The 54,460-nt window shown below is 67.9% G+C and carries 60 protein-coding genes and 3 tRNA genes (2 of these 63 cut by a window edge); 37 read left to right on the top strand and 26 right to left on the bottom strand.

Annotated elements, in window-relative coordinates; all coding sequences use genetic code 11:
- On the top strand, positions 1-42 hold the 3' end of the coding sequence (locus DU484_RS16725) for a helix-turn-helix transcriptional regulator (protein ID WP_114606494.1). The gene continues 717 nt to the left of window position 1, outside the view; 42 of the gene's 759 nt are visible here — the last part of the coding sequence; its start codon lies off the left edge, out of view; its stop codon occupies positions 40-42.
- Here the strand turns inward: DU484_RS16725 and DU484_RS16720 are convergent.
- Positions 39-3,056 (bottom strand): FAD-binding and (Fe-S)-binding domain-containing protein, encoded by a 3,018-nt coding sequence (locus DU484_RS16720; RefSeq protein WP_114606493.1) that lies wholly within the window; start codon positions 3,054-3,056, stop codon positions 39-41. The two genes, DU484_RS16725 and DU484_RS16720, sit on opposite strands and share 4 nt — an antisense overlap.
- A 54-nt stretch (positions 3,057-3,110) precedes the next feature.
- Positions 3,111-4,820, bottom strand: coding sequence for an L-lactate permease (locus DU484_RS16715; protein ID WP_394338748.1), 1,710 nt, complete (start codon positions 4,818-4,820; stop codon positions 3,111-3,113).
- A gap of 326 nt (positions 4,821-5,146) precedes the next feature.
- Between DU484_RS16715 and DU484_RS16710 the strand changes: the two genes are divergently transcribed.
- The 5 genes from DU484_RS16710 (at position 5,147) to DU484_RS16690 (ending at position 10,628) form a co-directional block, all read left to right on the top strand.
- Positions 5,147-5,707, top strand: coding sequence for a helix-turn-helix transcriptional regulator (locus tag DU484_RS16710; protein WP_114587069.1), 561 nt, complete (start codon positions 5,147-5,149; stop codon positions 5,705-5,707).
- Positions 5,708-5,806: 99 nt separating this feature from the next.
- A complete protein-coding gene (locus tag DU484_RS16705) occupies positions 5,807-7,540 on the top strand; it encodes an Nramp family divalent metal transporter (RefSeq protein WP_114606491.1) in 1,734 nt (577 codons plus the stop codon).
- Between the two features lie 45 nt (positions 7,541-7,585).
- Positions 7,586-8,098: an LUD domain-containing protein gene (locus DU484_RS16700; protein WP_114587067.1), complete on the top strand. Its 513-nt coding sequence runs from the start codon at positions 7,586-7,588 to the stop codon at positions 8,096-8,098.
- Entirely contained in the window at positions 8,091-10,289 is a 2,199-nt protein-coding gene (locus DU484_RS16695) for an LUD domain-containing protein (RefSeq protein ID WP_114606490.1), read from the top strand. The genes DU484_RS16700 and DU484_RS16695 overlap by 8 nt, the downstream gene beginning before the upstream one ends.
- A gap of 48 nt (positions 10,290-10,337) precedes the next feature.
- Positions 10,338-10,628: a PRC-barrel domain-containing protein gene (locus DU484_RS16690; RefSeq protein WP_114606489.1), complete on the top strand. Its 291-nt coding sequence runs from the start codon at positions 10,338-10,340 to the stop codon at positions 10,626-10,628.
- Here the strand turns inward: DU484_RS16690 and DU484_RS16685 are convergent.
- The gene (locus DU484_RS16685) at positions 10,625-12,085 is read right to left on the bottom strand and encodes a DHH family phosphoesterase (protein WP_114587064.1); all 1,461 of its coding nucleotides are present in this window, start codon (positions 12,083-12,085) and stop codon (positions 10,625-10,627) included. The two genes, DU484_RS16690 and DU484_RS16685, sit on opposite strands and share 4 nt — an antisense overlap.
- Before the next feature lie 100 nt (positions 12,086-12,185).
- Between DU484_RS16685 and DU484_RS16680 the strand changes: the two genes are divergently transcribed.
- Positions 12,186-12,259 (top strand) — tRNA-Lys (locus DU484_RS16680).
- Positions 12,260-12,410: 151 nt separating this feature from the next.
- Here DU484_RS16680 and DU484_RS16675 read toward each other — a convergent pair.
- The gene (locus tag DU484_RS16675; RefSeq protein ID WP_114587061.1) at positions 12,411-12,818 is read right to left on the bottom strand and encodes a hypothetical protein; all 408 of its coding nucleotides are present in this window, start codon (positions 12,816-12,818) and stop codon (positions 12,411-12,413) included.
- A gap of 178 nt (positions 12,819-12,996) precedes the next feature.
- Between DU484_RS16675 and DU484_RS16670 the strand changes: the two genes are divergently transcribed.
- From DU484_RS16670 to DU484_RS16650, 5 genes are all read left to right on the top strand, one after another.
- A complete protein-coding gene (locus DU484_RS16670) occupies positions 12,997-13,263 on the top strand; it encodes a glutaredoxin family protein (protein WP_114587060.1) in 267 nt (88 codons plus the stop codon).
- A gap of 111 nt (positions 13,264-13,374) precedes the next feature.
- Complete coding sequence (locus DU484_RS16665; RefSeq protein ID WP_114606487.1) at positions 13,375-13,986, top strand: DUF1326 domain-containing protein; 612 nt, start codon at positions 13,375-13,377, stop codon at positions 13,984-13,986.
- A gap of 4 nt (positions 13,987-13,990) precedes the next feature.
- Positions 13,991-14,788 carry a DUF2182 domain-containing protein gene (locus DU484_RS16660; RefSeq protein WP_114587058.1) on the top strand — a complete coding sequence of 266 codons (798 nt, stop codon included), beginning with the start codon at positions 13,991-13,993 and terminating at the stop codon, positions 14,786-14,788.
- A gap of 63 nt (positions 14,789-14,851) precedes the next feature.
- The gene (locus DU484_RS16655; protein WP_114587057.1) at positions 14,852-15,592 is read left to right on the top strand and encodes a response regulator; all 741 of its coding nucleotides are present in this window, start codon (positions 14,852-14,854) and stop codon (positions 15,590-15,592) included.
- A 166-nt stretch (positions 15,593-15,758) separates the two neighbouring features.
- Positions 15,759-15,944, top strand: coding sequence for a hypothetical protein (locus DU484_RS16650; RefSeq protein ID WP_114587056.1), 186 nt, complete (start codon positions 15,759-15,761; stop codon positions 15,942-15,944).
- Here the strand turns inward: DU484_RS16650 and thrS are convergent.
- Positions 15,941-17,863, bottom strand: a complete 1,923-nt coding sequence (gene thrS, locus DU484_RS16645; protein ID WP_114606486.1) for a threonine--tRNA ligase — start codon at positions 17,861-17,863, stop codon at positions 15,941-15,943. The genes DU484_RS16650 and thrS overlap by 4 nt on opposite strands.
- Positions 17,864-17,951: 88 nt before the next feature.
- Here thrS and DU484_RS16640 point away from each other — a divergent pair, with 88 nt between their 5' ends.
- A complete protein-coding gene (locus DU484_RS16640) occupies positions 17,952-19,376 on the top strand; it encodes an APC family permease (RefSeq protein WP_157969584.1) in 1,425 nt (474 codons plus the stop codon).
- Between the two features lie 39 nt (positions 19,377-19,415).
- Positions 19,416-20,330 (top strand): DNA-3-methyladenine glycosylase family protein, encoded by a 915-nt coding sequence (locus tag DU484_RS16635; RefSeq protein WP_114606484.1) that lies wholly within the window; start codon positions 19,416-19,418, stop codon positions 20,328-20,330.
- Between the two features lie 5 nt (positions 20,331-20,335).
- Here DU484_RS16635 and DU484_RS16630 read toward each other — a convergent pair whose 3' ends face one another.
- Genes DU484_RS16630 through DU484_RS16620 form a run of 3 tightly spaced genes read right to left on the bottom strand, consistent with a single transcriptional unit; the run spans position 20,336 to position 22,324 of the window.
- A complete protein-coding gene (locus DU484_RS16630; RefSeq protein ID WP_222844864.1) occupies positions 20,336-20,779 on the bottom strand; it encodes an arsenate-mycothiol transferase ArsC in 444 nt (147 codons plus the stop codon).
- A gap of 2 nt (positions 20,780-20,781) precedes the next feature.
- The gene (gene arsB, locus DU484_RS16625; RefSeq protein WP_114606482.1) at positions 20,782-21,936 is read right to left on the bottom strand and encodes an ACR3 family arsenite efflux transporter; all 1,155 of its coding nucleotides are present in this window, start codon (positions 21,934-21,936) and stop codon (positions 20,782-20,784) included.
- Positions 21,929-22,324, bottom strand: a complete 396-nt coding sequence (locus DU484_RS16620; protein WP_114587050.1) for an ArsR/SmtB family transcription factor — start codon at positions 22,322-22,324, stop codon at positions 21,929-21,931. The genes arsB and DU484_RS16620 overlap by 8 nt, the downstream gene beginning before the upstream one ends.
- Before the next feature lie 224 nt (positions 22,325-22,548).
- Here DU484_RS16620 and DU484_RS16615 point away from each other — a divergent pair, with 224 nt between their 5' ends.
- A complete protein-coding gene (locus tag DU484_RS16615) occupies positions 22,549-22,989 on the top strand; it encodes a DUF555 domain-containing protein (protein ID WP_114587049.1) in 441 nt (146 codons plus the stop codon).
- An 86-nt stretch (positions 22,990-23,075) separates the two neighbouring features.
- Here DU484_RS16615 and DU484_RS16610 read toward each other — a convergent pair whose 3' ends face one another.
- A complete protein-coding gene (locus DU484_RS16610) occupies positions 23,076-23,309 on the bottom strand; it encodes a UPF0058 family protein (RefSeq protein WP_114587048.1) in 234 nt (77 codons plus the stop codon).
- Between the two features lie 318 nt (positions 23,310-23,627).
- On the opposite strand from DU484_RS16610, the gene DU484_RS16605 reads away from it, so the two are divergent.
- Complete coding sequence (locus tag DU484_RS16605) at positions 23,628-24,182, top strand: DUF7344 domain-containing protein (RefSeq protein ID WP_114606481.1); 555 nt, start codon at positions 23,628-23,630, stop codon at positions 24,180-24,182.
- A gap of 75 nt (positions 24,183-24,257) precedes the next feature.
- Here the strand turns inward: DU484_RS16605 and DU484_RS16600 are convergent, their stop codons facing one another.
- A complete protein-coding gene (locus DU484_RS16600) occupies positions 24,258-24,809 on the bottom strand; it encodes a DUF7344 domain-containing protein (RefSeq protein ID WP_114606480.1) in 552 nt (183 codons plus the stop codon).
- A 284-nt stretch (positions 24,810-25,093) separates the two neighbouring features.
- Between DU484_RS16600 and DU484_RS16595 the strand changes: the two genes are divergently transcribed.
- Both DU484_RS16595 and DU484_RS16590 read left to right on the top strand, forming a co-directional pair.
- Complete coding sequence (locus tag DU484_RS16595) at positions 25,094-26,737, top strand: vWA domain-containing protein (protein ID WP_114587045.1); 1,644 nt, start codon at positions 25,094-25,096, stop codon at positions 26,735-26,737.
- Positions 26,738-26,867: 130 nt separating this feature from the next.
- Positions 26,868-27,275, top strand: coding sequence for a translation initiation factor IF-2 subunit beta (locus DU484_RS16590; RefSeq protein WP_114587044.1), 408 nt, complete (start codon positions 26,868-26,870; stop codon positions 27,273-27,275).
- Here DU484_RS16590 and DU484_RS16585 read toward each other — a convergent pair whose 3' ends face one another.
- Positions 27,276-27,455, bottom strand: coding sequence for a DUF7836 family putative zinc-binding protein (locus tag DU484_RS16585; RefSeq protein ID WP_114587043.1), 180 nt, complete (start codon positions 27,453-27,455; stop codon positions 27,276-27,278).
- Between the two features lie 80 nt (positions 27,456-27,535).
- The gene (locus DU484_RS16580) at positions 27,536-28,309 is read right to left on the bottom strand and encodes a class I SAM-dependent methyltransferase (protein WP_114606479.1); all 774 of its coding nucleotides are present in this window, start codon (positions 28,307-28,309) and stop codon (positions 27,536-27,538) included.
- 127 nt (positions 28,310-28,436) lie between these two features.
- Between DU484_RS16580 and DU484_RS16575 the strand changes: the two genes are divergently transcribed.
- Positions 28,437-28,511, top strand: a tRNA-Met gene (locus tag DU484_RS16575).
- Between the two features lie 299 nt (positions 28,512-28,810).
- On the opposite strand, the gene DU484_RS19655 is transcribed toward DU484_RS16575, so the two are convergent.
- Both DU484_RS19655 and DU484_RS16570 read right to left on the bottom strand, forming a co-directional pair.
- The gene (locus DU484_RS19655; RefSeq protein WP_157969385.1) at positions 28,811-28,969 is read right to left on the bottom strand and encodes a hypothetical protein; all 159 of its coding nucleotides are present in this window, start codon (positions 28,967-28,969) and stop codon (positions 28,811-28,813) included.
- Between the two features lie 34 nt (positions 28,970-29,003).
- Positions 29,004-29,750, bottom strand: a complete 747-nt coding sequence (locus tag DU484_RS16570) for a hypothetical protein (protein ID WP_114587041.1) — start codon at positions 29,748-29,750, stop codon at positions 29,004-29,006.
- Between the two features lie 291 nt (positions 29,751-30,041).
- Here DU484_RS16570 and DU484_RS16565 point away from each other — a divergent pair, with 291 nt between their 5' ends.
- From DU484_RS16565 to DU484_RS16555, 3 genes are all read left to right on the top strand, one after another.
- Positions 30,042-31,256, top strand: a complete 1,215-nt coding sequence (locus DU484_RS16565; RefSeq protein WP_114606478.1) for a CBS domain-containing protein — start codon at positions 30,042-30,044, stop codon at positions 31,254-31,256.
- Between the two features lie 120 nt (positions 31,257-31,376).
- Complete coding sequence (locus DU484_RS16560; protein ID WP_114606477.1) at positions 31,377-32,036, top strand: metal-dependent hydrolase; 660 nt, start codon at positions 31,377-31,379, stop codon at positions 32,034-32,036.
- A gap of 70 nt (positions 32,037-32,106) precedes the next feature.
- Positions 32,107-32,556, top strand: coding sequence for a universal stress protein (locus DU484_RS16555; protein ID WP_114587038.1), 450 nt, complete (start codon positions 32,107-32,109; stop codon positions 32,554-32,556).
- A gap of 33 nt (positions 32,557-32,589) precedes the next feature.
- Here DU484_RS16555 and DU484_RS16550 read toward each other — a convergent pair whose 3' ends face one another.
- Entirely contained in the window at positions 32,590-33,408 is an 819-nt protein-coding gene (locus tag DU484_RS16550; RefSeq protein WP_114606476.1) for a universal stress protein, read from the bottom strand.
- 129 nt (positions 33,409-33,537) lie between these two features.
- On the opposite strand from DU484_RS16550, the gene DU484_RS16545 reads away from it, so the two are divergent.
- Positions 33,538-33,798, top strand: a complete 261-nt coding sequence (locus DU484_RS16545; protein WP_114606475.1) for a type II toxin-antitoxin system HicB family antitoxin — start codon at positions 33,538-33,540, stop codon at positions 33,796-33,798.
- The gene (locus DU484_RS16540; protein WP_262342806.1) at positions 33,777-34,046 is read left to right on the top strand and encodes a type II toxin-antitoxin system HicA family toxin; all 270 of its coding nucleotides are present in this window, start codon (positions 33,777-33,779) and stop codon (positions 34,044-34,046) included. Before DU484_RS16545 ends, DU484_RS16540 begins: the two co-directional genes overlap by 22 nt.
- Before the next feature lie 182 nt (positions 34,047-34,228).
- Here the strand turns inward: DU484_RS16540 and DU484_RS16535 are convergent.
- Together DU484_RS16535 and DU484_RS16530 are read right to left on the bottom strand one after the other, a co-directional pair.
- Positions 34,229-34,302, bottom strand: a tRNA-Ile gene (locus DU484_RS16535).
- 79 nt (positions 34,303-34,381) lie between these two features.
- On the bottom strand, positions 34,382-34,873 hold the full coding sequence (locus tag DU484_RS16530) for an FxsA family protein (protein WP_187347718.1): 492 nt from the start codon (positions 34,871-34,873) through the stop codon (positions 34,382-34,384).
- 88 nt (positions 34,874-34,961) lie between these two features.
- On the opposite strand from DU484_RS16530, the gene DU484_RS16525 reads away from it, so the two are divergent.
- Both DU484_RS16525 and DU484_RS16520 read left to right on the top strand, forming a co-directional pair.
- A complete protein-coding gene (locus tag DU484_RS16525) occupies positions 34,962-36,551 on the top strand; it encodes a DUF255 domain-containing protein (RefSeq protein ID WP_114606473.1) in 1,590 nt (529 codons plus the stop codon).
- Between the two features lie 49 nt (positions 36,552-36,600).
- Complete coding sequence (locus DU484_RS16520) at positions 36,601-37,419, top strand: TrmB family transcriptional regulator (RefSeq protein WP_114587032.1); 819 nt, start codon at positions 36,601-36,603, stop codon at positions 37,417-37,419.
- Here the strand turns inward: DU484_RS16520 and mptA are convergent, their stop codons facing one another.
- On the bottom strand, positions 37,420-38,346 hold the full coding sequence (gene mptA, locus DU484_RS16515; RefSeq protein WP_114587031.1) for a GTP cyclohydrolase MptA: 927 nt from the start codon (positions 38,344-38,346) through the stop codon (positions 37,420-37,422). It lies immediately after the preceding gene.
- Positions 38,347-38,472: 126 nt separating this feature from the next.
- On the opposite strand from mptA, the gene DU484_RS16510 reads away from it, so the two are divergent.
- The 6 genes from DU484_RS16510 to DU484_RS16485 all read left to right on the top strand — a co-directional run bounded on the left by DU484_RS16510 (position 38,473) and on the right by DU484_RS16485 (position 42,976).
- Complete coding sequence (locus DU484_RS16510) at positions 38,473-38,958, top strand: pyridoxamine 5'-phosphate oxidase family protein (protein WP_114587030.1); 486 nt, start codon at positions 38,473-38,475, stop codon at positions 38,956-38,958.
- Between the two features lie 292 nt (positions 38,959-39,250).
- Positions 39,251-40,459: an NAD(P) transhydrogenase subunit alpha gene (locus DU484_RS16505; RefSeq protein WP_114606472.1), complete on the top strand. Its 1,209-nt coding sequence runs from the start codon at positions 39,251-39,253 to the stop codon at positions 40,457-40,459.
- A 9-nt stretch (positions 40,460-40,468) separates the two neighbouring features.
- A complete protein-coding gene (locus DU484_RS16500; RefSeq protein WP_114587028.1) occupies positions 40,469-40,765 on the top strand; it encodes an NAD(P) transhydrogenase subunit alpha in 297 nt (98 codons plus the stop codon).
- A 3-nt stretch (positions 40,766-40,768) separates the two neighbouring features.
- Complete coding sequence (locus tag DU484_RS16495) at positions 40,769-42,208, top strand: NAD(P)(+) transhydrogenase (Re/Si-specific) subunit beta (protein WP_114606471.1); 1,440 nt, start codon at positions 40,769-40,771, stop codon at positions 42,206-42,208.
- Between the two features lie 90 nt (positions 42,209-42,298).
- Positions 42,299-42,511, top strand: a complete 213-nt coding sequence (locus tag DU484_RS16490; RefSeq protein WP_245957263.1) for a hypothetical protein — start codon at positions 42,299-42,301, stop codon at positions 42,509-42,511.
- 57 nt (positions 42,512-42,568) lie between these two features.
- Positions 42,569-42,976 (top strand): DUF7124 domain-containing protein, encoded by a 408-nt coding sequence (locus tag DU484_RS16485; protein ID WP_114587026.1) that lies wholly within the window; start codon positions 42,569-42,571, stop codon positions 42,974-42,976.
- A gap of 84 nt (positions 42,977-43,060) precedes the next feature.
- Here DU484_RS16485 and DU484_RS16480 read toward each other — a convergent pair whose 3' ends face one another.
- The gene (locus tag DU484_RS16480) at positions 43,061-44,299 is read right to left on the bottom strand and encodes an NAD(P)/FAD-dependent oxidoreductase (protein WP_114587025.1); all 1,239 of its coding nucleotides are present in this window, start codon (positions 44,297-44,299) and stop codon (positions 43,061-43,063) included.
- A 117-nt stretch (positions 44,300-44,416) separates the two neighbouring features.
- On the opposite strand from DU484_RS16480, the gene DU484_RS16475 reads away from it, so the two are divergent.
- Positions 44,417-45,007, top strand: coding sequence for a DUF6149 family protein (locus DU484_RS16475; RefSeq protein WP_114606470.1), 591 nt, complete (start codon positions 44,417-44,419; stop codon positions 45,005-45,007).
- On the opposite strand, the gene DU484_RS16470 is transcribed toward DU484_RS16475, so the two are convergent.
- Genes DU484_RS16470 through gatD form a run of 3 tightly spaced genes read right to left on the bottom strand, consistent with a single transcriptional unit; the run spans position 45,004 to position 48,504 of the window.
- Positions 45,004-46,314 (bottom strand): NAD(P)/FAD-dependent oxidoreductase, encoded by a 1,311-nt coding sequence (locus tag DU484_RS16470; protein ID WP_114606469.1) that lies wholly within the window; start codon positions 46,312-46,314, stop codon positions 45,004-45,006. The genes DU484_RS16475 and DU484_RS16470 overlap by 4 nt on opposite strands.
- A 43-nt stretch (positions 46,315-46,357) precedes the next feature.
- Positions 46,358-47,266, bottom strand: coding sequence for a GNAT family N-acetyltransferase (locus DU484_RS16465; protein ID WP_316043097.1), 909 nt, complete (start codon positions 47,264-47,266; stop codon positions 46,358-46,360).
- On the bottom strand, positions 47,257-48,504 hold the full coding sequence (gatD, locus tag DU484_RS16460) for a Glu-tRNA(Gln) amidotransferase subunit GatD (protein WP_114587022.1): 1,248 nt from the start codon (positions 48,502-48,504) through the stop codon (positions 47,257-47,259). Before gatD ends, DU484_RS16465 begins: the two co-directional genes overlap by 10 nt.
- Before the next feature lie 85 nt (positions 48,505-48,589).
- Here gatD and DU484_RS16455 point away from each other — a divergent pair, with 85 nt between their 5' ends.
- Positions 48,590-49,036: a hypothetical protein gene (locus DU484_RS16455; protein ID WP_114587021.1), complete on the top strand. Its 447-nt coding sequence runs from the start codon at positions 48,590-48,592 to the stop codon at positions 49,034-49,036.
- 1 nt (position 49,037) lies between these two features.
- Here DU484_RS16455 and DU484_RS16450 read toward each other — a convergent pair whose 3' ends face one another.
- Together DU484_RS16450 and DU484_RS16445 are read right to left on the bottom strand one after the other, a co-directional pair.
- Positions 49,038-49,691, bottom strand: a complete 654-nt coding sequence (locus DU484_RS16450) for an ArsR family transcriptional regulator (RefSeq protein WP_114587020.1) — start codon at positions 49,689-49,691, stop codon at positions 49,038-49,040.
- 97 nt (positions 49,692-49,788) lie between these two features.
- Entirely contained in the window at positions 49,789-50,088 is a 300-nt protein-coding gene (locus DU484_RS16445; RefSeq protein WP_114587019.1) for a cupin domain-containing protein, read from the bottom strand.
- Positions 50,089-50,185: 97 nt separating this feature from the next.
- On the opposite strand from DU484_RS16445, the gene DU484_RS16440 reads away from it, so the two are divergent.
- The gene (locus DU484_RS16440) at positions 50,186-50,602 is read left to right on the top strand and encodes a universal stress protein (RefSeq protein WP_114587018.1); all 417 of its coding nucleotides are present in this window, start codon (positions 50,186-50,188) and stop codon (positions 50,600-50,602) included.
- 91 nt (positions 50,603-50,693) lie between these two features.
- Complete coding sequence (locus tag DU484_RS16435) at positions 50,694-51,359, top strand: nitroreductase family protein (RefSeq protein ID WP_114587017.1); 666 nt, start codon at positions 50,694-50,696, stop codon at positions 51,357-51,359.
- A gap of 8 nt (positions 51,360-51,367) precedes the next feature.
- Here the strand turns inward: DU484_RS16435 and DU484_RS16430 are convergent, their stop codons facing one another.
- Positions 51,368-52,450, bottom strand: coding sequence for a KaiC domain-containing protein (locus DU484_RS16430; protein ID WP_114587016.1), 1,083 nt, complete (start codon positions 52,448-52,450; stop codon positions 51,368-51,370).
- A 142-nt stretch (positions 52,451-52,592) separates the two neighbouring features.
- Here DU484_RS16430 and DU484_RS16425 point away from each other — a divergent pair, with 142 nt between their 5' ends.
- Positions 52,593-53,414 (top strand): NAD(+)/NADH kinase, encoded by an 822-nt coding sequence (locus tag DU484_RS16425; protein WP_114606468.1) that lies wholly within the window; start codon positions 52,593-52,595, stop codon positions 53,412-53,414.
- Positions 53,415-53,418: 4 nt separating this feature from the next.
- Here the strand turns inward: DU484_RS16425 and carB are convergent, their stop codons facing one another.
- Positions 53,419-54,460: the 3' portion of a carbamoyl-phosphate synthase large subunit gene (gene carB, locus DU484_RS16420; protein ID WP_114606467.1), read on the bottom strand. It continues 2,192 nt past the right edge of the window; the window shows 1,042 of its 3,234 coding nt (coding positions 2,193-3,234); its start codon lies off the right edge, out of view; it ends in the stop codon at positions 53,419-53,421.

Raw genomic sequence — 54,460 nt, 5'->3', positions numbered from 1 at the left:
GACCTCCACGAGCGTCTGTGGGCGGCGGCGACGCCGCTCTAGTTCAGCGCCTCGGCGAGCGCTTCGACCGGCGTCGGCGGTTTCTCGTCGTAGTGGTCGCCGAGTTGGGTGCGACAGGAGGCGCCGGGGGCGACGATCCGGTCGCCCGGACTGTCGTCGACCTGATCGAAGAGGATGCGGCCGATGGCCTTGCTCATCGAGAGGTGTTCGGCCTCGTAGCCGAAGGAGCCGGCCATCCCGCAACAGCCCGAATCGAGGGGGTCGACCGCGTAGCCGGCGCGGCGCAACACGCCGACCGCGTGGTGGTCCTTCCGGGTGGACTTCTGGTGACAGTGGCCGTGGTAGGTCAGCGTCTCCGCCGGCGCGTCGACGTCCAGCGACTCGTCGAGGCGGAAGGCGTCGACGTACTCCATGATCCCGTAGCTGTTGGCAGCCACCGTCTCGGCGTCCTCACCCGAGAGGAGGTCGAGGTAGTCCGACTGGAACATCACCGCGTCGGACGGTTCGACGACGACCACGTCCCACCCCTCTCGCACCCGGGGTGCGAGGGCGTCGACGTTCGTCGCCGCCTGCTCCCGCGCCAGGTCGAGAAAGCCCTTCGAGAACGGCGGGCGACCGCTCCCGGTCACGTCGTCGGGTATCTCGACGTGGACGTTCGCCGCCTCCAGCACTCTGACGGCGGCCTTGCCCGCCTCCGGCGCGTTGTACGTGGTGTACGAGTCGGGAAAGAGCAGGACCCGGCGGTCGGCTTCGCTCGCGTCCACCTGTGCCCCGCCGCGAGCCTCGAACCAGTCGACCAGCGACTCGCGGTGGAAGGTGGGCAGCGAGCGGTCCTTCGCGATGCCCACCGTCTTCTCCATGACCGTCCGGGCGCCCGGCACCTTCGCCGCCCAGTTCGAGAGGGGAGCGAGTGTCGACCCCAGCGCGTTCAGCGCGTCGATGTTCGCGAACAGTCTGTCGCGGAGCGTCGAGCCGTGGCGCTGGTGGTGTTCGTGGGTCACCTCCGCTTTCAGCTTGGCGAGGTCGACCTCGCTGGGGCAGTCCTTCGAACAGCCCTTGCAGCCGATACAGAGGTCGAGCACCTCGTGCATGAACTCCACGTCGAACTGCTCCTCGTCGTCCAGGTCGCCGCTCATGGCTTGCCGGAGCAGGTTCGCCCGGCCGCGGGTGGCCGTAATCTCTTCCTGACTGGCGCGGTAGGTCGGGCACATGACGCCGCCGGTGGTCTCCTGTGGGCCGCGACAGCCGCCGCAGCCGTGACAGAGTTCGACCATGCCCTGGAAGCCGTTTTCGTTGTCCCAGTTCAGCGCGGAATCGAACCCGGCGTCGAAGTCGTAGTCGGGACCGAACCGGAGGTGCTCCGTCATGTCGGCATCGCCGCAGACGTTCCCCGGGTTGAGCAGCCAGTCGGGATCGACCGCCGTCTTCAGGTCGCGGAAGACGTTCCAGAGGTGGTCGCCGTACAGCTTCCGGTTCCACTGCGTGCGTGCCCGGCCGTCGCCGTGTTCGCCCGAGACGGAGCCGTCGTATTTGACCACGAGGTCGGTCGCGGCGTCGGCGATGGACTCCATCTCCGCGACGCCCTCGACGGTCTTCGTGTTCACCAGCGGGCGGATGTGGAGGACGCCCGGCCCGGCGTGGGCGTAGTAGCTGGCGAAGGTATCGTGGTCGTCGAGGATGTCCTGGAAGTCCGCGACGTAGGCGGGCAGGTTCTCGGCCGGGATGGCCGTATCTTCGATGAAGGCGATGTGTTTGGCGTCGCTGGTGCGACCCAGCAGGATGGGGAGACCGGACTTGCGCATCTTCCAGAACTTCTCGCGGGTCTCCGGGTCGTGGGCCTCCATCGCCGCGCGGGCGCGGCGCGGTTCGGGCGTCAGGTCGGCGGCGCCGTCCGAGGGGTCGGCGTCCGACTCGCCGTCGGGCACGCGGTCGGCGATCAGGTCCGCCACCTTCTCCCGGCCGTCCGCGTCGCTCTCGGCGTAGAACTCGACGAGGAGTACCGAGTCGGTCCCCTCGGGGAGCATCCCGACAACGTCCCGGAACTCTGCCGTCTCGCGGGCGAGGTCGAGCAACACGTCGTCCATCACCTCCACCGCCGCCGGGTCGTGCTCCAGAATCGGCGCCACGTCCTCCATCGCGTCGAGCAGGTCGTCGTAGGTCAGCAGGCCGATGGCCTTCGTCTCGGGGACGGGTTCGAGCGAGACGGTCGCCTCCGTGATGATGGCGAGGGTTCCCTCGCTCCCCGCAAGCAGTCGGGCGAGGTTCACGGAGTCGGATTCGGCCTCGTCGATCAGCACGTCGAGGTTGTAGCCGGAGACGTTGCGCTTGAGGTTCGGGTACTTCTCGCGCACCTCGTCGGCCTCCTCGTCGACGATGCGGAGGGCTTCGGCGTAGAACCGCTCTTCGAGCGACCCGTCGGGATCGGCCCCTGCCCGGAGTTCGTCCATCGTCACCTCGCCGAGCGTCGTCACCGTGCCGTCCGCGAGGACGACCTCCACCTCCTCGACGTAGGCGTCGGTCTTGCCGTATTTCAGCGAGTGCGAGCCGGTGGAGTTGTTGCCGATGGCGCCGCCGAGGACGCTCTTGTCACCCCACGCGGGGTCGGGCGCGAACTTCAGTCCGTGCGGGGCGAGTTCGGCGTTGAGGTCGCCGAGTTTCACGCCGGGTTGCGCGCGGGCGCGGCGGTTCTCCGGGTCCATCTCCAGCACGTCGTCCATCTCCTTGGAGAAGTCGAGGACGACGGCCTCGTTGACGGTCTGGCCGGCGAGGCTGGTGCCGCCGCCCCGCGGCAGGACGGGAATCTCGCGCTCGGCGCAGTAGTCGACCACCGCGGCCACGTCCGCCGTCGAGGTGGGAAAGACGACGCCGATGGGCGTCATCTCGTAGGCGCTGGCGTCGGTGGCGTACAGCTGTCGGGAGTAGTCGTCGAAGCGAACGGCGCCCGCGATCAGGTCGTCCAGGTCGTCGACCATCCCCGGCCGGTCGACGTCGTCGCTCCGGTAGTCGTAATCGCCCGCCGACGCGGGATCGTCGGCGGCGTCGCCTGTCGTTGCCATTGGCGGCCTCTTGGCGTAGGGGCGCTTAAAATGCAGGTACTGCTGGGCGTCGGGTTAGAAGACGCCCGGGAACAGCACGTAGCCGAACAGGAGCGTCAGGGCACCCGTCGCGGCCGCGTAGTACGCGAGAGGGATGAGTTCGTAGCGGATGACCCGTCCCTCCTCGCCGACGAGGCCGACGACGGCGAGCGCCGCGACCACGTTGTGGACGGCGATGAGGTTCCCGATGGCGCCACCCACGGCCTGCGCGCCGAGGATGATGGTGTGCGGGAAGCCGATCTGATCGGCCACGCCGTACTGGAAGGTGCCAAAGAGGATGTCCGAGACGGTGTTCGACCCGGCGAGGAAGGCGCCGAGGGCGCCGACGAGCGCCGCGAAGAACGGGTAGACGCCGCCGGCGACGGTCGCCATCGTATCCGAGAGGACGATCAGCATGCCGTCGGTTCCAGTCGCGGTCCCCGACTGGAGCATGATCTGCACCGTCGCCACCGCGAACAGCAGGGCGATGACGGCGGGCATCACCTTCTCCGCCGTCTCTGCCCACGCGCCCGTGATCTCGTCGGTCGACATCCCGTGGATGGGGATGGTCAGGAGGTGGACGGCGACGAACACCGCGCCGGGTAGGTAGAGGACGGCGAGCGACCCCGACAGCGACGTACCGAGGATGCGCGTCCACTCGAGGACGAGGTTCGACTGCAGGAACCCGGTCACCGGGTCGACGACGCGCGTGACGACCAGCAGGACCGCCACGAGGGCGTAGGGCGCCCACGCCCGCGGGAGCGACATCGTCTGCACGGTGCCGCCGTCGGCGGCGACGTGGGTCCCGCGGGACGAGGACTCGCCGGGCTGGATGTCACCGACCCAGTGGTCGGGCCACCCGGACTGGTCGCCGAAGTCCCACTCCTCGTCGGGGTGGAAGAAGCCGGCCTTGAGCGCGCCGACCGTGACGAACAGGCCGACCATCGCACCGATCAGGCCGGGGAACTCGGGACCGAGGAGGTACGCCGTCGCCCAGTAGGGGACGGCGAAGGAGGCCCACGCGAACAGACAGAGCGGCAGGACCTCCAGTGCGGGCTTGATCGAGCGCTCCTCGCCGAAGAAGCGAGTCATCATCGCCACGCCGATAAAGGGGAGGACGGCGCCGACGACGACGTGGAAGGAGGCGGCCCACACCGCGATTTCGGCCACCCAGCCCTCGATGGTCATGCCCTGGGCCGTGACGGCCGAGTTGATGACCTCCACGTCGCCGAAGATGTCGATCATGCCGATGATCAGCGGCGTCCCGACGGCGCCGAAGGTGATGGCCATCAGGTTGCCGGTGAGCGCGACGACGACGGCGGCCAGCGGCGGGAAGCCGAGTCCCACGAGGAGCGGGCCGACGATGGCCGCGGGCGTGCCGAACCCGGCCGCGCCCTCGATGAACGAGCCCATCAGGAAGACCAGCAGGACGACCTGCACGCGCCGGTCGTCGCTGATCGAGGCGAAACCCTGGTTGATCGCGTCGAACGCGCCGGTGCGCTTGAGCGTATAGAGCAGCAGGATCGCTCCGAAGACGATCCAGAGGATGCTCGCGGCGGTGATGAAGCCGTTGACGGTGGCGGCGCCGATCCATCGGAGCGACATGTTCCAGCCGAAGTAGCCGGCGCCGATGGCGACGACCCACGCGACGGGCATCGCCCGCGTCGCAGGCCAGAACCGCCCGACCATCAGGTACGCGATGGCCGCGAGCGGCAACACCGCGATGGCGACGTCGATCGCCGCCATCACACCCTCCGGCGCGGCACGACGGCCGCGCGGTTCGTTCCACAGTCGTTCTCTAATCGTTCTGGCATCGTTCCATGGCACCGTTTGCCCCGATATATATCCGTCGTTCCTCGCTTTTCGTGACGTTTCGGCGGTCGGCGCCGACGCGCTACGCGCCTGATATCTTCGAGTGAACTGGAATAATTTCGGGTTTTGGGGCTTTTGTGGCGGTTTTAGTGGATTTGGCGATGTCCTATGCACACGAGAATAATGGGTGGTACATACGTGTGCACTCGATGTTCTTTCGTGTGTAAAGGCTTATGCGCACGTCTGCACTGGTGTTCGGCATGAGCGACGGCGGCGACCGACCCCGGAACGACGACGGCCAGTACGCCGACCACATCCCCCCGGAGGCGGCGCTGGACGTCTTCGACGCCCGGGACGATCTCGCCCGCCCCCTCACCGCGAGCGACGTGATGGAGGCGCTCGACTGCTCGCGGCGGACGGCACACAACAAACTCTCGACGCTCGTCGACCGGGGGACGCTCCGGACGCGGAAGGTCGGCGCCCGGAGTCGGGTGTGGTGGGTGCCGATGGAACGCGGTCCCGATCCGGACGACGACCGGCCGCTCGCCGTCGACAACGCCATCCGGGACGCCACCCTCCCCGGGAGCGGCCCGACGCTCGACGCCCGCCGGGAGGCGCTCTCGGCCGCCTACGACTACCTCGCGGCACATCCCGAGGCGAAGAAGGCCGACTTCCTGCGGGACGTGTACCACGACAACCCCGCGGGCTACGAGTCCGCGGAGGCGTGGTGGAACGCCATTCAGCCGGCGCTGAAGGACCTCCCGGGCGTCGATCCGCCGGCCGAGCGCGGCCACCTCTGGCACTTCCTCGGCGGCGACTGATCGGTCCCTTTTTTTCCGCGCGACGCCGACCCCCCGCTGTTCACCCCATGCACGGACCGCCGCCCAGCGACTGCCGGACGCCACGCGACGCCCCCGACCGTGGCTGACGGCGGTTCGCGCTCCGAGGCCGACGCCGACGCGCCCGACGCCGACGACGGCCCCGTCTACGCGTCCGCCATCGAGGGGCGTCAGTACCGGGGCACGTGGTACTGTCCGCTGCCCTACGAGGACCTGGAGCGTGCCCCGGAGACCGACGACTACCCCGCCCGCGGCACCGGCGGCGCCTTCCGCCTCGCCGAACTCCCGCGGGTGCCGCGGGTCCGCCACGTCGTCGGGCCGAGCGCCATCATGCTCGGTGCCTCCCTCGGGAGCGGCGAGACGCTGTTCTGGCCCGGCCTCATCGCCCGCCACGGCTGGGCCATCTACTGGGCCTTCGTCGTCGGCGTCCTCACCCAGTTCGTCGTCAACACCGAACTCCAGCGGTGGACGCTCGCCACCGGCGAGAGCGTCTTCCGCTCCTACGTCCGGGTCACCCCCGCGTGGCCGTGGGTGTTCCTCCTCGCCGGCCTCCTCAGCCTCGGATGGCCGGGGTGGGCCGCCGGCGCCGCACAGGTCGCCGCCACCGCCACCGGTCTCGCCGGGACGACGCTGTTCGGCTTCCCCGCGTGGAAACCACTCGCGGTCGGTCTCCTGCTCGTCGTCTGGCTCTCCTATCAGGTGTCGTCGGTCGCCTACAACGCCGTCGAGGCGTTTCAGATCGGCCTCCTCTTTGTCGCCATCGCGGCCGCCCTCGCCCTCGCCGTCGTCAGTGGCGCCGTCGCCGACGTCGGCTCCCTGTCGACGGCCGTGACGGGCGTCGGGACGCTCCCGCCGGAGATGGACGTGGCCGTCTTCCTCGGCGGCCTCGCCTTCGCGGGCGCGGGCGGCTACCTCAACCTCTCCCAGAGCCTCTGGGCGCGCGAGAAGGGGTACGGCATGGGCAACTACCAGGGCCGCGTCCGCAACCCCCTCACCGGCGACGACCCCGAACCGATCCGGCGCGACGGCTTCACGTTCCGTCCCACGCCCCTGCACCTGCAGCGGTGGCGTGGCTGGTGGCGGGTGATCCAGGCCGAACACCTGCTCACCTTCGTCGTCGGCCTCCTCCTCGTCGCGACGGTGTTGATGGCCGTCGCTCGCCGGCACGCGCCGGGCGCGGACGCGAACGCACTCGACATGTGGCTCGGCGCCATCGCGCCCGCCCTCGGCGGTCTCGGCGCACTGCTCGTCTTCCTTCTCCTCTTCGTCGCCCTCTTTACCACCGAGTACGCTATCGTCGAGTCGTTCGTCCGCAACTCCGCGGACGCCGTCTACGAGGCGTTCGCGCGCGACGCCGGCTGGGACCTCTCGCGGCTATTCTGGTGGCTCCTCACCGCCTTCACCGTCTGGGGGATCGTCGTCATCCTCCTCTTTTCGGCGCCGCTCGGCACGCGTGGCCCCTTCTTCCTGCTCGTCGTCGGCGCCGCCCTCTCCGGCGTGATGATGTGGCCCTACACCGTCCTCACCCTCCTCGTCAACACGCGACGCCTGCCCGAACACCTCCAGCCGAGTTGGGGTCGGGTCGTCGCCATGTGGTGGGCGTCGGGCTTCTACGGCTACTTCAGCGTCCTCCTGATCGGCCAGACGGCGACGACCGCGGGCGTCGACGCCCTCGGGACGACCGTCGGCGTCGTCGGGAGCGCCCCCGGCGGCTACGCCCTCTGGGTCGGCTACGCGCTCGTGCAGGGGTACGCAGTCGCTCGGTCCGTCGGCGCCAAACGCGCCGCGGCGGGCACCGTCGTCGCCGAGCGCTGATCGCGGACCGAAGCTACAAAGCCGCCGCGTCCCAATCCACCGGACATGGCAACGACGACCACGAATCCGACGCTCTCGACGTTCGAGGAGTCCCTCGCCGACCTCGGCGTCGACTGCACCCGGACGACGGCCGCGGACTTCGCGACGACGCTCGCGGACATCGTCCGCGACCCGGCCGTCGGCGTCCCTCTCCCCTTCGACGTCGAGTACCCCGACAGCGTGACCGTCGACCCCACGCCCGCCGAACTGGAACGGGCCGAGACGGGGATCACGCCCGCCTCCTACGGCGTCGCCAACTACGGCAGCGTCTTCCTCCCCGCCACCGACGACGGCGCCGAACTCGTCTCCCTCTACCCCAAGCTCCACGTCCCCGTCGTTCGCGCGGACGACGTGCTTCCGGCCCTGCCCGAGGCACTCGATCGCTTCGGCGACGCCGCCCGCGAGGAGGACCTGAGCGCCATCGTCGCCACCGGTCCCAGCGCCACCGCCGACATGGGGAAACTCGTCCTCGGCGCCCACGGTCCCGAGGCCGTCCACGTGGTGATGCTCGATGAGTAAGGGTCGAGGCGACAAGGCGGCCGAAATTCGCCGGCTGATGGCGACCGAAGGCCCCGCCATCGAGGAGAACACCAAGGGCTTCAACCGGAAGCGTCGGGAAGCCATCGAGGGCCTGGAGAACTACGAGGAACTCCGGGACCGCGCCCGCGAGATCAAGGAGGACGCCATCGACCGCCTGCCCGAACTCCTCGATGAGTTGCGGACGGCGGTGGAGGACAACGGCGGCCAGATGTACATCGCGGACGACGCCGCCGACGCCAACCGCTACATCCGCGACGTGGCGGCGGAGAAGGAGGCCGAGCGCGTCGTCAAGAGCAAGTCGATGACCACCGAGGAACTGGAGGTCAACGACGCCCTCGCCGAGGACGGCGTCGACGTGGTCGAGACGGACCTCGGCGAGTGGGTCGTCCAACTCGCCGACGAGACGCCCTCGCATCTCATCGCGCCCGCCATCCACCGCTCTCAGGAGAGCATCGCGGAACTGTTCAAGGAGGTGTTCGACCCCGCGGACCCGCCGGAGACGGCGAGCGAGCTGACCAGCTTCGCGCGCGAGAAACTGGGCGAACGCATCCGCGACGCCGACGTCGGCATGACCGGCGCCAACTTCGTCACCGCCGACAGCGGGACGATGGCCATCGTCACCAGCGAGGGCAACGCCCGAAAATGTGCCGTCACGCCCGACACCCACGTCGCCGTCACGGGCGTCGAGAAGGTGATTCCCTCCACCGACGAGCTCTCTCCCTTCCTCGAACTCCTCGCGCGTTCGGGCACGGGACAGGACCTGACGGCGTACGTCTCCCTGCTCACGCCGCCCGTCGACACTCCGACCGTCGACTTCGACGACGACGAGACGCCGCTCTCCGAGCGCGACTCGGACCGCGAGTTCCACCTCGTCCTCATCGACAACGGACGGATGGCGATGCGCGAGGACGACCAGCTCCGCGAGACGCTCTACTGCATCCGGTGTGGTCAGTGTTCGAACTCCTGTGCCAACTTCCAGCACGTCGGCGGCCACGCCTTCGGCGGCGAGACGTACTCCGGTGGCATCGGCACCGGCTGGGAGGCGGGCATCGAGGGGCTGGACACCGCCGCCGAGTTCAACGACTTCTGTACCGGTTGTTCCCGGTGTGTCAACGGCTGTCCCACCAAGATCGACATCCCGTGGATCAACACCGTCGTCCGCGACCGGGTGAACCGCGGCAAGGAGCCGGACGGCTACGACTTCCTCGTCGAGGGCCTGACGCCGGACGAGGAGCCCGGTGGCCTCGACCTGGACAAACGCCTGTTCGGCAACTTCGAGACGCTGGCGAAACTCGGGAGCGCGACGGCGCCCGTCTCGAACTGGGTCGCAAAGACCGGCCCGGCCCGCTGGGCGCTCGAACGCGTCGCCGGCGTCGACGCCCGCCGTGACCTGCCCGAGTTCCAGCGCGAGACGCTCGTCGACTGGTTCGAGAACCGCGTCACGGCGGTGTCCGACCCCACGCGCGAAGTCGTCCTCTACCCCGACGTCTACACCAACCACGTCCAGGTCGAACGCGGGAAGGCCGCGGTCCGGACCCTGGAGGCGCTCGGCGTCTCGGTCCGCGTCCCCGACGTGCGCTCCAGCGGGCGCGCGCCCCTCTCGCAGGGTATGATCGCCACCGCGGAGGAGCACGCTCACGACGTGTACGGGAGGCTCGCGGAACACCTCGATGCCGGCCGCGACGTGGTCGTCATCGAACCCTCCGACCTCGCGATGTTCGACCGCGAGTACGAGAAGTTCCTCCCCGAGGCGTCCGTCGAGCGCCTGCAGGAGCACAGCTACGAGATCATGGAGTACGTCTACGGCCTGCTGGAGAACGGCGCGGACGCCGATACGCTCCGCGGCGGCGACGGGGACGGCGTCGCCTACCACGCCCACTGCCAGCAGCGGACGCTCGGGCTGGAGGCCCACACCGTCGCGGTGTTGGAGGACCTCGGCTACGACGTGCTCACCTCCGACGTGGAGTGTTGCGGCATGGCCGGCTCCTTCGGCTACAAGGACACGTACTACGAACTGAGCATGGACGTGGGCGACGACCTGGCCGAACAGTTCTCGACGACGGAGGCGCGGGACCGTACGGTGGTGGCGAGCGGGACCTCCTGTCTCGAACAGCTCGACGCCCTCCTCTCGCGGCCCTCGACGCACCCGGTCGAGTTGATCGCGCCGTAGTCAACCCCTTCCGCGAACTATTAAGACCCGCGACGAACAGGGAGGCATATGGACGGCACGCCACAGGAGATAACGACGCTCGTCGGGCGCGAGGTGTACTCGAACAACGGGGTCTTCGTCGGTGAAGTCGAGGACGTACGGCTGGATCTGAGCCAGCAGGCCGTCACCGGACTCGCGCTCGGCGAACTGAGTCAGGAACTGTTCGCCGGCCGCATCGAGGCCGGGAAGGGCGTGATGATCCCCTATCGCTGGGTCCGTGCCGTCGGCGACGTCATCCTGATCAACGACGTGGTCGAACGGCTGGAAGACGAGGACGAAGACGAGGAAGTCGTCGCCTAGCTCCCGTTTCCTGCCTCGCTCGCGCTACTCTCGACGCCCATCGCGTCGAACAGCTTCTTGCGGACCGCCTCCTCGGCCAGCGACAGGAGCGTATCGCGGTTGTCCTCGCTGGCCTCGATGCCGGTGAAGAGTCCGAGCGGAATCTCGACGCTCCCCTGCGTCGAGTGCCCGCCCGTCTCGCCGATGGCGCCGTAGGCGTCGTCCAAGATGTTCCCGATGTTGATCCGGATGTCCTTCGAGCGCGCGGCGAGGTAGATGGTGTCGTCGGCGATGCCGAAGACGGCGGTGGTGGTGATCCCCTCCAGATTCAGGAGGTGTTGGGCGGCCTGTGCCAGCGCGTCCCGGTCGCGGATGAACCCCGCGTTCGAGACGAGGTGGCTCCCCTGCACCTGTCGGTTCTGGATGGCCTCCGCGAGGACGTCGAGCGTCTCGGGCGACATCGACGGCGACTCCACCTGTTCGAGCGTGTCGTGGTTGGCGAAGGGGTAGAGATACGCCGCCGCGGTCAGGTCTGCGGGCGTCGTGTCGCGCTTGAAATCCAGCGTCTCGGCGCGAATGCCGTACAGGAGCGCCGTCGCCACCGCCTCCTCCGGCGAGAGGTCGAACTCCTGAATGTACTTGGTGAGGATGGTGGAGGTGGAGGAGACGTTCGGCCGCACGTCCATGAACTCGGCGTCGTAGTCCGTCTCGGGTTCGTAGTGGTCGATGAAGATGTCGACGCCGGTGTCGAGACCCACGTCGCCCGACTTCATGTGATCGACCAGCGCGACCAGCGCGTAGTCGTCGAGCGCGTCCGCCTCCGAGAGCGGTAGAAGTTCGATGCCGAGGAGGTTGACGAACGCCCGGTTCTCCTGATGGCCGATGTCGCCGTGATAGAGGATGTCCGCCTCGACGTCGTGGGCCTCGGCGATGGCCTGTAGCGCCACCGCGCTGGCGATGGAGTCGGGGTCGGGGTTGTCGTGGGTGAGGATCGCGAGGCGCCCGCCGCCCGAACGGAGGATGTCGGCGAGTTGCTGGGCCTTGTACTCCAGCTCGCCCGTCTCCAGCGCCCGGAGGGCGGACTCCGCGATCACCTGCGAGGGGGTGATCACCACGTCCGCGCCCGCCTCGGTGAGTTCGTCCTCCGAGACGGGGTCGGATGCGCGGACGATGATGAACTGATCGCCGCCGCGTTCGCGGATCGTCGAGACGGCCGCCTTGTTCGCCTCCACGTCGGAGGCGAGGATGAGGAGTACGTCCCGTCCGGCGACGAGGTCCGCCACCTCGTCGTCGCGGATATCGGTCTGGCGGGCGTCGAGATCCTGATCGCGGAGCGCTTCGACGCGGCTCTCGTCCCGGTCGAGGATCAGCACGTTCTTGCCCTCGTCCGCCAGGTCCTCGGCGACCGCGTGACCGACGCTCCCACAGCCGAGGATCGCGTACGACGACATCGTCGAGACCGTAGCCGCGTTGCTCATGCACGCCGACGTATCGCGGCATCTCACTTAACGTCGTCCCTTCCACCCACCGGACGGGAAGGGAAACGCCTTTTACCGGGCCACCGATAGCGAAGGGTGAGGGCCGGTAGCTCAGTCAGGTAGAGCGACGGACTCTTAATCCGTCGGTCGGGGGTTCAACTCCCTCCCGGCCCGTGCACTGAACCGCCGAGCGACAGCGAGGCGGTGAGGGAACCGGCAGGAAGGAGTTGAACCAGAGAGTGACGCGAGCGAAGCGAGCGGAACGACCGTGGTTCAACTCCCTCCCGGCCCGCTTCCGCGCCATCGAGCGACGAGCGGAGTCGTCCTACTCGACGGTGTAGTTGCCGTTCGATCTCCGTTCGACTGCGGCGTCGTCGAGGTACGCATCGACCGTCGACCCGCTCGTCACACAGTCGGCGGTGGCGGTTTCGTCACTCTCGCCGGCGACGGATCGACAGACTCGATCCCGCTCCGGAATCACGACGATTCCGAGCATGTCGCCGTCGGCCGTCGTTTCATCGACTGCCGCCGGTGGGAGAACGATTGTGTGCAACTCGTCTCCGGACTCCGTCCGGTGTTCGTATATTTCGACCCCGCTCGCCGTGGCCGACGAGTGGGCCGCCGAGACCGGGCGGTTCTCGGCCAGTCCGACACCCGACAATCCGGCCATCACGACCAGTAATCCCGCGGCGGCGACGACGACGCCCGTTCGAACTGAACTGTTTCTTTTCACAATTGTCTAAAATTGGGAATAAACTGAAAAAGCTAATGTAGTTATGCATATTAGTATTAATATCGATTGAAAAGTTCACTATAATTAAACATTACTGTATCTCAAATCGCGCTCCGTGCGAGCCGCGTCACGTCGCTCCGGCGAAGGAGTTAGGGCCGGCGGATGGGTAGGGCCGCCCGTGACAGCCGATTCGGACCCCGACCCGGCGCAGGTCACCGTCTACACCCGCGAGAACTGCCACCTCTGTGCGGAGGCCATCGACACCGTCGAGCGCGTCGCGGCGTCGTCGTCCCGACCGGTCGAGATCGACACCGTCGACGTGGACGCCGACCCGGACCTGCGCGAGCGATACGGCGAGCGCGTCCCCTACGTCACCGTCGACGGGCGCCCGCGATTCAAATACCGCGTCGACGCCGACGAACTCCGAGCGATCCTGCGCGAGTAGCGCGACCAGTTCGGCGCGTCAGCTGTCAGTTCGACGAATTTCGAGTGTGTCAGGGATTGGTGAATATATGTTTATGGCCCAACAGGACGTACCGTGTGAAGGAGACACACGATGACAACAACGTGGGAGATTTCGGGGGAGTACGCGGAGGCGTGTAACTGTGACGTGGCCTGCCAGTGCGTCTGGATGGAAGCGCCGGACGACGACCACTGTACGGCGGCGCTCGCGTGGAACATCACCGACGGCGGGTACGGCGACGTCGACCTCTCCGGGCGACGGGTGGGGATGCTCATCGAGTCGGACGAGGGGGTCATGTTCGATCCGTCGACGCAGTGGGACGTGGTGTTACTCGTCGACGACGAGGCGACCGACGAGGAACGCGCCGCCATCGAAGACATCTACTTGGGTCGCGCGGGCGGCATCTGGGCGCCCGTCGCGGACGGTCACTTCCGGTCGACCGAGGTGGCGACGGCACCCGTCGAGTTCGCCGTCGATGGTGACCGGACGACCGTCTCCTTTGGCGACGACATGGAGATGGACGTGGTCGAACGGGTCGGCTTCAACGAGGAGGCCGGCACCGTCTCCCCGCACCCGCTCACGGCGGATTTGACGATGAAGACCGGCGAGTCACGGAGCGCGACCGTCTCGTACGACGACCGGTTCCAGTGGGATGTGGGCGGCAACAACGCCTACATCTGTGACTTCGAACTGACCAACGCCTGAGTCGATGGCGCCCGGATTCGCCGCACGGGTGTTGCCGGAGGGGCGCCACGAGCGGCGGGTCGTCGCCCTCGGCGTGTACGCCGCCGCGCTCGTCGCGTGGCTCTCGATGCTCGGGCGGTGGCTGCCGATGCCCTCGTCGAACATGGCGATGGATATGACCGACCCCGGCGTCCCGGAGGCGATGGCGACGGGGTCCGGACCGACCGGTTGGGCGCTCTACCTCCTGATGTGGGGTGTGATGATGGTCGCGATGATGTACCCGTCGTCCGTGCCGCTCGTCAGCATGTACCACCGGACGCTGGACGGCCGCGGACGGGGCGAGCGACTGCTTCGCGTCGGCGCCTTCCTCGGCAGCTACACGCTCCTCTGGACGGCCGTCGGCGTCGTTCCGCTGGCGGCGAACTACGCCGTCCCCGTCTCGCGGGTCGCGTCGTCGGGTATCTTCATCGGCGTGACGCTCCTCCTCCTCGCGGCGTATCAGCTCTCACCGTACAAGGAGCGGTGTCTCGATCACTGCCGGACCCCGCTCGGCTTCCTGCTGACGCACAGTCGCCCCGGCGTTCGGGGTGCGGCGCGGATGGGTCTCGACCACGGGGCGTACTGTCTCGGCTGTTGCTGGGCGCTGTTTGCCTTCATGGTGGTCGTCGGGACCATGAACCTGGTGTGGATGGCCGGCATCACCCTCGTGCTCTCCGCCGAGCGGACGGTGTCGTGGGGTGACCGACTCGCGCGAACGGTGGGCGTCGCCGCCGGCGTCGCGGGCGTCGCCGTCCTCGCCGCGACGGCTGTCGGCGTCGCGTGACCGACGGGAACTGATAGCCCCCGTGGCGGTCAGTTTATGCGCTCGGCGCCCTGAATGCCGACGATGCGGCCCGACGCGACGCTCTCGATACTCCACGTCGACGACGACGACGCGCTCGGCGACTTGGTGCAAGCCTACCTCGAACGCGACGACGCCCTCGACTGTACCGTGACGACGACGACGACGCCGGCGGACGCGCTCGACCGACTCCGCGACGCCGACACCGACTTCGACTGCATCGTCAGCGACTACCGGATGCCCGAGACCAACGGCATCGAGTTCTTGCGAGCAGTCAGGGAGACCCACCCCGAACTCCCCTTTCTCCTCTTTTCGGGCGAGGAGACGGGCGACGTGGCCGCGGAGATGATCCGGGCTGGCGTGACGGACTACCTCCACAAGAGCAGCCCCAGCCAGTATACGACCCTCGTCCGCCGCGTCGAACACGCCGTGGACTCCGACGGGCAGTTCGATTCGGAGGCGGCGACCGAACTCGACGCCGTCGGCGTGGTGGGGCCGGACGAACGGTTCGACCGCGTCGACACCGGCTACGCCGACCTGTACGACTACGACGCCGACGAGGTGACGGGGAAACACTGGACGGAACTCCACCCGGACGACGAGGTGGAACACATCCGCACGCACGTCCTCCCGGTGGTGCAGGAGGGCGGCAAGTGGACGGGTCGAAGCACCGGCCTCCGCGCCGACGGGAGCACGTTCACCGAGTCGAAGATGGTCACCACCCTCGACGACGACCACCTTCTCATCGCCGTCTCCGAAGTCTCGCCCCCCGACGCCGACGAGTGAGCCACCACCCCGGCGCCGGATACGCCGCCACCGCCGAATAAACAGGAACGTTTATGATAGATGCGCATCTCGTGTGAGTCGATGCGTGCTCACGTCGTACCTGTACGCGACTGACCTTTCTCGACCCCCAGGTATCGACGTTCGACCGACCCCCGACCCCAAACCAATGAGCACATCCACCCCGACGACCGACCGCACTGCACCGACCCTGACCGACGGCACGTGGCGTTCCGAGACGACGCCCGAACCGGAGCCCGATCCGACGCCGCGGGGCGCGCCCCGGCAGTTCGCCACCGACTGCGACCTGCGGCTCTACAACCTGATCGACGACGAAAACCGCGCGATGCTCTAGTCGAGGAAGTCCGGTTCGATCCGTTTCTCGTCGCGTTCGGCCCGCAGGTGCGCCGCGAACGCCTCGCGGTCGACGTCCTTGCGCTCCCGTTCCTTCCGGTCCCGCACCGAGACGGCGCCGCTCGCCTCCTCGTCGTCGCCGACGATGAGCATGTAGGGCACGCGGTCGCTGTGGGCCTGTTGGATCTTGCGGCCCACGGTCCACGAGCGGTCCTCGATTTCGACCCGGAAGTCGTCGAGTTCGTTCTTGAGGCGGTGGGCGTAGCCGAGGTTGTCGTCGCTGACGGGGAGGATGCGCACCTGTTCGGGCGCCAGCCAGAGCGGGAACTTCCCGTCGAAATGTTCGATCAGCACCATCAGGAACCGCTCGTAACTGCCGTAGAGCGCGCGATGGAGCATGACCGGGCGGTGGTCCTCGTTGTCCTCCCCGGTGTAGGTCAGGTCGAACCGGTCGGGCATGTTGAAGTCGAGTTGGACCGTCGGACCGTCCCACTTGCGGCCGAGGGCGTCCTCGAACGCGAAGTCGATTTTCGGCCCGTAGAAGGCACCGTCGCCCGCCTCGACGTCGTACGCGATGTCCTGTGAATCGAGGACGTCCCGCAGTTGCGACTCGGCGCGCTCCCAGATTTCGTCGCTCCCGACCGACTTCTCGGGGCGGGTCGCGAGCGCCACCTCCGCGTCGAGACCGAACGTCTCGAAGACGCGGAAGATGTTGTCCATCACGAGGTTCACTTCGTCTTCGATCTGGTCGGGCCGGACGAAGACGTGGCCGTCGTCGATGGTGAAGGCCCACACCCGCGAAAGTCCGGAGAGCTCGCCACGCTGTTCCTTCCGGTACACCTTCCCGTCCTCGAAGTAGCGGACGGGAAGGTCGCGGTATGACCAGGAGTTCTGCTCGAAGATGGTGGCGTGGCCCGGGCAGTTCATCGGCTTCAGGCCGTACTCCTCGTCGTTCACGTCGAGGAGGAACATGTCGTCGACGTAGTTCTCGTAGTGCCCCGACTTCTTCCACAGCTCCGTCCGGAAGAGGTGGGGCGTCTCGACGGGGTCGTAGCCGGCGTCGAGGTTGAGGTCGCGCGCGAAGTCCGAGAGTTCGTCGAGCACCCGCTTGCCGTTCGGATGGTAGAGCGGGAGGCCGGGGCCGGTCGTCTCGTCGATGGAGAACAGGTCGAGTTCCTGCCCGAGTTTCCGGTGGTCGCGCTCCTGGGCCTCGCGGCGCCGTTCGAGGTACGCCTCCATCTCCTCCTCGCTCTCGAAGGCCGTCCCGTAGACGCGCGTGAGCGTGTCGTTGTCCTCGTCGCCCCGCCAGTACGCGGAGGAGATGTTGAGGAGTTTGAACGCCCCGATCTCGCCCGTGGATTCGACGTGGGGGCCCTGACAGAGGTCCTCGAATTCGCCCTGTCGGTAGATCGTGACGGGGTCCTCGCCCGCCGCCTCCGTTTCGAGGATGTCCCGCTTGTACGGGTTGTCGGCGTACCCCGCTACGACCTCCTCGCGCGGCCGTTCCTCGCGCTCGATGTCGAGGTCTTCCGCGATGATCTCCTCGGCTTCGGCCTCGATGGCCGCTAAGTCCTCGCTGTCGAGGTCGACGTTCGTCACGTCGTAGTAGAAGCCGTCGTCGGTCGGAGGGCCGATGGCGAGTTTGGCGTCGGGATACAGGCGCTGGAGCGCCTGCGCGAAGACGTGGGCCGCGGAGTGGCGGAGCACGCGGAGATACTCGTCGCTGTCCTCGGTGACGATGACGAGGTCGGCGCCGTCCGACAGGGGCGTGGCCTTGTCGACGAGGTCGCCGTCGACGACGCCCGCCACCGTGTCGCGCCCGAGACCCGGACCGATCTCGAAGGCGACGTCCTCGACCGTCGACCCCTCCGCGACGGAGAGCTCCGACCCGTCGGGAAGCGTCACTACGATTTCGCTCATACCGGTGGAAGTCGGACGAACGGAATAATACTGTCGAACACGCTCACGCCCGCGCAAGCTATTTTTCCCTGCCACGCCCCGTGTGACCGTGTCCCGCGACCGTCCGCTGGGCGTCCGCCACGCCGTCGCCGTCTCGCTCGGCCTCCCGCTCGGTGCGGGGGTGTTCGTCCTTCCACACGGCGTCGAGAACCTCGGCGGTCCCGCCACGCCCGTCGCCTACGTCGCCGGCACGCTCGCGATCTGTTCGATCGCCGTCGCCTACGCCGTCTACCTGTCCAGCCCGCTGGCCGAGCGCGACGGCCTCGTCTTCGCCGCCGTCTCCCGGACGGCGGGCGCGCGCTCGCTCGGCTTCCTCGCCGCGTGGCCGATGGTCGGCGCGTACGCCGCCGTCCTCGCCACCCTCATCGCCGCGCTCGGCCAGTCGCTCTCCGGGCTCGTCTCCCTCTCTCCGAATGTCGCCGCCCTCGTCGTCCTCGCCTGTGTCGTCGCCGTCCACGCCCTCGGTCCTACCGCCGCCGGTCGCCTCCAGCTCTACGCGACCGGACCCCTGCTCCTCTTCCTCGGCGGGATGGCCGTCGCCGCCCTCCTCGCCATCGCCCCCGACAACTTCTCGCCGCTCTTCCCGACGCCGACGCTCCGCGACCGACCGCTGGCCGCCATCGGCGCCGCGGCGGTCGCCACGCTGTTCGGCTTCGTCGGCTTCGACGCCGCTGCCGCCGCCTCGGCGGTCACGCGCGACCCGCGGCGGACCGCGCCGCGGGCGGTCCTCGTCGGCGTCCTGATCGCCGGATTCGTCGCCGCCGTCGCGGCGTTCGTCACGCTGGGTGTCATCCCGTGGCCCCGGCTGGTGTTCGCGACGGCCCCCTTCGCCGACGCCGCCGCCAGCGGCCTCGGCGTCGACGCCGCTCGCCTCGTCGTCCCCGGCACCGTCCTCGCGACGATCAGCGCCGCCCTCGCGACGACGTGGCTCCCGACCCGGACGCTCCGTGGGTTCGACGAACTCGTGCCGGGGGTCGCCGCCGAGACGCGGCCGGGACTGCCGGACCCCGCGCTGGCGCTGACTGGCCTGCTCGCGGGCACCGTCGTCGCCCTCGATCTGGTCGGACAGGCACTCTACCTCTCTATCGCGGGCGTCTTCGTCGGCTACGGCGCGCTCGCGGCGGCCGTCGGACTCCTCCCCGTCCTCCGGCCGGCGCTCTATCGCCGGTGCCGGTTCCGTCCTCCGGCGCCGGCGCTGGCGCTCGTCTCCCTCGTCGGCGTCGCCACGGCCCTCGTCGTCCTCTCGCGCGTGCTGGTTCTCGACCCCGCTACGTCCCTCGTGTTCACGCGCTGGGCACCGGCACTCGTGGCCGTCGACGAGGCCGTCCTCGTGAGCGACCCGCTCTCGACCGTCGTCCCCGCGCTCGTTCTGTGGGAACTCGTCGGCGTCGCCGTCCTCGCCGTCGCCGCGGACTACCGGGCGGACCGCGGCGTCGAGCAGCGCCCCCTCGCGGCGGCCTACGACGAGGAGTAGAAACGAAACCGGGAAACCGGCGGGGGCCAACCCCGGTCCATGGAACGCGGCGCCATCCCGCTGGCCGACCTCGACGGCGACTTCGACCTGCAGGCGACCGTCGAGAGCGGGCAGAGCTACCTCTGGGACCGGTCGGACGGTGGGATGTACGAGCGGATGGATGCACACGGCGGCGACGCGTGGTACGAGACGGTCGTCCCGCCGCTCGACGCGGTAGGGAACGACCGCGCCGTGGTTCGGGTGCGCCAGACCGAGGGGCGACTGGAGTGGGAGTCGACGACCGACGCCGTCCCCATCCTCACCCACCTCCTTCGGCTGGACGACGACTTGGAGGCCATCCTCGCGGCGACGCCGGACGACCCGCTCCTCGATCGCGCCTACGAGACGTATCGAGGGATGCGGCTGGTTCGGGACCCACCCTTTCCCTGTCTGATCTCCTTCATCTGCTCGGCGCAGATGCGGGTGTCGCGCATCCACGGGATGCAGACCGCGCTCGCCCGCGAGTACGGCGACCGGCTCGCCGTCGACGGCCGGACCTACCACGCCTTCCCGACGCCGGCCCAGCTCGCGGCGCGCTCCGAGGCCGAACTCCGCGACCTGAAGCTCGGCTATCGGGCGCCGTACGTGCAACGGACTGCGGAGATGGTCGCCGAGGGGGAGGCCGACCCCGCGGCAGCCCGGGGACGCGACTACGAGGCGGCCCGCGACTACCTCACGGGGTTCGTCGGCGTCGGCGACAAGGTGGCCGACTGCGTGTTGCTGTTCTCGCTGGGGTATCTCGAAGCCGTGCCGCTCGATACGTGGATTCGGTCGGCCATCGCGGACCACTATCCCGACTGCGACAAGGGGTCGTACGCAGACACCTCGCGGGCGATCCGCGAGCGACTCGGCGGCGAGTTCGCGGGCTACGCCCAGACGTATCTCTTCTATTATCTCCGCGCAGGCGGGGAGTGAGCGCCCTACGCGCTCGCTCCGCGTTCGGCTTCGATCTCGTCGAACAGCGCGCGCACGCGGGAATCGATTTCGTCGCGGATGTCGTGGACGCGGTCGACGTCCTCCCCATCGGGGTCGTCGAGTGCCCAGTCGCGCACGTCGACGGTGGGCGTATCGTCCAGTTCGAGCGTCGAACAGCCCATCGTCGCCACGTAGTCACACGACCGGAGTTCGTCCGTGGTGATCTCTCGGGGCGTCCGGTCGGAGAGGTCGATCCCGAGGTCCGCCATGGCGTCGATCACTTCGTCGTGGACCGCGTCGGCGGGGTGGGTGCCGCCGGTCAGGATCGTCACGTCGAGGCCGCGACGCTCGCGTTCGCGCTCGGCGAAGGCGGTCGCCATCTGCGAGCGGCCGGCGTTCTGGACGCAGACGAAGGCGATACGGGTCGGTTGGGTGGTGGTGTCGGACATGATCAGTCGTCGGTGGGGTCGGTCGTCGCGGCGTCGATACCGCCGGGTGTGGCGTCGCTCCAGTCGAACCGACGCTGGAAGTAGAGCGCGACGTTGACCAGCGCGAGCAGGACGGGCACCTCGATCAGCGGACCGACGACGGTGGTGAAGGCGATACCGGAGCCGACGCCGAAGACGGCGACGGCGACGGCGATGGCGAGTTCGAAGTTGTTCGAGGCGGCGGTGAAGCCGATGGCGGTCGTCGTGGAGTAGTCGGCGCCGATGCCCTTGCCCATCCCGAAGCTCACGAGGAACATCACGACGAAGTAGATGGTCAGGGGCACGGCGATCAGGAGTACGTCACCGGGCGCGGCCACGATGTTGCCCCCCTGCGTGGCGAACATGACGATCACCGTGAAGAGCAGGGCGACCAAGGTGAGCGGATCGATCTTCGGGACGAACGACTCCTCGTACCACTCCTGCCCCTTCGTCCGCGTGCCCACGTACCGGGTGAGGAAGCCACCGGCGAAGGGAATGCCGAGGAAGACGACGATGGCCTGGAACACCTGCGTCGGCGAGACGTTGAACGCCTCGATTCCGGCGACGAGGCTCTCCATGCCCAGCAGCGGTGGGAGGACGAGCCCGAAAAACCAGACGTAGACGCCGTAGGTGACGATCTGAAAGAGGCTGTTGAACGCGACCAGTCCGGTGACGTACTCGGTCGATCCGTCGGCCAACTCGTTCCAGACGAGCACCATGGCGATACAGCGGGCCATGCCGATGAACACGAGGCCCAGGAAGTATTCGGGGCGGGCCGGGAGACCGGGCACGAGTCCGCTGAAGAAGACGACGGCGAGGCCGAACATGAGCGTCGGCCCGATGAGCCAGTTCTGGATCAGGCTGAGGCCGAGGACGCGCCAGTTGCTGAAGACAGTGCGCAGCTGCGAGTAGTCCGCCTTGGCGAGGGGTGGGTACATCATCACCACGAGGCCGATTTCGACGAGGTGGAGGTCTCGGATCGGCTCCGTCACCGACGGCGCGACGTAGCCGAGACCGACGCCGACGGCCATCGCGCCGAAGATCCAGACGGTGAGATACTTATCGAGAAAATCCATCGACCGCGGGTCGCCACAGCTCTCGCAGCCGCAGTTCGGGCCGTGCTCGTGGGCGCTACTCACCGACGGTCCCCTCCAGCACCGTCACCAGCGCCACCGCGCGGTTGGTCGCGCGGTACTTCTTCCACCGGCCGTCCTTGTGCCCCTCGACGAGGCCCGCGTCGACGAGCGTCGAGAGGGCGTGGCTGAGGCCGCTCTCGCTCACGTCGACGACGGCGTGCAGTTCACAGACGCAGAGTTCCTCGCCCGCAGCCACGAGGACCCGGGTGAGGGTGTACCGGGTTTCGTTGGCGAGCGCCGAGAGCACGTCGAGTTCGGCGTCCACCCGCGCCCGTCCGAGCGCCGCTTCGAGCGCATCGAGCTCGTCGAGTCGCCTGTCGACGTCCTCGCTGCGACACTCGTCGAGTTCGTCGTCGAGATACCGTCTGAGCCGTTCGGTCCCGTTTGCCATCGAAATATAGTTCATATTTTGCTCAAGTAACTGTTTCGGTTCCTTTCGTCACGATATCGAAATACGGCGTACAGTGGTAACTTTAGCCGTAATTTGTGTCCTCACCGTTGTCTAAGACTTGAACGAGTAGTGAACCAAAAAACCCGCCGGGCACGCACCCATCGAGACGGCGCTAACGCAGCAGGCGAAACTTCATGACGGTGGACGTACAATTTAGGTGTGGTATGGACTGTCGAGTCGTCGTCGAGGCAGCGGTTCCGGTGTACGACGTAGAGACTCCCGACGAGGCGATACGGATCGCTATCGCCAAGACCGGCGAGATGTTGAATCCGGACCTCAACTACGTCGAAATCGAGATGGGGTCTCGGACCACCCCGTCGGGTGAGGAACTGCCCCCCGCCTTCATCGCTGCCGACGAGGCGCTCGTCGCCCTCGAACTGGAGATGAAGGTGTTCAACGTCGAGCAGGAGGAACACGCGTCCCGGATCGCGCGCAAGGAGATCGGCCAGCGACTCGAGAACGTCCCGCTTTCCGTGTTACGGGTCGACCCCATGGAGTCCGACGACGAGGACGCGGACGAGGCGGACGCCCCGGCGGACGAGGAGACGGACGACCAGGGGGACGACGACCTCATTCCGGAGTTCGAGGAACTGGTCGACGAGTGATACCGCGACGTTTCGGCGCTACACGACGGACAGCCGAGGCTCGTCGGGAGTAGCGTTCCGGGGGAGACTGCGCCGGGTCGTCGAATTCAGTCCGCGTGAGGAGCGACGCGCTCCTCGGTCGTTTCCAGCGAAGAGGTGATTCCGTTCGCCAATTTAAAAACAGCCGCCTTGTGGTCGGTCTTCGATTTGTGGATCGATGTGGGTCGTACCCCCATGTCCTCGTAGGCGGTCAGGTCAATTTCGTCGTCGTGCCATGCTGCGCACTGTTTCTCTACCTCCGCGAGGAGGCCGTGCAGGTGAATGAGCTCCTGCTTCTTCATAACAACCATCCATAGCGAGTGGAAGGTTATATTATTATCTTGAGTGGAGTTAACATGCGACTATCGGTATTGACACACATCCCCAAAGACGCCCGGAGGAGCCCAGAACCCCGCGAATCCAGCGGTAGGCACTGCTTACTCTTCGGGTCGAACGCCGGCCATCGAAGTGCCGGGCCGTGTTCACCCGTGTGAATGAATATCTCCACCATTGTTATCCTCTTGGAGCACATGAATGTTTATGTCATTGATGCTTTCTCCGGCGATAGCCACCGCTAGCGGACTGCGAGCGGGGATGTGTGCCCGGCGATACCCGCTCTCATGAGTTCCACGGGAGCCGTCGAAGCGCAGACGCGTACGAGGGAGTCGCCGGAGCCATCGGCGGAGCAACTGGATCGGATCTTCGCCATCCTCCAGAACCACCGGCGGCGACTCGTTCTGGAGTTCCTTCGGGACCACGACTCGACGACACAGGGTGACCTCGCCCGCCACGTCGCGGCCGTCGAGAACGGGATTCCGGAGTCCGCCGTCAGCTCCACGCAGCGCAAACGGGTGTACGTCTCCCTGTATCAGGCACATCTCCCAAAACTCGACGATTTCGGCGCTATCTCGTTCGACCGTGATCGTGGCACCGTCGAGCGGACGGCCCGAACCGACGAACTGCTCCAGTATCTCGACCGGTTCGAAGACGAGCCTCAAACGATGACGCTCTCGGAGAACCAGTTCGGTCTGAGCACCGTCGTCCTCCTCGGGAGTGCACTCTTCGTCGTCTTCGTCGGCGAATTCGGGATGGTGCCCGCCGACCTCTCGCTCGGCGCGGCCGTGCTTCTCTCACTGGTCGGAATGAGCGCCATCGCCTACGATATCCGGAAGTGAGAGGGAGTATCGGGCGACGTGGGAGAGTTTCGCCGGGACGGTCCGGCGAGAATCTACGGACAGTTCCGATACCCACTACGAGTCGTCGCTCGTCGCCAGATCGCCGCAGTCGCAGATGGGTGTGGGGAGATCCCTGCCGGCGTACTGCCGAACCCGGTACGCGAGGAGGCCGGCCACCAGCGCCGCCCACGGGACGGTCCAGACCGCGCCGAAGAGCGCGAACAGTCCACAGAGCGTCGCCACGACGACGGCTCCCGTCAGGACGAGCGCCGTCCGTCGGTCGACGGTGTCCGCGCCGTTCGGGTCGATACCGACGATCCGCAGGAGCGTCTCGGTCCGTCGGTTGTGGGCGAGCCGAACCGTCCGCTCCGTCTCGTCGTAGTCGACGATTCCTTCGGCGGCCAGCTGTGGCGCGTGCGTCTGATAGAGCGAGACGTAGACGCTCCGGTACACCTCGTCCGTGATCTCCGTCGAGTCGATGCCTTCCAGCCGGCCGACGATTTCGCGCGCGGCCGCCCGCAGCGACCGCGCCTCCCCGCTTCGTGCGAGCACGCACAGCAGTTGTCGGCGTCGCCGGTTGCTCAGGAGCGAGAACGCGGCGTCCCGGGTGATTCGGTCCTCCGCCATCGACCACCGATACGTGCGCAGGTGAAATTGTAAACCGGCACCTTACCGACCCGTAACCAGTCGAATACGGACGACTCTCCGAGTGTACGGTCCGATGACCGACGGCCCGTTAGTAGGCGTTCGCTTCCACCCATTCGGATGTTTCAAACGACACGTTAGCGCTCGAACCGGATCCGACCGACTCACTTATGGCTTCGTTAGTTCGGTAATCCGGCACATAACGAAGATGTTAGTCGATTGAATTGAGAGGTAGCTCCCGGAGACGAGTCAGGGAGCGCACAACTATGACAGACGACGACTCCGCCGCACTCAACATCTCGCGGCGCAAGACACTCGCAGCACTCGGAACGATCGGCGTCGCCTCCGCCGGGGCAGGGCTGGGCACGTCCGCGTACTTCTCCGATCAGGAGACGTTCCAGAACAACTCGCTCATGGCTGGCGAACTCGACTTGAAGGTCGACTGGGAGGAGCACTACTCCGACTGGTCGTCGGACGAGGAAGTCGGCGAGGACGGCGACGTCACGATGCTCGACATCGGCGAAGACCCGCCGACTGGAGCACGGGCGTTCCCGACGTGTGCGGACAACAACGTCCCGCGCGTGGCGGTCGCAAACGATCAGGTGGCGAACTTCATGCGTGCGACGGCCGTCGAAGCGGCGCCGGACGTCGACGGCGACAACCTCGCGGACGGTGGCGTCTACGACCTCGTGAACGACGAAACCGAGGAACCGTGGGAGGTCATTCCCTGTGAGGACTACCCGGACCCCGACGACCTCGGTCGGCCGCTCATCGCCCTCGACGACGTGAAGCCGGGCGACTTCGGCGAGGTCACGTTCAGCCTACACCTCTGTGACAACCCCGGCTACCTGTGGGCGAACGCGATGAACATCGAGTGGGCCGAGAACGGCCACACCGAACCGGAGGACGACGACCCGCAGTCGGTCGGCCCGGCCGACGAGGAGGGCAGTACTGCCGACGGCGACAGCCTCGACGACGCGCAGGTCGAACTTCTCGACACCTTACAGGCCTGCCTGTTCTACGACGACGGTAACAACCTGTACGACACCGCACAGAACAATCCGGCCTGCATCTCCTTCGTCCTCGACGACTCCGGCTCCATGGCCGGGACGAAGGCCCAACAGACCCGCGACGGCGCCAAGGCGGTCATCAACGATCTCGACTTCGACGACGACGGCGACATCGACCCCCACCAGGCGGCCGTGACGACGTTCGGGAGCGGTGCCAACCTTCAGCAGGCCCTGACGAACGACGTCGGCGACCTGGAGACGGCGATCGACGAGGTCGACGGCGACGCCGGACTGACGAACATCGACGACGCCATCGGCATCGCCGGCGACGAACTGTCCGAGTGCCCGGACGACGTTGACACGATCATGGTGATCCTCTCGAACGGCGCCGAGAACATCGGCGACGCCCGAGACGCCGCGCAGGACGAAGTCGACGCCGGAAACGTGGACACGTTCTTCACCATCGGCGTCCAGGCGGGGACGGCGGGCGACGATCTGCTCCAGGACATCGCGGACCTGAGCCCGAGCGGGAACGGCGTGTTCCTCGACGTCACCGACCCCGACCAGATCACGGGCGCGTTCGGACAGCTGGTGCAGGCAATCGGCGGCGACACCGAAATCGTCTCCGGATCGCTCCGTGACGTGCTCATGGCGCTCATGGCCGACCCGTCCGCCGGCGACTGGGGCCTCGGCCTCGACGCGTTCCCCGAGACCGAGGGGCGCGACTGTTTCGTCAACTCGTCCGACGTCTACCTCGGTCTCGAGTGGTGGCTACCGGTCGACCACGGCAACGAGGTGCAGGGTGACTCCGTGGAGTTCGACCTCGGCTTCTACACCGAGCAGTGCCGCCACAACGACGGCGAAGGCATGAACAGCGAGACGGTCGACGGCGAAGCCTGATCCCGGACCGACGGTCGTCGACACGACGGAGCCGCGGCAGTCAGTGTGTTTCCCCCTTGCGGGTTTTTATCTGATCCTTCCACGAGCGGCTTCTGAAACGTTTTAGTCGCCCGCGGTGCCACATCGACCCATGGATTACGAAGACAGTCTCGACCGCGCGCTGACCGAGACGCCGGAGGTGGGCGACGCCGCCGACCGGTTCCAAGTCCCCGCCCCGGAGGTGCGACCCGAGGGCAACGTCACGAGCTACGAGAACTTCCAGGCGACTATCGACCGGCTGAACCGGACACAGGAACACCTCCTCAAGTTCCTCCAGTCGGAGCTCGGAACGAGCGCCAGCATCGACGACCGGGGACGGGCGCGGTTCACCGGCGACTTCAGACAGTCCCGCGTCGCCGACGCCCTCGACGAGTACGTCGAGTCGTTCGTGACGTGTTCGGAGTGTGGCTCGCCGGATACGCGGCTGGTGGAAGAGCGCGGCGCGACGGTCCTGAAATGCGACGCGTGCGGGGCGCTGTCGGCCGTGCCGGACCGCTGATCACTCGAACTGTTTTACGAGCTCCAGGTCGCGTTCGGTCCGCATGAACTCCGCGAGCCGACGCGTCGCGTGACAGGTCGGACAGCTGAAGTTCTTCCGGTGACCGGGAAGCTCCGTCGGGCCGTCCTCCCAGTCTTTCCCACACTCGGGACACAGTAGTCTGACGAACGCTTCGACCATACGCGGTCTGTGTCACGGAGTCTCATTAAACGTTCGGCGACTCCCGGTGTCCGAGGACGCGTCGTGGCCCGCGAACGCATTCACCGCACGGTCGCCCAGAACCGGAGGGTCCGGGGCACCTTCGCCATCAGCGACGGCCGGTTGCTGTCGAGCGGGTCGTCGTCGTACGCCTCGGGGTCGTCGCTTCCGGGTTCGAGGACTCGCCGCACGTCGAACCCGGCGTCGACCAGCGCGTTGTGCAGGTCGCTCACCGGCCGGTCGAAGACGATCAGGTTCGCGTCGTACCTCTCGTCGATCGTGATCTCCCGGTGCGGTGGCCCGTGATAGCTTCGCTCGATGGACTCGGTCGCCGGGTCGAAGCACTCGTAGAACGGGTGCGGCACGTCGAACCCGAGGACGCCGTCAGCCCGGAGGACCCGCCGGGCCTCCGACAGATACGCGTCGAGGCGCTCGATCATCTGGACCACCCAGCCGGAGAACGCCACGTCGAACGCGTCGTCGGCGAGGGGGAGGGTCGTCACGTCGCCGGCGACGAACTGGGCGTCGACGCCGTAGCAGTCCCGCAGTCGCCGGGCGTGGTCGAGCTGTGCCGCGGAGAAGTCCACGCCGACCACCCGGTCGGCGCCCTCGGCCGCGGTGCCGACGCTCGCCTGCCCGCCGCCACACCCCAGTTCGACGAACTCGACGCCCGCCGGCGCGGGGACGACGTCGGGGTGGGCGCCGTCGGCGTCCGGCGTGAGGGGACAGGGCGCCGGCGGCAGGCCGCCCTCGGCCGTATCGGCGTTCCACAGCGCCTGGAAGGCGTCGCTCCACTCGTTCCAGAGTCGTCGATTCGTGTTGGGGGTGTCGCTCATCGGGGACCACCGGTGACCACGACGGATAGCGCGCGTCGCTATTCAGCGTTTTCCCGTGGTGGTCCGGGGGTCGGCGCGTCGCGACGATTTCAAAACCCTTAACGCCGCCTCGGGGGTAGCGTTCGGTAGCGGGATGGGATAGCCAGGAGATTCCGCCGGGCTCATAACCCGGAGATCGGTAGTTCAAATCTACCTCCCGCTATTTTCGAGCGAACAACGCGACCGAGGAGCCTTGCGACGAGGGAGCCGTTCGCTCGAAATCGCCCAGTAGATTTGAATCAGGGAGTGAAGCGAACGTAGTGAGCGGAACGACCGTGGTTCAAATCCACCGCCCGCTATTTTCCGGCCGACAACGACGACCGAGGAGCCTTGCGACGAGGGAGCCGTTCGCTCGAAATCGCCCAGTAGATTTGAATCAGGGAGTGAAGCGAACGTAGTGAGCGCAACGACCGTGGTTCAAATCCACCGCCCGCTATGTTCGAGTGCCCTGCAGACGCCCGATCACCACGCTCCGTCGCTCTCACCCTGCTCCGTCCGTCCGAGATACGCGTAACAGTTCGGACACTGGATCGGACGGGAGCCGTGGCGGTCGGGTTCGCCGACGAAGCGGGTGTGAGCGTAGCCCCGGCCGCACTCCTCGCAGGTCACGATGACGACCACACCCGTCACAGTCGCCCCGGCCCCTTGGAGGTATCTATCCGTCGTCGCCGTCGTCGTCGGTCGGCCGCACGAGGTTCGCGAGCGTCACCAGCAGGCCGAACGCCCACCCCACGGGCACGGCGAGGCCGCCCCACATCGCGACGTACGCGAAGCCGGCGAGGTCGAACCGCTGGCGGAGGACCGTGTTCAGGTTCCGGTACGTGAGGACGTTGTCGAGCAGCCAGATGGCGAGCGTCTCGCTCCGAGGGAAGACGACGGCCGCGAGCGTCGGGGAGTAGAGCGCGGCCACCACTGGCGGGAGGAAGACGGCCACGACGGCGAAGGGGTAGGCGATCAGGACGGTGATCACCCGCCCGCCGAGCCACCGGAAAAAGAGAGCGAGCACCGTCGAGACGACGGCGACGGTGCCCGCGGCGGCGACGGCGAGGAAGCCCTCGGTCGAGAAGCGCACGCGTGCGAGCGCGGTCAGCCCACCCCAGACGAGGACGGCGAGGACGACGGTGCCGACGGCGCCGAGTCGGGTTGCGGTGCGGTCGAACCGGCGGACGTGAAACCGGATCAGGAGGCCGAGGACGGCGAGCGGGTAGCCCACGAGGAGTCCGAGCGAACCGACGAGCGCCCACGCCCGATACAGGACGCGTTCGCGCGTCGTCTCGGGGCTCCAGCGGGACACGACGGGATGGGAGTCGCGTAGCTGTGGAAAGAGTAGCGCCATCCAGAGGCCGTGAAGCCGCCGCAGGTCGTATCCGATATCGGCGACGAGGCTCAGTACCGTACCCATCGCTCCTCGATTCGGCTGGACGGGGTGTTAACGGTTCGGTCGGGAACGGCGTCCCGGGAACGCCCGCCGCGTGGCATGTCGCGGTGTCGCGGGCGTCCCGATGAGCCACGCCGCCACTCGCCCTATCGTGCTATGACACATCACACCATGAGCGTTGTGGCGGCCGGCCGTCCCGAGACGTGGCCCACCTCGATCCCCAGCCGACGACAACGACCGGCTAGTATTTACAGTCAGGTGAACAACATTTGTGTGTGATCGCACCGATGATTCAGTTCCCCGCTCCGCAGACCCATGGACATCGCTAATCTCGTTTCGGAGGAGTACGTCGAGTTCACGCCCGAGACGCGTGTCTCGAAACTCGCCGGCTCCTTCGAGGACCCGTCCGTCGTCGGCGTCGTAATTCGGGGCGACGAGTTCGAGGGCGTCGTCACCCGGCGACAGCTCGCCACGTCGCACCACCCGCCGACGGAGAAGGCCGGATCGGTGGTCCACCGCGTCCCCCGGCTCGCCCCCGACGAGGACGTTCGGAAGGTCGCGCGGCTCATGATCGAGAGCGACTCGCAGCTCCTGCCGGTGTTCGAGGGCGAGACGCTCGTCGGGGTCGTCACCGCCGACGACGTGCTCCGGCAGGTCCAGCCCTTCCTCGACGCGGTGACCGTCGCGCAGGCCTACACCGCCGATCTGGTCTCCCTGTCGCCGGAGTCGACGTTCGGCGACGCGCTCCACACCTTCCGCGAGCACCACGTCACCCACCTGCCAGTCGTCGAGGAGGACGCGGCCGTCGGCGTCCTCAGCCTCTACGACGTGGCGGGGCTGACGGTCCGCGCCGCGAGCAAGAGCCAGGGCGGCGACCCGAGCGAGGCGGCGTCCGTGGGCGGCGGCCGCTCGCGCGGCGGCTTCGGCGCCCGCGAGGGCGAACTCGAACGCGTCCTCGATCTGCCGGTCCGGGATCTGATGGCGTCGCCCGTGCGAACCATCGGTCGGGACGAGACGCTGGAGGCGGGCGTCGAGGAGATGTTCGCGGCCGGCACCTCGTCGCTGATCGTGACCGCCGACGGCCGCCCCGACGGCATCGTCACGAAGACGGACGTACTCGACTCGCTCACCTGGGAGGCCGGCGGCAACCGCGCCGTGCAGGTGTACGGCACCGATCTCCTCGACGACACGAGCTACGAGGACGTCGTGGCGATGATCGACAAGTTCGACGACCGCGACAGCGACATGACCGTCCTCGACGCGAAGATTCATCTCCACGAACACGACGAGACACTTCGTGGCACGCCCCTCGTCCTCGCTCGGATTCGTCTGTACACCGACCGCGGCCTGTACATCGCCTCGGGCGAGGGCTACGGCGCGAGCCACGCGATCAACGAGGCACGCGACACCCTGGAGCGACAGCTTCGCGACCGGAAGACCCACCGGCGGAGCAAGAAACACCCGGACGAGGAGTTCTGGAGGAAGCGCTTCGGATGGATGGTTCTGGAGGACCGAGACGACTCGTCGTAACCGCGCACCGGTGCTTCGTCGGACCATCTGGCGGAGCACCGGACTGACCGATAAGCCACACGAGCCACCCGTCCCGAGCATCGACACATTGAGGAATCCTGACCTCCTTGTATCGACAGGATGATGCTCCCGACCCACGCCATCGCGGGGATGGTGCTCGCCCTCCCGGTGGCGTACGTCCGTCCGGAGTTCGCCGCCGTTGCACTCGTGGCGGGGTTCGTCGGCGGCGTGGTGCCCGACCTCGACCTCTACGCCGGTCACCGGAAGACGCTCCACTATCCGGTGTACGCACCGCCGTTGGCGGCGGTGGCACTCGTGATCGCGGCGTGGCATCCCACGACTGCGACGGTCGGCGTCGCGTTCGTCCTCGGGGGCGCGGCCGTCCACAGTCTGGCCGACGTTCTCGGCGCCGGGCTCGAACTCCGTCCGTGGGAGGCCACCTCGGATCGGGCCGTCTACGACCACCACCGCGGCCGGTGGATCGCACCCCGCCGGTGGGTGCGCTACGACGGCTCGCCGCGCGACCTGTTTCTCGCCGTCGGTCTCGCTACACCCCTGCTCGTGACGCTCGACGCCACGCTCCGCGGAGTCGTGCTCGCGACGCTGGCCGTCGCCGTCGGCTACACGGCCGTCCGGCGAGTCCTCCCCCGTCTCGCGGTGTTCGTCGTCGAGCGCCTGTTCGTGCCGGTCGTTCCCCACAGCGCCTTGGCGTACGTCCCCGCGCGCTATCGCGAGCACGCGGGCGACGGCGCGCCCGCGGACGAGTTAACACCCCGGTGACCCGCGTGTCGTTCCCACGCGATTGGAACGGCGTCGCCCATTCATCTGATTGGCGAACGAACACGATCCTATGAACATTCTCGTCGCCGTCGACGGCTCCGACGAGTCGACCGCCGCGCTCGAACGCGCCCTCGACGTCGCGGACGCGATGGGCGGCTCGGTCACGGTGGCCTACGCCGTCGATCCGTCCGTCTACGATCTGGGGGGTCCCGCCCCCGTCTCCGGGCTCTCCGACGCCGACCGTCGACTGATCATGGAGAGCGTCGAGGACACCGAACGGCGGGGGATCGACGTCCTCGACGACGCCGCGGCGTTCGCCGCCGACCGCGGGCAGCCGGTCGAGACGGAACTCCTCTACGGCGACCCCGTCCGTGCGATCACGGCGTTCGCCGAGAGCGAGGGGTTCGACGCCATCTACGTCGGGCATCGGGGGCGCTCCGAACGGACCGAACGGCTGGTCGGCAGCGTCGCGAAGGGCATCGTCGAACGAACCTCGATCACCGTGACGGTCGTGCGCTGAGACGGGGCGTGGCGACGCCGCGGCGCCGGCTCCCTATCCGGTCACCGTCACCGGCCGCTCCGCGGAGAGCAACACGTCCTGCACCGTACTGCCGAGGAGCACGTTCTGGACTCCGGATCGCTTCCGCCCGCCCACGACGATGCCGTCGACGGCGTGGTCCTCCGCGGCCCGCAGGATGCGGCGGGCGACTTCACCGCCCTCCGCGACGCGGTTCACGGTCACGCCGGCGTCTTCGAGCATCTCGGCGGCCGTCACCGCGCTGTCGACGTCCTCGAACTCGTGGGGCGGCGCGCCCGCGTAGTCCTGGTGGCGGAAGACGTAGAATACGGTCGCCTCGATGGTCGACGGATCGCCCGGCAGTCCCGCGACGTACCGCGCTTGCTGTCGCGCCCGCTCCTCGCTCCCGTCGACGGGGACGAGCACCTTTCGCGTCCCCTCGCCGAGGCTGACCCGCTCGCCCGTGACCGTGACCGGCCGCTCCGTCGAGAGCAATACGTCCTGCACCGTACTGCCGAGCAGGACCGTCGTCACCCCGGAACGCTTCCGTCCACCCATCACCACCTCGTCGGCGTCGACGTCCGCGATGGCGTCGACGATGGCCCGCGAGACGCTTCCGCCGTCGATGCGACGGTCCACCTCGACGCCGGCGCGTTCGAGTTCCTCGGCGGCGGTGGCGGCGCTGTCGACCTTCGAGAACGACGCTTCCTTGGCCGACTCGAACCGATCCGGCGGCGACACGTAGAGCACCGTCGCCGCGACCGCCGAGTCGGCGTCCGGGAGACGGGCGACGTACTGGGCTTGGTGTCGGGCGCGGTTCGTGTTCGAATCGACGGGGACGAGCACTCGGTACATGCTAGCGAGAAATTATTGCTCGAGTGTCATATAGGGAAGGGGGAGTTTTTCGTGGGTGGGAAGGGGTGGATTCGTCTCGAACATCGGGGGCCCCGAACGCTTATCGGCGCACTCCCACTACTACCAGCCATGAGTACGGGGCGCGAGATTCGACTCGTCGAAGAAGACGACGGTCGATGGTCGGCCATCGACAAGGAGACGGGCGTCGCCAGTCATGGCGATACCCGCGAGGAGGCGCTGGAGATGCTCGACGAGGCGGTGGCGCTCCACAAGGGTGAAGCCGGCGATCTCATGACCGACGAGAATCTACGGGAACTCGGCATCGACCCCGATTCCGTCCCCGACGAGCCACGGGAACCGGACGCGCCGTGGTTCGATTCCGAGGAGTAGGCGAGGTACGGACGCGATTCACCGGCCGCGAAATCGTGAGCGTGTTGACCGACATGGGCTACCAGCCGGTCGGCCGGACGGGGAGTCACCTGAAACTTCGCTACGTGCATCCCGAGACGGGCGAGATCCGAAACGTGACGCTCCCGCTCGGCCACGAGATCAGTGGCGACACGCTCCGGAACATCGCCAGCCAGTGTGGCGCCGACGATTTCCGCGCGTGGTGTGCGTGGATCGACGAGCATCGCTGACCCTGCCGTCCGGCTTTCGACGCGGAGCACGCTCTCGTCGCACGGAATCGAACGCCGCGAGAACCCCGGCTCAACCCAATCGCGATATGCACTTCTGTTCGGGGTAGTTCCGAACGAAGTTAGGTGGCTGGGGAGGAATCAGCCCCTAACGCGTCACGGCCAAAGACCGTGGACGCTGTGGATGGGCCAACGCGGATTTGAACCGCGGACCTCCCGGTTATCAGCCGAGCGCTCAACCTGACTGAGCTATTGGCCCAGGTGAGCGCATCAGTTGCTTGCGCGGTCGGTTGTTTAAGCGTTTCTTTTCGGTTCCCGTCGGACGCGTCACACCACGGTTACTCGTCGTCGACGCGGTACGAACTCCCGTCCACGTCGTAGACGTCGTCGTCGTAGGTGTCGCCCTCGTTCGGGAAGCCGCCGGTGTAGACGGTGCCGGTGACGAACCCGCCGCTCTTCTTGTCGAGGTAGGGCCCGACCACGAACCGTTCCAGTCCGGCCCGGATCGGCGCCCGGGTCAGCGGCACGCCGATGAGGAAGCCGATGGCGTCGGTGACGAGGCCGGGCGTGAGCAGGAAGGCGCCCGCGGCGATCAGCAGGCCGCCGTCCATGAGTTCCTTCGTCGGCACCTCGCCCGTCGCGAGCTTCTCCTGCAGGCTGCGGATCGTATGCCGCCCCTCGGCCCGGACCAGCAACATGCCGACGAGACCGGTGAGAACGACCAGAGCGACGGTCGCCGGGGCGCCGATGCTGTCGGCGACGACGACGAGGAACAGGGCGTCGGCGAGGGGGATGAGCAACAGCAGCGCGAAGACCCAGCGCAGGCGCATACTGACCGTTACCGGGTGGTTACGGATAGCCCTTTTGACCGTCGCGTCGGGACGAAGCCCTTAGGCCCGCCCGCCACCGACACCCGGTATGACCGACGGGACGCGCGTCGAGTGGCGCGACTGGGGCGCGGCCGCCTTCGAGGAGGCCCGTCGCCGTGGCGCGCCGGTGTTGCTCGCGCTGACGGCGACGTGGTGTGGGGACTGTCACGAGATGGACGCCCGGACGTACGGCGAGCCACGGATCGCCGCCAACCTGAACGACGGCTTCGTCCCCGTCCGGGTCGACGTGGACCGCCACCCGCGGGTGCGCGAACGGTACAACGTCGGCGGCTTCCCCTCGACGGTGTTCTGTACGCCGGACGGGAACCGCATCGCGGGCGCGGGCTTTCTCGGCCCCGACGGCATGCGACAGGTGATCGACAGCGTGCGCGAGCGCTGGGACGCGAGCGGGATGGACGCGGGCCGGGTGCCGCGCGCCCTCGCCGGCGACCCCACGCCCGCCGGCGAGGTGACAGGTCGCATCGAGGAACACCTCGCCGGCCAGCTCGACGCGCAGTTCGACGACGAGTTCGGCGGCTGGGGCGACGCGCCCAAGTTCCCGCTCCCCCGGACCGTGGAGTTCGCGCTCAAACGCGACCGGGCGAAGGCGCGACAGACGCTCGACGCCGTCACCCGCGGCCTGTTCGACGAGGCCGAGGGCGGCTTCTACCGCTACGCCCGGACGCGTGACTGGGGCGACCCGGACCGCGCGAAGCTCCTCGCGGACAACGCGGCGCTGGTGCGCGCGTTCGCCCACGCGTACTGTTACACCGGCGAGGACGCGTACCGCCGCCCGGCCGACCGGACCGTCGAGTACCTGATCGACGCGCTCTGGAACGGGTCGGCGTTCGGCGGGAGTCAGGGACCGGGGGCCGACGACACCGGGCCGCGAACCGATCTGACGGCGTACGCCGACGCGAACACCCTCGCGGTCGACGCCCTCCTCGTGCTCACGTCCTACACCGACTCGGACGACCCCCGCGAGTACGCCCGTCGCACGCTCTCGACGCTTCGCGAGGACTTCGTCGACGACGGGACGGTCCGTCACTGGGACGGCGAGGCGGCGCCGACGCTCGTCCTCGACGATCAGGCTCACACGGTGGCGGCTGGCGTCCGCGCGGCGCAGGTGCTCGGCGACGACGACGCGCTGTCGATGGCGCGTCGGGTCGCGGATCGGACGATCACGGAACTCGCGGGCGACGACGGCGCCTTCCGCGACGGGCCGGCGTCCGGGCCGGGGCTGCTCGACCGGCCGCTGCGTCCCCTCGATGGCAACGTCGCCGTGGCCGACGCCCTCATCGATCTCGCCGTGCTGACCGGGGAGACGCGGTATCGCGAGGTGGCCCGCGACGCCGTCGCGGCCTTCGCGGGCGCGTGGGATCGCTTCGGCGTGCAGGTCGCGGGCTACGGTGCCGTCGCGGCCCGACTCCGCCGCGACCCGTTGACGATCACCGTCGCACCCGGCGCCGGTTCGGACCTCCACCGGGCGGCGCTCCGGGTCGCGGACCACGAGGCGGTGGTCGTGCCCGGCGCGACGGGACCGGACCCCGGGACGGCCGTCGTGGCCGTCGGCGACCGCTCCCGGACGGTGTCGACGCCGGCGGACCTCGCCGACGCCGTCGCGGCGCTCGCCGCGTAACCGAGTAAACGGCCGATTCGTTTTTACTGCGTCGGCGCGAGGCCGATGTATGGCATCACTTCGTGATCTCGGCCTTTCGGAGTACGAATCGCGGACCTACCGCGCGCTCCTCGACCGCGGGCCGGCAACTGCCAAGGAGTTGTCGTCGTCGAGTGAGGTACCGATGGGCCGCATCTACGACGTGCTCAACGGGCTGGAGGGGAACGGGCTGGTGCGGAGTCAGGCGGCGAGTCGCCCGAAAAAGTACGTCGCGGTCGAGCCCGACACGGCGCTGGATCGGCTGGTCGAGACGCGCAAGCGGGAACTCGACCAGCAGGCCGAGCGGTACGAGTCGGTCGCCGCGGAACTCGTGAACGACCTCGACGCGGCCGCTCCTGTCGAGGGGCAGTTCTGGACGGCGGCCGTCGGTCCCGAGGAGACGGTCGAACTCCTGCTCGAACGGCTCTCCGCGGCGGACGAGGAGATTCACCACGTCGCTGGGCTCCCGTCGGCACAGATCGACGTCGACGCGGTCGGCCAGCGGATGCTCGACGCGTTCGAGTCGGCGCTCGACCGGGGCGTCTCGGTGTCGATTCTGATCCACCCGACGCTCGTCGAAGCGGTCCCGAACGACCTCCGTGCGGCGTACGCGACCCGACTCGGGGAGCACGAGCGCTACGCGAGCCGAACGTCGGCGGCCATCGACGGCACGTTCACGCTCGTCGACGGCGAGGAGGTGTGTATCGAGGTGCCGAACCCGCTCGACGCCGACGAAGCGTTCGCGCTCATCGACTTCAAGGACGCGAGCTTCGCCACCGACGTTCGCACCGTCTTCGAGGAGCAGTGGGTGGATTCGACGCCGCTGGAGTTCCAGCGGAACGCACCGTAGTTACCGGCCGACTTCCTCGCGGAGCGCCTCCAGCGTGAGTTCGCGTTCCGCGTGGGCGTTGTGCTGGTGGATCGACTCGTCGTTCGACTGTTTCATGTGCACCACCGCCCCGTCCGGCAGGTGGCCGAACTCCTCGACGACGGATTCGGCGAGCGACCGCACGCAGTCCTCGACGAACTTGGCGTTCGCGTGGGCGTGGTAGGTCATGTGGTCCTCGTCGGGTCGCTTCGCGAGGTTGTAGATGCGGGCGCTCATGGCGTCGCGGGCCACGTCGATCACGTCCCGCAGGTCGACGTCCGGCGAGCCGTCGCTCGTGATGGTGAGCGTGGCGTGGCCGCGCTGGGAGTGGCCGGGCTGGGGCACCTGATCGAGGAACGCCTCGGTCGTCTCCTCGTCGACCCCGAGGTCGGTGAGGGTGTCGCGGGCGCGGGATTCGGACATCCCCTGCGAGCAGGGACAGACCGTCATCCCGGTGACGCGGGCGCCGATTTCCTCGCGGGTCCCCTCGTCGGTGGCGACGGCGCCGGCGATGATCGTCGCAGTGTTTTGCGTGTCGAGGCCGGAGGCGGGCGTCTCCTCCCGTGTGATGTAGTCGGCCTCCATCCGCACCTCCGCTGTCGACGTGTAGTCGTGTTTTTCGAGCAGTCGCTCGGCCACGTCGCCACAGACGTCCTCGACGCGGTAGGAGGATTCGGCGACGGCGGCCTCCAGCGTCTCGTCGATCACTTGCATGTTTCGGCTCATGTCGATGCCCTTGCGGCCGCTCGGCAGGTCGACGAACACCTCGAACTCCGCCATCAGGACGATCGGCCGCTTCCCGTTGCGGTCGAGTTTGACGAGCTTCTCGACGCCCGTCACCCCGACCTGACTGAGCCCGACGGTCACGTCGGGCTGGCTTGCCTGCACGTCAGGCAACTGGTGACTCATCGACTATCGGCAAGGACCGGCCGCGATTATGGCTTTCGGTCCCACGAGTGTCGGTGGCGAACGTCCATTCTCACCCGGTAGGAACGAGGGAATCGATTACGACAACTGAGTAACGAGTTCTCGGCGATGACCGTCGACGATCTCACCGACTACGGAATGTATCGGATGGACGACGCGGAGATTCGTGACTTCCTGTCGAGTCAGGGTGTGGGAGTGCTGGGACTACCGGCGGACGAGGCCCCCAGCCTGCGGCCGATGTCGTTCGGCTACGACGGCGCCGATACGGTCTACATGCTCTACGTCGTCGGCGCGGAGAGCCGGAAGGCGAAACTGAGCGACCGGGCGGAGGCGGCACGCTTTCTGGTCTACAGCGCGGAGACGGCGTTCAACTGGCGGAGCGTGTTGTTGACGGGGCGAATCGAACGCGTGGCCGACGACGACCTGGAGACGCTCCCGGAGCGTGTGGAACTGCCGTGGCAACCGGACCTGTTCCGCCGGGCCGTCGCCGAGGAACGGACGGCGCTGTATCGGTTCGTCGTTACGGATCGAAGCGGGATCAAACACCTCGGACTGCCGCCGGCGTTCGAGGCGGCCGACGAGGACGACGCGTAGCCGCCGTCCTCCGTTCGACGGCGGCGCCGACTCGGCCACCGTGGTCGCAGTCGGCGGGAAATGCCGATGATCGCCGTACTGGACGGGTGTCGTTCGTCGATATCGGGTGCCTCGATTCGCCCCCGGAATTTATGTGAGCACTGAAACATCGGTACGTAGTGTGGAACCTCATCACATAGAGCCGTGTAACCATGCGACGGAATAACAGTTTACGAGGACGTGTAGACTGGGCGAGCAGACGAGGCCGCGGGGCCGGTTCGACCGCGGCACCCACGGGTCGGGGACGGACGCCATGATCGTCGGCGTTCCGGACGAGACGGCGGCCGACGAGACGCGCGTCGCCCTCACGCCGCCCGTGGCGAAGAAGTTGGTCGGTCGGGACGTGGCGGTGTGTATCGCGAGCGGCGCGGGCGAGGGATCGGACTGGTCCGACGACGACTACCGGGACGTGGGCTGTGACGTGGTCGAGGACCGCGAAACGGTGTTCGAGCGCGCCGACGTGATCTGTCAGGTCCGGGGACTGGCGGCGAACGAAGGGGAGCCGATGGACCCCTATCGCGAGGGTCAGATCGTCGTCGGCACGCTCGGCCCCTTCGACCTCGAGGACGAGTCGTACGACGAACTCGCCGACCGGCAGGTGAGCGCGTTCGCCCTCGAACTCATGCCGCGGATCAGCCGCGCCCAGAGCATGGACGTGCTCTCCTCGATGGCGAGCATCGGCGGCTACAAGGCGGCGCTGGTGGCGGCCGAGCAGTTACCCAAACTGTTCCCGCTGGAGATGACCGCGGCGGGCACCGTCCGGCCGGCGGAGGTGTTCGTCATCGGCGCGGGCGTCGCGGGCCTGAAGGCCATCGCGACCGCCGAACGTCTCGGCGCCTCCGTGAAGGGCTACGACATCCGGCTGGAGGTGAAACAGGAAGTCGAGAGCCTCGGCGCGGACTTCGTCGAACTCGACCTCGAAACCGAAGGCTCGGGCGACGACGAGGGCTACGCCGTCGAGATGGGCGAGGAGTTCTACGAACAACAGCGCAAGCAACTGAGCCAGGTCGTCCCGGAGTCGGACGTGGTGATCACGACGGCAGCCATCCCCGGCGCCCCAGCGCCCGAACTCGTCTCGACGGAGATGATCGAGGGGATGGACGACGGGTCGGTGATCGTCGACCTCTCGGCGCCGACGGGTGGCAACTGCGAGCCCACCGTGGCCGGCGAGACGGTCGAACACGAGGGTGTCACCATCTTCGGCCCGACCAACCTCCCGGCGACCGTCTCTCACACCGCGAGCCAACTGTTCGCCAACAACCTGTACAACTTCCTGGATCACCTGCTCGACGAGGGCGAACTCGACCTCGACACGGACGACGAAATCGTCGATTCGACGCTACTCACACACGATGGACGGATACGACGCCCCCACGAAGACGGCGGTGAAGAGGCAGCCGAAGACGGTGCCGAGGCCGACGACGGCGACGGCGAACCGACGGAGGGTGAAGCCGATGCGTGAGGGTGAGCCATGACGTTCGTCCAGAACCTGACGTTTTTCGTCCTCGCCGCGTTCGTCGGCTACGAGATCATCACGAAGATTCCGACCAACCTCCATACGCCCCTGATGTCGGGTGCGAACGCCATCTCGGGCATCACGCTCATCGGGTCGGTCGTCGTGGCGGGATCGGGATCGACGACGCTCGCGACGGGGCTCGGCTTCGTCGCCGTCGTCATGGCGACGGTCAACGTCGTCGGCGGCTACCTCGTGACCAACAGCATGCTGGAGCAGTTCCGGAGCGGGGACGACCGCAGGGGGAGGGACTGACCCATGGCGGCCATCCTCGGCGGCCTCCCCGCCTCCGTTCTCGCCTTCGTCTATCTCGTCGCCGGCGTCCTGTTCATCCAGGGGCTGCGCGACATGACCCACCCGCGGACGGCGCCGCGGGGCAACCTCATCTCCGCCGGCGGGATGGCGCTCGCGGTGGGCGTTACGGTCCTCGTGACCGACATCCTCTCGCCGGTCCTGCTGTTCGCGGGCTTGCTGGTCGGCGCCGCCATCGGCGTCTGGCTGGCGATGACGGTGGAGACGACGGAGATGCCCCAGCTCGTCGGCCTGTTCAACGGCTTCGGCGGCGGCGCCTCCGCCCTGGTGGCCGGCGCCGAACTGATCGACATGTTCGGCACCGGCTCGTTCCAGCTCGGCGTCACCGCGACGGCCGCGCTCGCCGGCCTCATCGGCTCCGTCACCTTCTGGGGGAGCCTCGTGGCGGCGGGCAAACTCCACGGCGTCGTCGACGACTCCGCGGTCCGGTACGACGGCGAGCAGGCCGTCAAGGCGCTGTTTCTCGTCCTCGCCGTCCTCGCCGGGATACATCTCGTCGTCCGGCCGAACCTGCTCGGCGCGGTGCCGCTTTCCGGCTGGGTGCCCTCGTACTGGGTGCTCGTCGCCGCCGCGTCGATTCTCGGCGTGCTGTTGGTGATCCCCATCGGCGGCGCGGACATGCCCGTCGTCATCGCCCTGCTGAACTCCTACTCGGGGCTGGCGGCCGCGACGACGGGCTTCGTCCTCGACAACTCCGTGCTGATCATCGCGGGGACGCTCGTCGGCGCCTCGGGGCTGATCCTCACCGTCATCATGTGCGAGTCGATGAACCGGTCGCTCGCGAACGTCTTCTTCGGCGGCATCGGCGAGACGAGCGAGAGCGACGAGGAGATGGAGGACATCTACGAGGGCAACATCACCACCACCTCCCCGGAGGAAGTGGAGATGACCCTCGACGTGGCCGACCGCGTCGTCATCGTCCCCGGTTACGGGATGGCGGTCGCGCAGGCCCAACACGCCGTGGCCGAACTGTCCGAACTGCTGGAGGACGCGGGCGTCGACGTGGAGTTCGGTATCCATCCCGTCGCCGGCCGCATGCCCGGTCACATGAACGTCCTCCTCGCCGAGGCGGACGTGCCCTACGAGAAACTCCGTGATCTGGAGGAGATCAACCCGACGTTCTCCCAGACGGACGTGGTCATCGTCATCGGCGCCAACGACGTGGTGAACCCGTCGGCCAACGAGGCCGGCTCCGGGCCGCTCGCTGGCATGCCCGTCCTCAACGTCGGCGAGGCGCGCACCGTCATCGTCAACAAGCGGAGCCTCAGCCCCGGCTTCTCCGGGGTCCCCAACCCGCTTTTCGCACAGGACAATACGAACATGCTCTTCGGCGACGGCAAGGAGACGATGCAGGAACTGGTGAACATCTACAAGGAGAACCACTGATCGGGAGTGCCGTACGGGACGGGAGGCCGCCACACCGCTCCCGGCGAATCTTGCGAAACCTTTATGATTCTTAATGGTAACTGTTGTCACATGGCACGCGCCGCCGACGCGAAGTACGACGTGGACAGAACGGATACGGTGCCGGAGACGGCCAGGGTGCGTCACTTCGACGAACTCGACGACTCGGCACAGGAGTATCTGTTCAACGTCGCCCAGGGGGCATCGCCGCGGGACCCCAGCAATCTCTCGGGACTGAACGAGGGCGACGTCGTCGTATTCACCGAGTACTACCGCATCCAGTAGCGGCGGCGGTGTCTCCCGGACCGAAGCCGTTTTGTCCGGTCCGGCGGTAGGTCGCGTATGGATAGCGGCGGGACGATGACGCTCGCGTTCGAGTTCGAGGCCCTACAGGCGCTCGCCGATCCGAACGCGGTGTTCGACGGCGCCCGACAGTGGACCGAATACGTCGGCGTTCTGAGCGACGAACCGACGTACGTCGTCACCAACTTCACGCGCAAGCGACGCCTCCGACAGGACTTCTTCTCCGGTCCGCGGGGCGTCGACGAGAGCCTCGACAACGTCCGCGACCAGTTCGACACCGACCGCCACGTCTTCATCGGGACGAGCGAGGACGACCGCGAGACGGCCGAGCGACACGGCTGGGAGTATCTCTCCATCGAGGAGGCGGCGGAGTTCGCCGAGTGGGAACTCGGCGAGGACGAGGAGGAGGACCCGTTCGAGGCCGAGACGCGGGACGACTGGCCCTAGCTCATACGGTTTATTGTACGTCGTCACCGGTGGTTCGCCGCGACAGTCCGGCGAACCCCCGGTACACAGTTACAATAATCCGTATTACTGCTCCTGTGCCGGCGCCAGGTCGTCGAGGTCGACCGACTTCTCCAGCAATACGTCTTTCTGGTCCGCGACGACGCGCTCCTCGCGCATCAGCTTCTTGTAGGCGCTCTGGGGCGAGAGGTCGCCGATCAGGACCCCGCCGACGATTTTGCCGTCCTTGAACGCCAGCCGACGCCACTCCGTCTCCGAATACTTGCGCTCGCACTCGTCGTCGCCGATGGTGGGGTGACCGAAGGAGAGGAAGGGGAAGTCGAAGTGGGTGATGGAGTACGAGGAGACGAAGCGGAAGGGTTCGGAGCCGGGGTCGAGCATGTTCTTCGCCGCGACGGTGCCCTGCGATTTGGCGCTGTCCCACGAGCCGTTCTGGGCGCGTTCGCCGAGGATCGTGTCGTGATAGCGCGTGATGTCGCCGGCGGCGTAGATGTCGTCGACGTTCGTCCGCATGTACTCGTCGACGAGGATGCCGTCGTCGCGTTCGACGTCCGTTCCCTGCAGGAGTTCGGTGTTGAAGGTGAGACCGATGGCGATGCCGACGAAGTCACCCTCGTATCGGTCGCCGTTGGGGTCGACTGCTGCGGTTACCGTGCCCTCGTCGTCGGTCTCGAAGTGATCGACGCCGCTGCCGAAGACCGGGGTGACGCCGCGTTCGCGCATGGCTTCGTGGAGGATCTCCGCCCCCTCCGTCGAGAGCGCGTAGCGCCACCAGCAGTCGCCGCGCATGAGGTAGTGGGCCTCGACGTCCTGTTCGCCACAGATGGCCGCGAGGTCGATCCCCAGCAACCCGGCGCCGACGATGATGCCCGTATCCGCCTGCTCGGCGTGTTCGCGGATCGCACGGGCGTCCTGGAACGTCCAGAAGTGGTGGATGCCGTCGGCGTCGCTGTTCTCGACCGGCAACTGCGTCGGCGTCCCGCCGGTGGCGATCAGTAGCTTGTCGTACTCGATCACCTCGTCCTCGTGGGTTCGGAGGCGGTGGCCGTCTGGGTCGATGCTCGTCACCAGCGTGTCGAGGCGCAGGTCGATGTCGCGGTCCGCGTACCACGACGGCTCGTGGATGGAGATAGGCATCTCCGGGAGCTTCCCCTTCGCGAACTCCTTGATGAGGATGCGATTGTAGAGGGCTTCCCCCTCGTCGGTGATGACGGTGATCTCGGCGTCGGGCGCCCCCTCGCGCAACGTTTCGGCGGCAGAACTCCCTGCGATCCCGTCACCGATGATCACATACGACTGACTCATACCCCGAACTTTAGGGGTACGGGTTAATGTCGATTGCTATCCGCGAAACTCGCCGCGACCACCGACGCCGCGCGTGCCACCGTTGGCTTGAAGACTGAACGATCCTAACGACGGCCGATGAAACTCCGTCAGAACGTCCGTCACTTCGCCGCGAAGCAGGCGCTCACCATGCCCGTCGTCGGCGAGGTGGTCCGCGAGAAACTCGTCGACCTCCACGTCGACGTCTTCGGGTCGAAGGCCGCAGAGGGCCGGCGCGCCGAGCGCGAACCGCGGCTGGAGGCCTTCTTCGATTACACGTTCGATACGTACGTCGACGCCCTCGACGCGGGCTTCTCCGAGGCGAAGGCCCGCGAAATCACCCACATCCAGGCCAACTTCGAGTTCTACAATCACGGCTGGACCGAGATGATGGAGTTCCCCGCCGACGAACTCGGGGACCACTACGACCGCTACGCCGACTTCTTCGAGCGCCACGGGATCACTATCGCCGACCCACTCGGCGAGTACGGCGGCGACCTGCCGGACGCTCCGTCGACGCCCGAGCGCATCGAGGACCCCGTCCACCCCCACGCCGAGGGCGGCTTCGCCGACGACGTGTACGTCGAGGACGGCGACGGCAACCTCGTCGTCGGCGGGCAGGAGGAACCCGAGGACGTGGACGTCTCCGTCGCGCCCGGCGTTGAGGACGAGCGGGAAGGCGAGGCCTAGTTCTCCGCGATCCGATCCGCACACTCGAACCCGGCGACGATACCCCCGTTCAGGCTCCGTTCGGGGTACTGCGCCCGACTCGCCATCCCCGCGTAGTAGACGCCCTCGCCCACTGCCTCGTGAAGGTCGTACGGCACCACCATCTCCAGATACCCCCGCTCGTACACCGGCGCCGCCCGCGGGTTGCGTGCCACGCGGAACTCGCGGGCGTCCGCGGGGTCGAAGTCGGGGAACAGTTCCGCGATATGCCCCAGCCACGTCTCCCGTAACGCCGCGTCGTCCATTTTCCATACCGCTTCCGAGGGGTCCTGGACGTAACTGGCGACGTAGCACAGGTGATCGCCGCCGTATCGCTCCGGCGGGACGAAGTTCGTGTGTTCGATCAGCGCGCCGAAGGGCGCGTCGTGGGCGACGTTGAGCCAGTACGTCTCCGTCAGCGGTTCGTCCATCGTCACCACGGCACAGACGGCGCCCTGGAAGTCGATGTTGCAGGTGTAGCCCGTCAGCGATTCGAGGACGTTCGGCATCGTCGCGACGACGACGCCGTCGGTCGGGTGGACCTCCGTCCCCGACTCGGTGTCGACGGTGATCGACTCGACCCCGCCCTCCCGAACGTCGAGGTCCGTCGCCCGCGCGCCCGTCACGACGTTTTCCCGCCCAACCGCGTCGACGAGGGCGTCGATCAGGACGGCGAAGCCGCCCTCGAAGTAGCCGAGGATCTCGCCCCGGCGCAGGTCGCGCTCCCCCCGGAACTTGATGCGGCCGAGGAGCCACGCGGCGCTCACGTCGTCCTTGCGGTCGCCGAATTTGGCGTCCAACAGCGGCTCGAAGAAGTTCTCGTAGACGCCGCGGGTCGTGTGGGAAAGGAGGAAGTCCTTGATCGGCACGTCCTCGAAGTCGGTCAGATCGTCGTACGTGTCGAAGCGCGGCCGCCCGCCCCGCACGTCGATTTCGAGGGTCAGGAGGCCGAGTCTGAAGGTGTCGTAGAGGCCCAGATGGGGGTAGGCGGCGATCTGTGGCAGCGTGTCGAGGGGGTGGACGACGCCGTCGACGTAGTAGGCGTTCTTGCCGACCAGCCACTCCACGCGGTCGCCCAGCCCCAGTTCCTCGGCCACCTCGACGATAGTCTCCTCGGACTTCGAGAGGTGGTGGTAGAAGCGCTCGATGTCGTCGCCGGCGGTCGAATACGTCGCTGCCAATCCGCCGAGGTCGTCGCTCGCCTCCAACACCGTCGCTTCGTACCCCCGCTGCTGGAGTCGGTACGCGGCGGCCAGTCCGGCGATGCCGCCCCCGACGACGTGGATCATACCACGACTGTGGCGAGCGGCGGTAAGTGAATTGTGGTGTGGATTACTCGCCCGCACCCACGCCCGGATCGGTCAGATCCGCCGCCAACACGAAGTCGGGGTCGCCGCTCACGTCCGCTCGCGCCGCCGCGGCGTCGGTGACGAACCGGGGCGTCTCCGGAATCAGCATCCGCGCCCGGTCGGCGTCGAGGCGGGCGGCGTCCCGTGCGGCCGCGTCGACGAGCGCTCGCGCCGCACCGAGGTCGGCCCACGCACCGACCGCGTACTCCGTCCAGCGCTCGCCGTCGGCCTCGAACGCGCGGTTGCGAACCGCCAGCCCGCGCGTGCCATCCCTCCGAACGACGAACAGGCCGTCCGCCGCTGCCGCCCGCTCCAGATCGGCGGGCCGCAGTTCCGAGAGCGTCCACGCCTCCGAGGGGTGGATCGTCAGCCCCCGAAGGTGGTCGCGCGCGTCCGAGTCGGTCCAGAACGTCCACCCGGCGTCGGGGTCGGTGCAGACGTCGAGTGCGGGGTCGGCGCCCGGGTCGGCCTCGATCCGCGCCCACCGAAACTCCGTGGCGGGGGCGAACCCGAGGCTCCGCGCGAGGCTCAGGCTGGCGACGTTCCACGAGAACACGAGGTTGCGGCAGACGACCGCGCCGCGGTCGCGCGCCCACGACAGCACCGCGTCCGTGAGCCGCCGGGCCAGTCCCCGGTCCCGGTAGTCCGGGTGGACCCGGAGCGCCTGCACCCACGCCTCGCGCTCGGTGAGGTGGACGCCCTGGATCACGCCCACGGCATGTCCGTCGTCGTCGGCGACGAGCGTCCGTTTCGCGTCGTCGTCGTTCTCGGCCCACGCCCGGAACGTGCGCGGCAGGTAATCGTCCAGTTCCCGTTCGGGCCACGTATCGTGCGTGAACGCGACCACGTCGTCGTGGTCGTCGACCCGCGCCGGGCGGAGGGTCAGGTCCACGGCGCCGACCGCGGCTGGAGTTCGCCGGCGAGGGACTCGCCCATCGCGGCCGCCGGATCGCTCCGGTTCGCCAGCACCCACATCAGCTTCGCCGTCGCCGTCTCCGGCAGCGTGTCGCCCGCCTCGACGACGCCGGCGTCGAGGAGGTCGCGGCCGGTGTCGTACACCCGATCACACACCCGACCTTCGAGACACTGACTCGTCATGGCGACCGTGGTCCCCCGATCGACCAACTCCTCGATCCGGTCGATCCAGTCGGTCGCGACGTGGCCCAGCCCCGTCCCCTCGATTACGACGCCCGCAGCGTCGTCGAGGTGGTCGAGGGCGGCGGGGTTCATCCCCGGCGTGAACTTCACGAGTTCGACGCTCGTCTCCAGTTCCGGGTGGAGATCGAGGTCGGTCTCGCCGCGTTCGGGACCGTCCCGCCGGAAGCTGACCGTCTCGGATGCGTAGTCGACTTCGCCGATGGGCTTTGCGCCAACCGTCTCGAACGCGTCGCGGCGCGAGGTGTGGTTCTTCCGGACGCGCGTCGCGCGGTGGAGCGCACAGGCGTCGTCGCTCGACGACCCGTGCATGCACAGGAGCACCTCGGCGCGGTCCGCTTTCGCGGCCTCGACCGCGCAGACGGCGTTCATCACGTTGTCGCTGGAGGGGCGGTCGGCGGAGCGCTGGCTCCCGGTGAACACGACTGGAACCGGCGTGTCGAGCATGAAGGCGAGCGCCGACGCGGTGTACTGCATCGTGTCCGTCCCGTGCATGACGACGACGCCGTCGGCGCCGGCCGCGATCTCCTCGCGGACCGCCTCGGCGAGGTCCCGCCACACCGCGGGCGTCATGTTCTCGGAGAGGATGTTGGCCACGACGCGGCCGCGGTAGTTCGCCCGACCGGCGAGGTCCGGGACGGCGCGAAGCACGTCCTCGGCGTCGAACTGCGCGGTCACGGCGCCGGTGCGGTAGTCGACCGTCGAGGCGATGGTGCCGCCGGTGGAGATGAGCGAGACGGTCGGCAGGTCGTCGTCGAACTCGACGGTCGAGGCTTCGCCCCCGCCGGCGTCGGCGTCTTCCACGTCGTAGACGTCGCGTTCGAGGACGTCGACCGCGGCGTCTTCGCGGTCGATGCCGACGTTGTAGCCGCCCGGTAGCTTCACCACGAGGTGGTCGGCCGTCGTCGACGGCATGAGGACGCCCTCGTTTGCGACGCCCCCGCGTTCGACGCGGACGCGATCCCCTGGATTCATACGCCGGGCTACCGCCCGCGCGGACTTGAATCCACTCGTTGCGGGCGGGCGCAAGCCACTTGCCCGTCGCTCCCCGAGTCGGGGTATGCGACGCCCCGATCTGACGAGCGACGAGGCGAACGCCGACGCGGACGACGCCGGCGGCGGTCGGTTCGGCCTCGGCCGCCGGTTCCGCCGCCTGTTCTCTCCCCGGACCTTCCTCCTCGCTCTCGTCCTCTCGGTCGTCGGTCTCGTCACCGGCGGCGCCGTCCCCGTCGTCGGCTACCTCGGCCGGTTTCTCGGCATCGCCCTCGCCGCCTTCGCCCTCGCCTTCCTCGTTTCGGGGCGGCGATACGTCGAGGCCGGCCTCGCCGGCGCCCTCGCTGCCGGTCTCGGGTTCGTCCTCGGGACGCTCAACTCCGTACTCTTCCCCGTCGTCGCCGACTACGGCCTCCAAATTGCCGGTGTCGGGACGACCGCCGGTCTCCTCGCGGCGCTGGTCGGTCACTACTTCGGGCGTGATCTGCGGGCCGGCCTGACGAAAGAGCTCTAGTTCAGGCGATCCGCCACTCGTCGCCCTGCTGGCTGACCAGTCCCCGGTCCGCGAGCGTGTTCAGCGCCCCCCGGACCGCGTCGGTCGGGGCGTCGACGGCCGCGACGATTTCCGCCGTCGTCTTCGACCCCGTCGCCACCGCCGCGAGCACCTCGGCGTGGAACCGACTGTCGGCGTCGACGCCGAGGTGGTCGTTCAGCCGGTCCATCACCTCCGTGATCCGGCCGTACACCCACCGCTGGGCGAGGGAGAGTTCGTTCTCCAGGGCCTGTAACTGGTCGAACGCCACCGCGAGGTCCTCCACGTCGTCGTCGGTCTCGCCCGGAGCGTCGAGCGAGACGTGTCGACACTGCCCGTTCATATCGAGGCTGGGGCTGGCCGGATAGGCGCTCTTGGTGCCGAAGCCGTACGGCGAGACGCTCACCTCCAGCCGGAGGTTCCGCGAGATGTGGAAGTACTTCCGCCGCTGGTCGTCGGTGTGACTCTCGACGAGGCCGGCCTCTTCGAGTTTCCGGAGGTGGTCGATCACCGCCTTCGGACTCACGCCGAGATACTCGCTGATCTCGGTGACGTAGCAGGGTTTTCGAGCGAGGAGTCGCAGGATCCGCCGGCGGTTCTCGTTGCCGAGGAGATCGAGTAGTACCGCCGAGTCCATGACGTGAGGTAAGCGTCGGTAGGTAAAAAGGCCTCCGCGTGTCGGCCGGGGTCGTACGGAGACTCGAAGCCGAACGGCATCGCCGGATGCCGGCGACTTACGACTCGACCGGAGCGAAGACGACGACGGCCGTGCTCGGCTCGACGGCGTACGGCGACACCTCCCGCTCGCCGCTGAAGCGGATCAGGTCGCCGGCGTCGAGAGTGTGTGTCTCGTCGTCGAGCGTCAGTTCCAGCCGTCCAGACAGCAGGTGGAGGACGACGTTCGTCCCCTCGTGGGTGTGCCGGGGGACGCGTTCGTCGGCGTCGAGCGAGAGCCGGACCGTCCGCGGGCGACGCGTCTCGAACACCTCGGCGTGGGGGCGGTCCTCCAGGTCGGCGAGCGTCGTGCGTTCCATGGGTGATGGCTACGCGACCACCGCACGTAACCCCCACCCCGAACTGGATCGGGGGTGTCGGCGACGCTTTTTGTATCCGGTCCGCGTACGCTGTGGTATGCCATCACAGGTCCTCGTTCCGTTCGACGGCACGCCCCAATCCGAGGCGGCGCTCGCCTTCGCCACCGAGGAGTGGCCGGACGCGACGTTCACCCTGTTGTACGTCATCGATCCGGTCACGGCGGGGGTCGCTCAACGCGCCCTCCCCGGCAGTTCGGAGACGTGGTACGAAAACGCCCGCGAGACGGCCCGTGGCTGCCTCGACGAGGCGCGGGAACTCGTCGGCCGCCCCGTCGAGACCCGTATCGAGGTGGGGAGTCCCGCCCGCGTCGTCGTCGACGTCGCGAGCGAGGGCCCGTTCGATCACGTCGTCCTCGGGAGCCACGGGCGGGAGGGCGTCTCCCGCATCCTGCTCGGAAGCGTCGCGGAAGGCGTCGTCCGCCGGTCGCCGGTGCCGGTGACCGTGGTCCGATAGCGTCCCGTCCGTGAGACGCGCTACCGGCTCACAGCCGGCGAGTTCGGCCGACTTCCGCCGGTTCTTGTCCGTTCGGTCCTTTCGTTCGCCGATGGAGTTCGACGACGTCATCCGCACCCGTCGGTCCGTCCACCAGTATTCGGACGCCGACATCGACGACGAAACGCTGTACGACCTCTTCGAGGACGTCCGCCACGCACCCTCCTCATTCAACCTCCAGCCGTGGGAGTTCCTCGTCGTCCGCGGCGACGACTTGGAACGGCTCCAGTCGGTCGCCTACGGGCAGGAACACGTCACCGACGCCGCGGCCGCCGTCGTCGTCCTCGGGACGCTCGATCCGAGCGACCACGCCGAGCGGGTCACGAGCGACCTGCTGGAGAAGGGGTACCTCCCGAACGAGGACGCCGCGGAGGCCCGTCTCGACACCGTCGACAACCTCGCGGCCGCCGACGCGGAGACCCGTCGCCTCTGGACGACGGGGAGTTCGACCCTCGCCGCGATGACGCTCATGCACGCCGCGTGGGGGCGCGGCATCGCCTCCTGTCCGATGGGTGGGTTCGACGCAGAGGCGCTCCACGACGAGTTCGACGTGCCCGACGACTACGAGGCGGTCATGCTCGTCACGCTCGGCTACCCCGAGGACGGGGCGGCCGACCTCGAACGTCCCCGGAAGTTCCGCCGCCCGACCGACGAGTTCCTTCACCTCGACGAGTTCGATCCGGTCGCCCGTGAGTCGGCGACGCCGGCGGACGATTAGGCGATAAGCTAGAAGATGTTGGCCTGCCGGTAGACGCTCAGTCCCTCGTCGGTTATCTCGTAGGGTTTCGTCTCCCGGGAGTGGTTCGCGTCGCGGATCTTCTGAATCTCGACGGCCAGCCGCGTCTCCTGGAAATCCGAGGCGCGAACGTACTGCAGGACGAACACCGCGTCCGCGAGATACTCGATGATGCCGTACCGGGACGCGTACGGGGTGTCGCTGCTGGCCTCGCTGGTCACGAGTGTCGTCACGCCCGCCTCCTTGAGCGACTTCGAGAACTGGAACACCTCGCTCCGGCGGTCCGAGGGTCGGTCGTACATCATCTCCAGCAGCGACACCGAGTCGAGGACGAGCCGGTCGGCGCCGAACTCCTCGATCAGTTCCGGCAGGTCGTTGCGGATGCTCGCCAGGCTGTTCGCCATTTCGACGGGGTCGAGGTGGACGACGGCGAGTCGTCCCTCGTCGGCGTACTGCCTGAACGGCCACCCTTTCTCCTCGGCGGTGTCGTAGATGCGGCTCGCGGCCTCTTCGAGGGTCAGATAGACGCCGCGATTCCCGTTCGAGAGCGCCTCGTCGAGGAACTGCAGTCCGAACGTGGTCTTGCCGGTCCCCGCGGACCCGACGATGGAAATCAGCGAGCGCTTCGGCACGCCCCCGAGAATCATGTTGTCGAGCCCGTCGATCCCGAGGTCGATCCGCTCGATTTCCGAGTCGAACTCGGCGTCGTCGTCGAACGGCTCGGCCGCCTGCTCGCCGCCACTCGGGCCGCCGCCGCTGAACAGGTCCTCCCCCGACTCCCCGTCCGGCGCGTCACCGATGTCGGGCGCGTTCTCGAACGCGCTGGCGAAATCCTCTTCGAACGGCGAGTCGTCCGACGCCGGCTCCTCGTCGATATCCGGTGCGTTCTCGACTGCGCCGGCGAAGTCCTCCTCGAACGGCGAGTCGGCCGACGCCTGATCGGCGTCCGGTCCGTCGTCGGTCGCCGAATCCGAGTCGGCGTCCGGTCCGTCGTCGCCGGACTCGTCGGTCGTCGAGTCCGAGTCCTCGCGGAGCGCCCGCTCGAACCAGTCCTCGCCGTCGTCCTCGCTCATCGTCGGTCACCGGTGCCCGGTCCGCGACGCCCGTGCTCGACGGTCGTCCCCGCGGAACCTGCCATCGGTTCCTCTGCGCACGCCGGTATCATCAATGTTGTCCGTCCGGTGGGCTTTTTTTCTCACGGGGCGAGATTCGGGTATGTACGTCGGTCTCGTCGCACAGAAGGGCAACAGTCGGGCGTCGTTTCTCGCGGCGGAGCTTCGGCGGCGACTCCGGGACGCCGACGTCACCGTCGCCGTCGACACGGCGACCGCCGAGACGCTCGACCTCGACGGGACGCCGGTCGAGGCGTTCGACGCCTGCGACCTCGTGGTCAGCATCGGCGGCGACGGCACGTTCCTCTACGCCGCCCGCGGCGCCGACGGCACGCCCATCCTCGGTGTCAACCTCGGCGAAGTCGGCTTCCTCAACGCCGTCGGCCCGGACGAGGCCGTCGACGTCGTCTTAGACGAAGTTGCGGCCTTCCGCGCCGGTGAGATGTCGGTTCGCGAGACGCCCCGACTCGCCGCCGCCGGCGACGGCTGGACCGCCCCGCCGACGACGAACGAAGTGGTCGTCCAGGGATCGATCCGCGGGCCGAGCGGCGGCGTCGACTGCGACGTCCGCGTCGACGGGTCGCGCTACTCGGCGAGTCGCGCCGACGGCGTCCTCGTCGCCACGCCGACGGGCAGCACGGCCTACAACCTCAGCGAGGCCGGCCCACTCGTCCACCCCGGCGTCGACGGCCTCGTCGTCAACGAGATGTGCGCGAGCGAGGGGATGCCGCCGCTCGTCGTCGGGCCGGACAGCGAGGTGACGATTCACGTCTCGGGGGCCGACCGCGCCGTCGTCGTCGGCGACGGCCGCGTCCTCCGGGAACTCGACCCGCCGACCGAGGTCCGCGTCGGCCGCGCCGACGCGCCCGTGCGCGTCGCCGGCCCGACGTCGGATTTCTTCGAAGCGCTCGGAAAACTGGATTAGTAGCCTACTCGCCCCACTGCTTCTGCACCTTCGGCCGGTCCGAGGTGGCCTGCACGTCGATGGGGTCGTCCTGGTGGCGCAGGCCTTCGAGGACTGCTTCCGCCGAGGCGTGCGTCGAGAAGTACGTGATGTCCTCCTCGACGGCGACTTCGAGCGCCTCGCGGTTGCGCGAGACGATGACGTCCACCTCGCCCCGACGGATCGCCTCGGACAGGTCGTCGAACTCGGCGACGTCGTAGAACTCCGCGAACGCGTCGATCAGTGCCTTGCCCTCCTCGCTGTCGGGGTCGGGGAACTCCGACGCCGAGAGGTCGACGACGGCCGTCCCCGACGCTGGGATGGCCTTGCCCGTCGCGGACTGGGCTTTCTCGTAGGCCTTACCGAAGTGTTCGGCCGTGCCCATCACCTCGCCCGTCGACTTCATCTCGGGGCCGAGGCGCGGGTCGCTGCCGGGCAGGCGGTCGAAAGGCAGGACGACTTCCTTGACGCTCACCTGCTCGGGGATCTGTTCCTGCGCGTCGAGTTCGTCGAGCGAGTGACCCGCCATCACCTTCGCCGCGAGTTTGGCGATGGGGACGCCCGTCGCCTTCGAGACGAAGGGGACCGTCCGCGAGGACCGCGGGTTGGCCTCGAGGACGTAGACGGTGCCGTCCTTGACGGCCAGCTGGACGTTCAGCAGGCCGACGGTGTCGAGTTCGCGGGCGATTTCGACCGTCACCTCGCGCACGCGGTCCATCACCTCGGTCACCGCGTCGGCCTGTGGCGGGATCATACACGCCGAGTCGCCGGAGTGTACCCCCGCCGATTCGACGTGTTCCATCACGCCGCCGATGATGACGTCCTCGCCGTCGGCGACGGCGTCGACGTCCAGTTCGACCGCGTCGTCGAGGAACTCGTCGACGAGGATCGGTTTGTCCGGCGAGACGCGCACCGCCTCCTCGATGTACTCCTTCAGGTCGTCGTCGTTGTAGACCACGTCCATCGCGCGCCCGCCGAGGACGTAGGACGGGCGGACGAGGACGGGGTAGCCGATGTCGTTGGCGAGT

This window comes from Haloplanus rubicundus (genome assembly GCF_003342675.1).
Taxonomy (GTDB): domain Archaea; phylum Halobacteriota; class Halobacteria; order Halobacteriales; family Haloferacaceae; genus Haloplanus; species Haloplanus rubicundus.
The sequence above is the reverse complement of the archived record's forward strand: the minus strand, read 5'-3'. Positions and strand labels throughout refer to the sequence as shown.

Bases quoted from the DNA above. Each gene is read 5' to 3' on its own strand.
- DU484_RS16720 (WP_114606493.1), bottom strand. From the start codon at position 3,056: ATGGCAACGACAGGCGACGCCGCCGACGATCCCGCGTCGGCGGGCGAT.
- DU484_RS16715 (WP_394338748.1), bottom strand. From the start codon at position 4,820: ATGGCGGCGATCGACGTCGCCATCGCGGTGTTGCCGCTCGCGGCCATC.
- DU484_RS16710 (WP_114587069.1), top strand. From the start codon at position 5,147: ATGAGCGACGGCGGCGACCGACCCCGGAACGACGACGGCCAGTACGCC.
- DU484_RS16700 (WP_114587067.1), top strand. From the start codon at position 7,586: ATGGCAACGACGACCACGAATCCGACGCTCTCGACGTTCGAGGAGTCC.
- DU484_RS16695 (WP_114606490.1), top strand. From the start codon at position 8,091: ATGAGTAAGGGTCGAGGCGACAAGGCGGCCGAAATTCGCCGGCTGATG.
- DU484_RS16690 (WP_114606489.1), top strand. From the start codon at position 10,338: ATGGACGGCACGCCACAGGAGATAACGACGCTCGTCGGGCGCGAGGTG.
- DU484_RS16685 (WP_114587064.1), bottom strand. From the start codon at position 12,085: ATGAGCAACGCGGCTACGGTCTCGACGATGTCGTCGTACGCGATCCTC.
- DU484_RS16665 (WP_114606487.1), top strand. From the start codon at position 13,375: ATGACAACAACGTGGGAGATTTCGGGGGAGTACGCGGAGGCGTGTAAC.
- DU484_RS16660 (WP_114587058.1), top strand. From the start codon at position 13,991: ATGGCGCCCGGATTCGCCGCACGGGTGTTGCCGGAGGGGCGCCACGAG.
- DU484_RS16655 (WP_114587057.1), top strand. From the start codon at position 14,852: ATGCGGCCCGACGCGACGCTCTCGATACTCCACGTCGACGACGACGAC.
- DU484_RS16650 (WP_114587056.1), top strand. From the start codon at position 15,759: ATGAGCACATCCACCCCGACGACCGACCGCACTGCACCGACCCTGACC.
- thrS (WP_114606486.1), bottom strand. From the start codon at position 17,863: ATGAGCGAAATCGTAGTGACGCTTCCCGACGGGTCGGAGCTCTCCGTC.
- DU484_RS16635 (WP_114606484.1), top strand. From the start codon at position 19,416: ATGGAACGCGGCGCCATCCCGCTGGCCGACCTCGACGGCGACTTCGAC.
- DU484_RS16630 (WP_222844864.1), bottom strand. From the start codon at position 20,779: ATGTCCGACACCACCACCCAACCGACCCGTATCGCCTTCGTCTGCGTC.
- DU484_RS16620 (WP_114587050.1), bottom strand. From the start codon at position 22,324: ATGGCAAACGGGACCGAACGGCTCAGACGGTATCTCGACGACGAACTC.
- DU484_RS16615 (WP_114587049.1), top strand. From the start codon at position 22,549: ATGGACTGTCGAGTCGTCGTCGAGGCAGCGGTTCCGGTGTACGACGTA.
- DU484_RS16610 (WP_114587048.1), bottom strand. From the start codon at position 23,309: ATGAAGAAGCAGGAGCTCATTCACCTGCACGGCCTCCTCGCGGAGGTA.
- DU484_RS16605 (WP_114606481.1), top strand. From the start codon at position 23,628: ATGAGTTCCACGGGAGCCGTCGAAGCGCAGACGCGTACGAGGGAGTCG.
- DU484_RS16600 (WP_114606480.1), bottom strand. From the start codon at position 24,809: ATGGCGGAGGACCGAATCACCCGGGACGCCGCGTTCTCGCTCCTGAGC.
- DU484_RS16595 (WP_114587045.1), top strand. From the start codon at position 25,094: ATGACAGACGACGACTCCGCCGCACTCAACATCTCGCGGCGCAAGACA.
- DU484_RS16590 (WP_114587044.1), top strand. From the start codon at position 26,868: ATGGATTACGAAGACAGTCTCGACCGCGCGCTGACCGAGACGCCGGAG.
- DU484_RS16585 (WP_114587043.1), bottom strand. From the start codon at position 27,455: ATGGTCGAAGCGTTCGTCAGACTACTGTGTCCCGAGTGTGGGAAAGAC.
- DU484_RS16580 (WP_114606479.1), bottom strand. From the start codon at position 28,309: ATGAGCGACACCCCCAACACGAATCGACGACTCTGGAACGAGTGGAGC.
- DU484_RS16570 (WP_114587041.1), bottom strand. From the start codon at position 29,750: ATGGGTACGGTACTGAGCCTCGTCGCCGATATCGGATACGACCTGCGG.
- DU484_RS16565 (WP_114606478.1), top strand. From the start codon at position 30,042: ATGGACATCGCTAATCTCGTTTCGGAGGAGTACGTCGAGTTCACGCCC.
- DU484_RS16560 (WP_114606477.1), top strand. From the start codon at position 31,377: ATGATGCTCCCGACCCACGCCATCGCGGGGATGGTGCTCGCCCTCCCG.
- DU484_RS16555 (WP_114587038.1), top strand. From the start codon at position 32,107: ATGAACATTCTCGTCGCCGTCGACGGCTCCGACGAGTCGACCGCCGCG.
- DU484_RS16550 (WP_114606476.1), bottom strand. From the start codon at position 33,408: ATGTACCGAGTGCTCGTCCCCGTCGATTCGAACACGAACCGCGCCCGA.
- DU484_RS16545 (WP_114606475.1), top strand. From the start codon at position 33,538: ATGAGTACGGGGCGCGAGATTCGACTCGTCGAAGAAGACGACGGTCGA.
- DU484_RS16530 (WP_187347718.1), bottom strand. From the start codon at position 34,873: ATGCGCCTGCGCTGGGTCTTCGCGCTGCTGTTGCTCATCCCCCTCGCC.
- DU484_RS16525 (WP_114606473.1), top strand. From the start codon at position 34,962: ATGACCGACGGGACGCGCGTCGAGTGGCGCGACTGGGGCGCGGCCGCC.
- DU484_RS16520 (WP_114587032.1), top strand. From the start codon at position 36,601: ATGGCATCACTTCGTGATCTCGGCCTTTCGGAGTACGAATCGCGGACC.
- mptA (WP_114587031.1), bottom strand. From the start codon at position 38,346: ATGAGTCACCAGTTGCCTGACGTGCAGGCAAGCCAGCCCGACGTGACC.
- DU484_RS16510 (WP_114587030.1), top strand. From the start codon at position 38,473: ATGACCGTCGACGATCTCACCGACTACGGAATGTATCGGATGGACGAC.
- DU484_RS16505 (WP_114606472.1), top strand. From the start codon at position 39,251: ATGATCGTCGGCGTTCCGGACGAGACGGCGGCCGACGAGACGCGCGTC.
- DU484_RS16500 (WP_114587028.1), top strand. From the start codon at position 40,469: ATGACGTTCGTCCAGAACCTGACGTTTTTCGTCCTCGCCGCGTTCGTC.
- DU484_RS16495 (WP_114606471.1), top strand. From the start codon at position 40,769: ATGGCGGCCATCCTCGGCGGCCTCCCCGCCTCCGTTCTCGCCTTCGTC.
- DU484_RS16490 (WP_245957263.1), top strand. From the start codon at position 42,299: ATGGCACGCGCCGCCGACGCGAAGTACGACGTGGACAGAACGGATACG.
- DU484_RS16485 (WP_114587026.1), top strand. From the start codon at position 42,569: ATGGATAGCGGCGGGACGATGACGCTCGCGTTCGAGTTCGAGGCCCTA.
- DU484_RS16480 (WP_114587025.1), bottom strand. From the start codon at position 44,299: ATGAGTCAGTCGTATGTGATCATCGGTGACGGGATCGCAGGGAGTTCT.
- DU484_RS16475 (WP_114606470.1), top strand. From the start codon at position 44,417: ATGAAACTCCGTCAGAACGTCCGTCACTTCGCCGCGAAGCAGGCGCTC.
- DU484_RS16470 (WP_114606469.1), bottom strand. From the start codon at position 46,314: ATGATCCACGTCGTCGGGGGCGGCATCGCCGGACTGGCCGCCGCGTAC.
- gatD (WP_114587022.1), bottom strand. From the start codon at position 48,504: ATGAATCCAGGGGATCGCGTCCGCGTCGAACGCGGGGGCGTCGCAAAC.
- DU484_RS16455 (WP_114587021.1), top strand. From the start codon at position 48,590: ATGCGACGCCCCGATCTGACGAGCGACGAGGCGAACGCCGACGCGGAC.
- DU484_RS16450 (WP_114587020.1), bottom strand. From the start codon at position 49,691: ATGGACTCGGCGGTACTACTCGATCTCCTCGGCAACGAGAACCGCCGG.
- DU484_RS16445 (WP_114587019.1), bottom strand. From the start codon at position 50,088: ATGGAACGCACGACGCTCGCCGACCTGGAGGACCGCCCCCACGCCGAG.
- DU484_RS16440 (WP_114587018.1), top strand. From the start codon at position 50,186: ATGCCATCACAGGTCCTCGTTCCGTTCGACGGCACGCCCCAATCCGAG.
- DU484_RS16435 (WP_114587017.1), top strand. From the start codon at position 50,694: ATGGAGTTCGACGACGTCATCCGCACCCGTCGGTCCGTCCACCAGTAT.
- DU484_RS16430 (WP_114587016.1), bottom strand. From the start codon at position 52,450: ATGAGCGAGGACGACGGCGAGGACTGGTTCGAGCGGGCGCTCCGCGAG.
- DU484_RS16425 (WP_114606468.1), top strand. From the start codon at position 52,593: ATGTACGTCGGTCTCGTCGCACAGAAGGGCAACAGTCGGGCGTCGTTT.